This window comes from Brevibacterium sp. LAARM3_SD1, from assembly GCF_057364765.1.
This window is the reverse complement of sequence record NZ_JBNFOL010000027.1, coordinates 1-57,671: the sequence shown is the minus strand read 5'-3', so window position 1 is coordinate 57,671 and position 57,671 is coordinate 1. Positions and strand designations below refer to the sequence as shown.

At 64.8% G+C, this 57,671-nt stretch carries 44 protein-coding genes, 3 tRNA genes and 8 pseudogenes; 41 read left to right on the top strand and 14 right to left on the bottom strand.

The annotated features are described in order from the left end of the window. Positions 1–91: 91 nt before the first annotated feature. A tRNA-Pro gene (locus AC2W7L_RS14295) sits at positions 92–165 on the bottom strand. A gap of 165 nt (positions 166–330) precedes the next feature. On the opposite strand from AC2W7L_RS14295, the gene AC2W7L_RS14290 reads away from it, so the two are divergent. The 7 genes from AC2W7L_RS14290 to AC2W7L_RS14260 all read left to right on the top strand — a co-directional run bounded on the left by AC2W7L_RS14290 (position 331) and on the right by AC2W7L_RS14260 (position 7,697). Then, positions 331–404, top strand: a tRNA-Gly gene (locus tag AC2W7L_RS14290). 62 nt (positions 405–466) lie between these two features. Beyond that, a complete protein-coding gene (locus AC2W7L_RS14285) occupies positions 467–1,873 on the top strand; it encodes a glycoside hydrolase family 15 protein (protein ID WP_486004955.1) in 1,407 nt (468 codons plus the stop codon). A 212-nt stretch (positions 1,874–2,085) separates the two neighbouring features. Beyond that, entirely contained in the window at positions 2,086–3,447 is a 1,362-nt protein-coding gene (gene tig / locus AC2W7L_RS14280) for a trigger factor (protein ID WP_486004954.1), read from the top strand. Between the two features lie 204 nt (positions 3,448–3,651). Beyond that, positions 3,652–4,248 (top strand): ATP-dependent Clp protease proteolytic subunit, encoded by a 597-nt coding sequence (locus tag AC2W7L_RS14275; RefSeq protein ID WP_101545567.1) that lies wholly within the window; start codon positions 3,652–3,654, stop codon positions 4,246–4,248. 26 nt (positions 4,249–4,274) lie between these two features. Further along, positions 4,275–4,919 (top strand): ATP-dependent Clp protease proteolytic subunit, encoded by a 645-nt coding sequence (locus AC2W7L_RS14270; RefSeq protein ID WP_062242223.1) that lies wholly within the window; start codon positions 4,275–4,277, stop codon positions 4,917–4,919. 196 nt (positions 4,920–5,115) lie between these two features. Next, a complete protein-coding gene (gene clpX / locus AC2W7L_RS14265; RefSeq protein ID WP_486004953.1) occupies positions 5,116–6,399 on the top strand; it encodes an ATP-dependent Clp protease ATP-binding subunit ClpX in 1,284 nt (427 codons plus the stop codon). A gap of 11 nt (positions 6,400–6,410) precedes the next feature. After that, the gene (locus AC2W7L_RS14260) at positions 6,411–7,697 is read left to right on the top strand and encodes an MFS transporter (protein ID WP_486004952.1); all 1,287 of its coding nucleotides are present in this window, start codon (positions 6,411–6,413) and stop codon (positions 7,695–7,697) included. 325 nt (positions 7,698–8,022) lie between these two features. Here the strand turns inward: AC2W7L_RS14260 and AC2W7L_RS14255 are convergent. After that, a pseudogene (locus AC2W7L_RS14255) lies at positions 8,023–8,606 on the bottom strand (AIM24 family protein). A gap of 359 nt (positions 8,607–8,965) precedes the next feature. Further along, positions 8,966–11,609, bottom strand: a pseudogene (gene valS / locus AC2W7L_RS14250) (valine--tRNA ligase). Positions 11,610–11,852: 243 nt separating this feature from the next. Here valS and AC2W7L_RS14245 point away from each other — a divergent pair. The 6 genes from AC2W7L_RS14245 (at position 11,853) to ndk (ending at position 19,775) form a co-directional block, all read left to right on the top strand. Beyond that, the gene (locus AC2W7L_RS14245; protein ID WP_486004951.1) at positions 11,853–13,004 is read left to right on the top strand and encodes an acyltransferase; all 1,152 of its coding nucleotides are present in this window, start codon (positions 11,853–11,855) and stop codon (positions 13,002–13,004) included. 78 nt (positions 13,005–13,082) lie between these two features. Then, positions 13,083–13,838: an SDR family oxidoreductase gene (locus tag AC2W7L_RS14240; protein ID WP_062242236.1), complete on the top strand. Its 756-nt coding sequence runs from the start codon at positions 13,083–13,085 to the stop codon at positions 13,836–13,838. 312 nt (positions 13,839–14,150) lie between these two features. After that, positions 14,151–17,414: an isoleucine--tRNA ligase gene (ileS, locus tag AC2W7L_RS14235; RefSeq protein WP_486004950.1), complete on the top strand. Its 3,264-nt coding sequence runs from the start codon at positions 14,151–14,153 to the stop codon at positions 17,412–17,414. After that, complete coding sequence (locus AC2W7L_RS14230; RefSeq protein WP_486004949.1) at positions 17,411–18,910, top strand: bifunctional folylpolyglutamate synthase/dihydrofolate synthase; 1,500 nt, start codon at positions 17,411–17,413, stop codon at positions 18,908–18,910. Before ileS ends, AC2W7L_RS14230 begins: the two co-directional genes overlap by 4 nt. Next, positions 18,907–19,272, top strand: a complete 366-nt coding sequence (locus AC2W7L_RS14225) for a DUF4233 domain-containing protein (RefSeq protein ID WP_486004948.1) — start codon at positions 18,907–18,909, stop codon at positions 19,270–19,272. Before AC2W7L_RS14230 ends, AC2W7L_RS14225 begins: the two co-directional genes overlap by 4 nt. Before the next feature lie 83 nt (positions 19,273–19,355). Then, positions 19,356–19,775 carry a nucleoside-diphosphate kinase gene (gene ndk, locus AC2W7L_RS14220; protein WP_039210750.1) on the top strand — a complete coding sequence of 140 codons (420 nt, stop codon included), beginning with the start codon at positions 19,356–19,358 and terminating at the stop codon, positions 19,773–19,775. 117 nt (positions 19,776–19,892) lie between these two features. Here ndk and AC2W7L_RS14215 read toward each other — a convergent pair whose 3' ends face one another. Then, positions 19,893–20,540, bottom strand: coding sequence for a vitamin K epoxide reductase family protein (locus AC2W7L_RS14215; protein WP_167195861.1), 648 nt, complete (start codon positions 20,538–20,540; stop codon positions 19,893–19,895). 301 nt (positions 20,541–20,841) lie between these two features. Between AC2W7L_RS14215 and AC2W7L_RS14210 the strand changes: the two are divergent. Further along, positions 20,842–23,807 (top strand): annotated as a pseudogene (locus tag AC2W7L_RS14210) (Rne/Rng family ribonuclease). Between the two features lie 87 nt (positions 23,808–23,894). Here AC2W7L_RS14210 and AC2W7L_RS14205 read toward each other — a convergent pair. Next, positions 23,895–24,788, bottom strand: a complete 894-nt coding sequence (locus AC2W7L_RS14205) for an SPFH domain-containing protein (protein WP_432791569.1) — start codon at positions 24,786–24,788, stop codon at positions 23,895–23,897. Between the two features lie 641 nt (positions 24,789–25,429). Between AC2W7L_RS14205 and AC2W7L_RS14200 the strand changes: the two genes are divergently transcribed. The 12 genes and pseudogenes from AC2W7L_RS14200 (at position 25,430) to AC2W7L_RS14145 (ending at position 35,787) form a co-directional block, all read left to right on the top strand. After that, positions 25,430–26,959, top strand: a complete 1,530-nt coding sequence (locus tag AC2W7L_RS14200; RefSeq protein ID WP_486004947.1) for an alanine/glycine:cation symporter family protein — start codon at positions 25,430–25,432, stop codon at positions 26,957–26,959. A gap of 125 nt (positions 26,960–27,084) precedes the next feature. Next, entirely contained in the window at positions 27,085–27,402 is a 318-nt protein-coding gene (locus AC2W7L_RS14195; protein WP_167195869.1) for a chorismate mutase, read from the top strand. A 247-nt stretch (positions 27,403–27,649) separates the two neighbouring features. Further along, entirely contained in the window at positions 27,650–27,958 is a 309-nt protein-coding gene (gene rplU / locus AC2W7L_RS14190) for a 50S ribosomal protein L21 (RefSeq protein WP_025776790.1), read from the top strand. A 15-nt stretch (positions 27,959–27,973) separates the two neighbouring features. Continuing rightward, the gene (gene rpmA, locus AC2W7L_RS14185; protein WP_025776788.1) at positions 27,974–28,225 is read left to right on the top strand and encodes a 50S ribosomal protein L27; all 252 of its coding nucleotides are present in this window, start codon (positions 27,974–27,976) and stop codon (positions 28,223–28,225) included. 101 nt (positions 28,226–28,326) lie between these two features. Continuing rightward, positions 28,327–29,892, top strand: a complete 1,566-nt coding sequence (gene obgE / locus AC2W7L_RS14180; RefSeq protein ID WP_486004946.1) for a GTPase ObgE — start codon at positions 28,327–28,329, stop codon at positions 29,890–29,892. Next, a complete protein-coding gene (proB, locus tag AC2W7L_RS14175; RefSeq protein ID WP_486004945.1) occupies positions 29,889–31,055 on the top strand; it encodes a glutamate 5-kinase in 1,167 nt (388 codons plus the stop codon). Before obgE ends, proB begins: the two co-directional genes overlap by 4 nt. Positions 31,056–31,058: 3 nt before the next feature. Further along, a complete protein-coding gene (locus AC2W7L_RS14170; protein ID WP_486004944.1) occupies positions 31,059–32,348 on the top strand; it encodes a glutamate-5-semialdehyde dehydrogenase in 1,290 nt (429 codons plus the stop codon). A gap of 189 nt (positions 32,349–32,537) precedes the next feature. Then, entirely contained in the window at positions 32,538–32,696 is a 159-nt protein-coding gene (locus AC2W7L_RS14165; protein ID WP_167193005.1) for a hypothetical protein, read from the top strand. Between the two features lies 1 nt (position 32,697). Then, on the top strand, positions 32,698–33,303 hold the full coding sequence (nadD, locus tag AC2W7L_RS14160; RefSeq protein WP_035319614.1) for a nicotinate-nucleotide adenylyltransferase: 606 nt from the start codon (positions 32,698–32,700) through the stop codon (positions 33,301–33,303). Continuing rightward, complete coding sequence (locus AC2W7L_RS14155; RefSeq protein WP_486004943.1) at positions 33,296–34,765, top strand: hypothetical protein; 1,470 nt, start codon at positions 33,296–33,298, stop codon at positions 34,763–34,765. Before nadD ends, AC2W7L_RS14155 begins: the two co-directional genes overlap by 8 nt. 52 nt (positions 34,766–34,817) lie before the next feature. After that, on the top strand, positions 34,818–35,195 hold the full coding sequence (gene rsfS, locus AC2W7L_RS14150; RefSeq protein WP_228281807.1) for a ribosome silencing factor: 378 nt from the start codon (positions 34,818–34,820) through the stop codon (positions 35,193–35,195). Further along, positions 35,192–35,787: pseudogene (locus AC2W7L_RS14145) on the top strand (histidine phosphatase family protein). Before rsfS ends, AC2W7L_RS14145 begins: the two are co-directional and overlap by 4 nt. 29 nt (positions 35,788–35,816) lie before the next feature. Here AC2W7L_RS14145 and AC2W7L_RS14140 read toward each other — a convergent pair. After that, a pseudogene (locus tag AC2W7L_RS14140) lies at positions 35,817–36,913 on the bottom strand (glycosyltransferase family 4 protein). Between the two features lie 161 nt (positions 36,914–37,074). Here AC2W7L_RS14140 and AC2W7L_RS14135 point away from each other — a divergent pair. The 7 genes and pseudogenes from AC2W7L_RS14135 to AC2W7L_RS14105 all read left to right on the top strand — a co-directional run. Next, positions 37,075–38,201, top strand: a pseudogene (locus tag AC2W7L_RS14135) (proton-conducting transporter transmembrane domain-containing protein); the annotation flags it as partial. Next, positions 38,193–40,112, top strand: coding sequence for a hydrogen gas-evolving membrane-bound hydrogenase subunit E (gene mbhE, locus AC2W7L_RS14130; RefSeq protein ID WP_486004958.1), 1,920 nt, complete (start codon positions 38,193–38,195; stop codon positions 40,110–40,112). The pseudogene AC2W7L_RS14135 and the gene mbhE, both read left to right, overlap by 9 nt. Further along, positions 40,109–40,441 (top strand): sodium:proton antiporter, encoded by a 333-nt coding sequence (locus AC2W7L_RS14125; protein ID WP_441451533.1) that lies wholly within the window; start codon positions 40,109–40,111, stop codon positions 40,439–40,441. Before mbhE ends, AC2W7L_RS14125 begins: the two co-directional genes overlap by 4 nt. After that, positions 40,438–41,955: a monovalent cation/H+ antiporter subunit D family protein gene (locus tag AC2W7L_RS14120; RefSeq protein ID WP_486004942.1), complete on the top strand. Its 1,518-nt coding sequence runs from the start codon at positions 40,438–40,440 to the stop codon at positions 41,953–41,955. Before AC2W7L_RS14125 ends, AC2W7L_RS14120 begins: the two co-directional genes overlap by 4 nt. Further along, entirely contained in the window at positions 41,955–42,329 is a 375-nt protein-coding gene (locus AC2W7L_RS14115) for a Na+/H+ antiporter subunit E (RefSeq protein WP_486004941.1), read from the top strand. The genes AC2W7L_RS14120 and AC2W7L_RS14115 overlap by 1 nt, the downstream gene beginning before the upstream one ends. Continuing rightward, complete coding sequence (locus AC2W7L_RS14110; RefSeq protein WP_486004940.1) at positions 42,326–42,586, top strand: monovalent cation/H+ antiporter complex subunit F; 261 nt, start codon at positions 42,326–42,328, stop codon at positions 42,584–42,586. Before AC2W7L_RS14115 ends, AC2W7L_RS14110 begins: the two co-directional genes overlap by 4 nt. Next, complete coding sequence (locus AC2W7L_RS14105) at positions 42,586–42,975, top strand: cation:proton antiporter (protein ID WP_486004939.1); 390 nt, start codon at positions 42,586–42,588, stop codon at positions 42,973–42,975. The genes AC2W7L_RS14110 and AC2W7L_RS14105 overlap by 1 nt, the downstream gene beginning before the upstream one ends. A 99-nt stretch (positions 42,976–43,074) precedes the next feature. Here the strand turns inward: AC2W7L_RS14105 and AC2W7L_RS14100 are convergent, their stop codons facing one another. The 3 genes and pseudogenes from AC2W7L_RS14100 to AC2W7L_RS14090 all read right to left on the bottom strand — a co-directional run. Continuing rightward, positions 43,075–43,797: an alpha-ketoglutarate-dependent dioxygenase AlkB family protein gene (locus AC2W7L_RS14100; protein ID WP_486004938.1), complete on the bottom strand. Its 723-nt coding sequence runs from the start codon at positions 43,795–43,797 to the stop codon at positions 43,075–43,077. Between the two features lie 130 nt (positions 43,798–43,927). Then, positions 43,928–44,146 (bottom strand): oxidoreductase C-terminal domain-containing protein, encoded by a 219-nt coding sequence (locus AC2W7L_RS14095; protein ID WP_486004957.1) that lies wholly within the window; start codon positions 44,144–44,146, stop codon positions 43,928–43,930. Positions 44,147–44,290: 144 nt separating this feature from the next. Further along, a pseudogene (locus AC2W7L_RS14090) lies at positions 44,291–45,138 on the bottom strand (NAD(P)/FAD-dependent oxidoreductase); the annotation flags it as partial. A 163-nt stretch (positions 45,139–45,301) separates the two neighbouring features. Between AC2W7L_RS14090 and AC2W7L_RS14085 the strand changes: the two are divergent. Beyond that, positions 45,302–45,374, top strand: a tRNA-Ala gene (locus AC2W7L_RS14085). 16 nt (positions 45,375–45,390) lie between these two features. Beyond that, positions 45,391–45,747: a DoxX family protein gene (locus AC2W7L_RS14080; protein ID WP_486004937.1), complete on the top strand. Its 357-nt coding sequence runs from the start codon at positions 45,391–45,393 to the stop codon at positions 45,745–45,747. A 54-nt stretch (positions 45,748–45,801) separates the two neighbouring features. On the opposite strand, the gene AC2W7L_RS14075 is transcribed toward AC2W7L_RS14080, so the two are convergent. The 4 genes from AC2W7L_RS14075 to AC2W7L_RS14060 form a co-directional block, all read right to left on the bottom strand. After that, the gene (locus tag AC2W7L_RS14075; RefSeq protein WP_486004936.1) at positions 45,802–46,344 is read right to left on the bottom strand and encodes a YdeI/OmpD-associated family protein; all 543 of its coding nucleotides are present in this window, start codon (positions 46,342–46,344) and stop codon (positions 45,802–45,804) included. Between the two features lie 108 nt (positions 46,345–46,452). Further along, positions 46,453–47,988, bottom strand: a complete 1,536-nt coding sequence (locus AC2W7L_RS14070; protein ID WP_486004935.1) for a 3-hydroxyacyl-CoA dehydrogenase NAD-binding domain-containing protein — start codon at positions 47,986–47,988, stop codon at positions 46,453–46,455. Next, the gene (locus tag AC2W7L_RS14065) at positions 47,985–48,896 is read right to left on the bottom strand and encodes a beta-keto acid cleavage family enzyme (RefSeq protein WP_486004934.1); all 912 of its coding nucleotides are present in this window, start codon (positions 48,894–48,896) and stop codon (positions 47,985–47,987) included. The genes AC2W7L_RS14070 and AC2W7L_RS14065 overlap by 4 nt, the downstream gene beginning before the upstream one ends. Then, complete coding sequence (locus AC2W7L_RS14060; protein ID WP_486004933.1) at positions 48,893–49,849, bottom strand: TetR family transcriptional regulator; 957 nt, start codon at positions 49,847–49,849, stop codon at positions 48,893–48,895. Before AC2W7L_RS14060 ends, AC2W7L_RS14065 begins: the two co-directional genes overlap by 4 nt. Before the next feature lie 193 nt (positions 49,850–50,042). On the opposite strand from AC2W7L_RS14060, the pseudogene AC2W7L_RS14055 reads away from it, so the two are divergent. Further along, positions 50,043–51,415 (top strand): annotated as a pseudogene (locus tag AC2W7L_RS14055) (pyridoxal phosphate-dependent decarboxylase family protein). A 58-nt stretch (positions 51,416–51,473) separates the two neighbouring features. Here the strand turns inward: AC2W7L_RS14055 and yczE are convergent. Then, positions 51,474–52,160 (bottom strand): membrane protein YczE, encoded by a 687-nt coding sequence (gene yczE, locus AC2W7L_RS14050; protein ID WP_486004932.1) that lies wholly within the window; start codon positions 52,158–52,160, stop codon positions 51,474–51,476. A 114-nt stretch (positions 52,161–52,274) separates the two neighbouring features. Here yczE and yczR point away from each other — a divergent pair, with 114 nt between their 5' ends. The 5 genes from yczR (at position 52,275) to AC2W7L_RS14025 (ending at position 57,627) form a co-directional block, all read left to right on the top strand. Next, positions 52,275–53,753, top strand: a complete 1,479-nt coding sequence (gene yczR, locus AC2W7L_RS14045; protein ID WP_486004931.1) for a MocR-like transcription factor YczR — start codon at positions 52,275–52,277, stop codon at positions 53,751–53,753. A gap of 41 nt (positions 53,754–53,794) precedes the next feature. Continuing rightward, positions 53,795–54,466 (top strand): YggS family pyridoxal phosphate-dependent enzyme, encoded by a 672-nt coding sequence (locus AC2W7L_RS14040; protein ID WP_486004930.1) that lies wholly within the window; start codon positions 53,795–53,797, stop codon positions 54,464–54,466. 123 nt (positions 54,467–54,589) lie between these two features. Then, complete coding sequence (locus AC2W7L_RS14035) at positions 54,590–55,552, top strand: arsenic resistance protein (RefSeq protein WP_486004929.1); 963 nt, start codon at positions 54,590–54,592, stop codon at positions 55,550–55,552. 32 nt (positions 55,553–55,584) lie between these two features. Continuing rightward, positions 55,585–57,048, top strand: coding sequence for an AlkA N-terminal domain-containing protein (locus AC2W7L_RS14030; protein WP_486004928.1), 1,464 nt, complete (start codon positions 55,585–55,587; stop codon positions 57,046–57,048). 183 nt (positions 57,049–57,231) lie between these two features. Further along, positions 57,232–57,627 (top strand): methylated-DNA--[protein]-cysteine S-methyltransferase, encoded by a 396-nt coding sequence (locus AC2W7L_RS14025; RefSeq protein ID WP_486004956.1) that lies wholly within the window; start codon positions 57,232–57,234, stop codon positions 57,625–57,627. The last annotated feature ends 44 nt before the right edge of the window (positions 57,628–57,671 follow it).

Genomic DNA, 57,671 nt, shown 5'->3' with positions numbered 1-57,671 from the left:
ATCCGGGCCGCCCTCAGGTAGTAATTGGGGGCCAGCGTAGTTGGGCACGAGAAAGCCGCCCGGACCGATCGGTCCGGGCGGCTGAAGTCTGTCGGGATGACAGGATTTGAACCTGCGACCCTCTGTTCCCAAAACAGATGCGCTACCAAGCTGCGCCACATCCCGCGACGGCTCCTATCTAACCACAGGCGGGTCGGGACTTGCACCTTGCGAATCGAGCAAACCCGCTAATGCGACGCACCTCACAGTGCAGATAGGCAAGTGGCGCAGGTCACCGAATGTCGATTTGGCGGTCGAGGAAGTTCTCGACTATAGTCGAACACGCAACACGGGGATGTAGCTCAATGGTAGAGCCTCAGTCTTCCAAACTGATGGTGCGGGTTCGATTCCCGTCATCCCCTCCACAAGCCGGTCTGATCCGTTGGTCAGGCCGGTTTTCTCATGCCCGGACAGGTAGGATCCTCCCATGACCACCGCCGTTCGACCCCTGCAGGGCACGCTCCCGCACGGTGCGCAGAGCACCGCACGGCCCAGCCGGCGAGCGATCCTCACCGGTGCCGCCATCGGGATCGGCGCGATCGGTCTCGGGTCAGCGATCACGGCAGCCCTCGCCGAGGCGGCCCGCCCCGACCCCGTCCGTTCCGTCACAGCTGCCTACACTTCCTCGGGCCGGCGCGAAGCCCTCGACGTCGAAACCGCGCAGACGCTGCCCGCGCAGTCGCGAGTCATGCCGGACCTTGCGGACCCGGGGCCCGCGAGGAGGCAGCAGGAGTTCCTCGAGGCCTGCGAACCATGGCTGTCGTTGCTGCCGGTCCACCACCGAGACCTGGCGGTCTCTGCTCTGCTCGACCTGTGGGTACTCAGCGACGATCTGCCCGCCGCGGTCGCCGGATGGGCCGGCCCCTGGCGGTACGTCTGGCCCCGCGACACCGCCTTCTCCGCCATCGCCCTGGCGCGAGTCGGTCGACAGGATTTGGCCTGGAGCCATCTCCTCTTCCTGCAGTCCGTGCAGGCCGTCGACGGCTCGTTCGCCGCCAGAGTCGGCCCGGCGACGGGAAGGGCCCCGGACGACCGGGAATCGCAGTTCGACTCCCTCGGCCTCGTCCTCTGGGCGGTATCCGACGTGCACGCGGTGTCCACGGTGACGGCCGAGCCGTTCGACCTCGGCGACCTCGATGACCTGCTGCGACGGACCACCCGGCGCCTCTTCGACCTCACCTCCGACGGTCGCAGCCTGCCTCCCGTCGGCCCGGACTATTGGGAGGTCGGAGAATCGCAGGTCACCCTCGGTCTGGCCGGACCGACCCTGGTCGGGATGAATTCGCTCACCGCATTGACGAAGTCGGATCCGGAACTGTGGAGCCGCCTCGGCGGAGATCCTGAATCGGTCCGGCGCACAGCAGATGACTACCGTGCGACCTTCACCCGGACCTTCGAAGCCAATGGGATGCAGCGGTATCCGACCTCGGGCGGGGCCGATTCGGCCATCGCCTACCTGCCCGCCGCCGGACTCGTACCGGACCGGTCAGAGGGGATCTATGCACTCGACCCTGAGCTCCTCGGCGGAGTCTGGGACCGGCTCGTACAGCCGGCAGGCGGGATCAAGCCCGGTCACGGATGGATCATCGACCGCTCCAGCTGGACGCCGTCGACCTCGCTCATGGGGCTCGGCTTCGCGCGCCTCGGGCAGGCGGAGAAGGCCGAGGAGATCCTCGACTGGCTCGCCGACCATCGCACGAGCGCCGGATCCCTGCCGGAGAAGATCAGCGCCGAGGGTGTCCCGGTGTCCGTGGCACCGCTGTCATGGACGGCAGCCAACGTCATCATCACCCTCGACGAGCTCTACGTGAACCGAGGTGGAGCGGATTCGTGAAATCACCCCTGTTTCGCGTAACGGGCGGGGTTTCGCGTAACATAGGTGATTGCGTCTTGCGGACGTGCGCGAACTATTCGTGGACTTTCGCTCCCTCTAAGGTCACGAGATGACCGATCAGGCTGTGAGATGGCCGTTTGCGGTCACGAACCCGGATGATCAGGTCGGAGATGACCGAAAATGCATGACTGTCGAATTTGAAAGGTCACACTGTGAAGAGCTCCGTCGAGCAACTCGACCCCACCCGGGTCAAGATCAGCGTGGAAGTCCCATACGCCGAACTCAAGCCGAGCGTCGACGAGGCATACAAGACCATCGGTGCCCAGGTGACCGTCCCCGGTTTCCGCAAGGGCAAGGTCCCCTCGCGCATCATCGATCAGCGCATCGGTCGTCCTGCTGTGATCCAGGAAGCCGTCAACAACGGTCTTGATGACTTCTACCGCAACGCGGTCGAAGAGCACGACCTCAAGCCGATGGGCCAGCCCGAGGTCGAGATCTCCGAGGTTCCCGGACTCGACGGAACCGAAGACGGCGAACTGGGCTTCACCGTCGAGGTCGACGTGCGTCCCGAGGTCAAGCTGCCTGCCTACGACACGATCAACATCGAGGTCGACCCCATCGAGGTCACCGACGCCGATGTGGATGCCGAGCTCGAGCAGCTGCGCACCCGCTTCGGAACCCTGGTCGCCGTCGATCGCCCCGCAGCCACGGACGACTTCGTCACCCTCGACCTCGTCGCCACCATCGGTGACGAAGAGATCGACACCGCCTCCGACATCTCCTACCAGGTCGGCGCCGGCACGATGCTCGAAGGCATGGACGAGGCCCTCGACGGGCTCTCCGCCGGAGAGACCACGACCTTCGAGACCACTTTCGCAGGCGGCGAGCACGCCGGCGAACAGGGCACCGTGAAGATCACCCTGGGTGCCGTCAAGGAACGCGAACTGCCCGAGGCCGACGACGACTTCGCTCAGCTGGCCAGCGAGTTCGACACGATCGACGAGCTGCGTGAGGACCTGCGCGTCCAGGCCGGCAAGAACAAGGAGACCGAGCAGGGCGTCCAGGCACGCGACAAGGTCCTCGAACACCTCATGGAGACCCTCGACGTGCCGGTTCCGGCCAAGATCGTCACCGACGAGGTCGAGCGTCACCTCGAATCCGAGAACCGTTCGGACGATGACGAGCACCGCAAGGAGGTCACCGAGGAGACCGAGCGCAACCTGCGCACGCAGTTCATCCTCGATGCCGTCTCCGAAGCCGAGAACGTCGAGGTCAGCCAGCCCGAACTCATCGAGTACCTGATCTCCGCTTCGCAGCAGTACGGAATGAACCCCAACGAGTTCGCTCAGATGCTCGACAGCTCCGGCCAGGTCAATGCGCTGGTCGGCGAGGTCTCGCGCCGCAAGGCACTGGCCGCCGTCCTGGCCGGTGCCACGGTCAAGGACACCGCCGGAAACGTCGTCGACATGGAGGCCTTCACCTCCGCCGGTGACGACGCCGAGGATGCCGACGCTGACGCGCAGAGCGCGGAAGCCGCGGACGAAGCACCTGCAGAGGCTGCCGAAGAGAACTGAGGGAGAGCCGCCTCGGCGGTGGAATCCTGATGAGACGGTGGGTACGGATCACGATCCGTACCCACCGTCTCTGCATCTGCGCTGATCCCGATCACGCTGAGGGCGAACACAGGCCTCGCCGCGGACTAAAACCCAGGGGAGAGCGGTTAGAGTCCATAGCAAGCCATCCACAGAACACAGGAGTGAAACGTGAGCGCACACGACATGACAGCTCCCGTCGGCCTCGACGCCGGTGGGGGAATGGGTCTCGACGACCACATCTTCAATCGTCTTCTCAAGGAGCGCATCATCTGGCTCGGTTCGGAGGTGCGTGACGACAACGCCAACGCCATCTGCGCGCAGATGATGCTGCTGGCCGCCGAAGATCCCGAAGCGGACATCTCGCTCTACATCAACTCGCCCGGCGGATCCGTCACCGCCGGTATGGCCATCTACGACACCATGCAGTACATCAAGCCCGACGTCTCGACCGTGGCCATGGGCATGGCCGCCTCGATGGGACAGTTCCTGCTGTCCTCGGGCACCCCAGGCAAGCGCTACGCCACCCCGCACGCGCGCATCCTCATGCACCAGCCGCTGGGCGGCATCGGGGGAACGGCCACGGACATCAAGATCCAGGCCGAGCTGATCCTGCACATGAAGAAGCAGATGGCGGAACTGACCGCTCAGCAGACGGGCAAGTCGCTCGAGCAGATCCTCCAGGACAACGATCGTGACCACTGGTTCACCGCTGAGGAAGCCCTCGAATACGGCTTCATCGACAAGATGGTCACCCGCGCGTCCGACGTCGAGAACAACTGAGCAGGAGTGAGGGAAGAATGAATTCAATGAACTTTATGCCGGGTTCGACGGCGTCGAACATGCCGCAGTCGCGTTATGTCATGCCGCAGTTCGAAGAGCGCACACCCTATGGCTTCAAGCGCCAGGATCCCTACACGAAGCTCTTCGACGATCGTGTGGTGTTCCTCGGCGCTCAGGTCGACGACACGTCCGCCGACGATGTCATGGCTCAGCTGCTGGTCCTCGAATCACAGGATCCGGACCGCGACATCACTCTCTACATCAATTCGCCCGGTGGCTCCTTCACCGCGATGACAGCCATCTACGACACGATGCAGTACATCAAGCCGGAGATCCAGACCGTCTGCCTCGGTCAGGCCGCCTCGGCCGCCGCCGTGCTGCTGGCCGCCGGAACTCCCGGCAAGCGTCTGGCGCTGCCGAACGCGCGAGTGCTCATCCACCAGCCGGCGATGCAGGGCCAGGGCCAGGGTCAGGCCTCTGACCTCGAGATCCAGGCCGCCGAGGTGCTGCGGATGCGCGAATGGCTGGAGGGCACTCTGGCCAAGCACTCCAACAAGGAGGCCGCTCAGGTCTCGAACGACATCGAACGCGACCTCTTCCTCACGGCCGAGCAGGCCAAGGACTACGGTCTCGTCGACCAGGTGCTCTCTTCGCGCAAGAACGCGAACTGATCACCTCTCGGAGGACCGGAAAACGCTGAGAACGGGTTCGTGCGATCGTGATCGCGCGGACCCGTTCTCGGTTCCTTCCTCCGACACACCGAGACGTGGCTGGGGGCTCGTGTCCGCCACGTGTGGGAAGCTATTGAGGTACAGGAAACACGAGCGGTAGAGTTGGGGCCAAGCGTCCTGGCGAAAGGTTGTGACAGTGGCTCGCAGTGCGGACGGAGCAGACCTGCTCAAATGCAACTTCTGTGGGAAGTCTCAGAAGCAGGTTCGGAAACTAATCGCCGGACCTGGTGTTTACATCTGCGATGAATGCATCGGATTGTGCAATGAGATCATCGAAGAGGAACTCAGCGAGTCCACTCCGGAGCAGGCCGAACTCGAGCTGCCCAAACCACGTGAGATCTTCGACTTCCTCCAGGAATACGTGGTCGGCCAGGAACCCGCGAAGAAGGCACTGTCGGTAGCCGTCTACAACCACTACAAGCGCATCCGCTCCCTGCAGTCAGGCGACGAGAAGACCCTCGGCGCCAGCGATTCCGAAGTCGAGATCGCGAAGTCGAACATTCTGCTCGTCGGTCCCACCGGCTCGGGAAAGACCTACCTGGCGCAGTCGCTGGCCAAGCGACTCAACGTCCCCTTCGCCGTCGCCGACGCCACCGCGCTGACCGAAGCAGGCTACGTCGGTGAAGACGTCGAGAACATCCTGCTCAAGCTCATCCAGGCTGCGGACTTCGACATCCAGCGCGCCGAACACGGAATCATCTACATCGACGAGATCGACAAGATCGCCCGCAAGTCGGAGAACCCGTCGATCACCCGTGACGTGTCCGGTGAAGGCGTGCAGCAGGCACTGCTGAAGATCCTCGAAGGCACTCAGGCCTCGGTTCCGCCGCAGGGCGGGCGCAAGCACCCGCACCAGGACTTCCTGCAGATCGACACGACCAACGTGCTGTTCATCGTCGCCGGCGCCTTCGCCGGGATGGAAGAGATCGTGGCCGGCCGCAAGGGCAAACACGGCATCGGATTCGGTGCCCTTCTGCAGTCGAAGAACGACGAAGAGGACCTCTACGCGGACATCCTCCCGGAGGATCTGCTCAAATTCGGTCTCATCCCCGAATTCATCGGTCGGCTCCCTGTGCTGGCCACCGTGTCCAACCTCGACCGTGCCGCACTGATGTCGATCCTCACCGAACCGAAGAACGCACTGGTCAAGCAGTACCAGCGGATGTTCGAGTTCGACAATGTCTCCCTGACGTTCGAGACCGAAGCCCTCGAAGCCATCGCCGATCTCGCACTTCTGCGCGGCACAGGAGCTCGCGGCCTGCGCTCGATCATGGAAGAGGTCCTGCAGCCGGTCATGTTCGATGTGCCCTCACGAGAGGACATCGCCGAGGTGGTCGTGACCAAGGACGTCGTCGAGTCCAATGTCGCCCCGACCCTCGTGCCGAAGTCACGGAACAGGACGAACAAGAAATCAGCCTGAGCCTCTGACACATGAGGCTCCTGGCTGACACACGCCCACTGCGCTACGCGTCGTTCCGACGGCTGTGGGCAGCCAACATCGTCACCGTCATCGGTGCGCAGATGACGGTCGTGGCGATTCCCGCACAGATCTTCCATATCACCGGGTCGTCGGGCTATGTCGGGCTCGCCGGTGCGTTCGGTCTGGTTCCGCTCATCGTCTTCGGGCTGTGGGGTGGGTCGCTGGCCGACGTCATCGATCGGCGCAGGCTCCTCGTGATCTCGACCGTCGGGCTGATCGTCACGAGCGCGATACTCGCACTCATCGCGGTGCTGAGCGTCGACAATGTCTGGCTGCTGCTGTCGGTGTTCTCGATGCAGCAGGCCTTCTTCGGGCTGAACCAGCCGGCTAGGGGCGCACTGCTGCCGTCGATCATCCCACTCGGCCTGCTGCCCGCGGCGAACTCGCTGAATATGACCGTGATGACATTGGGAGCCGTCATCGGGCCGGTCCTCGGCGGAGCGCTGATCCCGCTGTTCGGGTACCAGCTGCTCTACGTCATCGACGCCGTGTTCCTGTTCGCCACGCTCTACGCAGTGATCCGATTGCCGTCGCTGCCGCCGCAGAAACAGCCCGATACGCGGTCGGGATTCAAAGGCATCGTCGACGGATTCCGGTACCTGCGGACGAACACCGTCGTCATGGTCTCTCTGCTCGTGGACATCATCGCGATGGTCTTCGGAATGCCGCGAGCACTGTTCCCGCAGATCGCCGCCGAGACCTTCGACGGTCCGCCCGAAGGCGGCATCGTCTTCTCTCTGCTCTTCGCTTCTCTGGCCGGTGGCAGCGCATTGGCCGGAATCTTCTCCGGGTGGGTCTCACGCGTGCAGCGCCAAGGACTGGCCGTCATCGTCGCCATCGCCGTCTGGGGCGCCGCGATGACCGTCTTCGGGTTCTCCCTCGAGCTTGCGCGCGGTTTCTGGCTGACCGCGCTCGTCGTCGCATTGGCTGCGATGGCGGTCGGCGGGGGAGCCGATATCGTGTCCGGTGCTTTTCGACAGACGATGCTGCAAGAGGCCGCCACCGATGCGATGCGTGGTCGGATGCAGGGAATATTCATCGTCGTCGTAGCCGGCGGACCTCGTATCGCGGACGTCCTCCACGGCTCCGTCGCGGCCGTCTCGAACACCACGGTCGCCTCGGCGGGCGGCGGCATCGCCGTCATCGTCCTGGTGCTCGCCTGCGCCGCGATCTTCCCGACCTTCCGAAAGTACCGAGTCGAGCGCGGCGGCCACGAGCACACCGTCCCCACCGCCTGATCCCACGGTACGACGGGGCAAGAGGTCTTCTGCAGCACTACGCACCGCTGCCCTCACACCACCCTGTAAGCGGCAACCCCCCTTGGTGCCTTCGTATCCCTCCTTGTTCCTGACAAAGCGCACCGTTGCAGCGAGGTGAAGACGGGCGACGGGTAAGGGATGCGAGAACGGGGCGAGGGAAGGTCTGCGCGAACAGCGGCCTCGACAGCCTCGTGGAGACGAGGACACCCCCGGCTCGCTGCCATCGCAGCGGGTCGGAGGTGTCTCGGCGACTTCTGCCAGCTCGAGGTTCGCAGGTGCGTCACCTCGAATCTGGCACGGCGCGTCAGCTGGTGGTCGCCGAGTAGACGGCGTTCTCCGCAGGCTGGACGACGACGAAGCCGGGGCCGTGGAACGCCAGCTGCACGGACTCGCCGGAGCCACGGCCGAAGAACGTGCCGACGTTGACATCGGTCTTGATCTGCGGCGCCAGAGCAGAGGACCAGCACACGGCGGCCTGCGGGTCGACGAAGGTCGGCTGCTGCGAGCAGTCGAGGACCATGGGCTCGCCCTTGCAGCAGATGGCGGCGGTGCCCTGCCCGGCGAGTTCGAGGTTGAACAGTCCCGAACCGCTGACCATTGCTCCGACGCCGCCCTTGATGCGCTTGATCTCCCAGCTGAGAGCGTCGTCGAAGGCGAGCAGGTTCGCCGTGTTGACGGTCAGTGCGTCCTGCGGTCCCTCGAGGCCATCATGAAGATGTTCGAGGCTTCCCGGGCGAAGAACACTTCACCGTGTCCCTCGACGCGCATGACGTTGCCGCCTTCGCCGGTGGCCGCCTTCTTCATGAACTGGCCGACCGACTTCGAGCCCTGGTGGGTGAAGCGGACATCGCCCTGGTAGGCGACCATGGCGCCCTTGGTGGCGATCATCGGGGCGTTCGGCGTGACCACCGAACGCAGCATCTTATTCGATTGGAGGGTCCACCGCTCCTGGTTCTGGACCTCGGCGTTGCGCTTGGAAAACAGTTCGCTTCTCACGGTTCTGGGGGCCTTTCGTTCAGGGAGGACGTCGGTACTTCTTCAGTTGTCGAAAACCATATTACGGGGGAGGGGCCGCAGAATCGGGCCAATTCGTGTTTCCGTTCCGGAACATACGCAGAGCCCCACCGCATCCGCTGCTCCGACTCTGCGGATAAACGGGTGCCGTGGGGCTCTGCGGGGGCCTGACGTGGGCTCAGGCTGACCCGGAGATCCGGCTGGACGAGCGCCCAGTCCTGTTCGACGAGCGCTCAGTCCTGTTCGACGAAGCTGATCGCGGCGATGGTGATCTCCTCGCCGGCTTCCTCGGTCGTCAGGGACTTGATGCGGCCGGCGGCCTTGAGGTCGCCTTCTGCTGCCTTGATCGCGGAGACGACGGAGGCCGGGGCCTGAATCGTCACCGAGGCGACCTCGGTCTTCTGCGAGACCTTGGCCTCTGTCTTCGTGCGGCGGATCTCGGTGAGAGCCGCCGCCACCGACGCCAGCAGCTCGGGATCGACGGACGAATCCGGGTGGCTGAGCGCCTCATCGGCCGGCCACGCGGCACGGTGGACCGAACCGGTGCGCCACCAGGACCAGACCTCTTCGGTGACGAACGGGGTGAACGGTGCGAACAGACGCAGCAGCACGTCCAGGGCGGTAGCCAGAGTGACGTGGGCCGACACCTGGTCGTCGGTGCCAGAGGCGCCGTAGGAGCGATCCTTGACCAGCTCGACGTAGTCGTCGGTGAACTCCCAGAAGAAGCTCTCGCTCACGCGCAGAGCATGAGCGTAGTCGTAGGCGGCCATGTGCGTGCCGGCCTGTTCGACGACATCGGCCAGCTTCGCCAGCAGGGCCCGGTCGAGATCGTGCGTGACCGCACCGAGCTGACCGATGAGGCCGGCGTGCACGCCCTGAGCCAGAGCGAACTTCGACGCGTTGAGCAGCTTCATCGCCAGACGGCGACCGATCTGCATCTGCGTGACGTCATAGGCGGTGTCGGCGCCGAGCTTTGCGCTGGCAGCCCAGTAGCGGACGGCATCGGGACCGAATCCCGGCTTCGCCTCGCCGAGGATGTCCGAGGGCACGACCACGTTGCCCTTCGATTTCGACATCTTCTTCCGGTCCGGATCGAGGATCCAGCCCGAGAGTCCGGCATGCTTCCACGGGGCCGCATCATTGAGCGAGTTCGCCCGGACGACGGTGGAGAACAGCCAGGTGCGGATGATGTCGTGTCCCTGCGGACGCAGGTCGAACGGGAAGACCTTGTCGAAGAACTCCTCATCACGCGACCAGCCGCCGAGCAGCTGCGGAGTCAGCGACGACGTCGCCCAGGTGTCGAGCACGTCCGGGTCCGCGGTGAAGCCGCCTGGCACATCGCGCTGGTCGTCGGTGAAGCCGGCAGGCGCCTCGGCGATGGGGTCGCAGGGCAGCGATTCCGGAACGATCGGGTTCTCGTAGTCGGGCTGACCGTCGGCATCGAGGCGGTACCACAGGGGGATCGGGACTCCGAAGAAACGCTGCCGGGAGACCAGCCAGTCGCCGTTGAGGTTCTCCACCCAGTTCTCGTAGCGGGAGCGCATGTACGCAGGGTGCCATTCGATCTCACGACCGCGGGCGATGAGCGCATCCCGCAGCTCGGCCGAGCGACCGCCGTTGCGGATGTACCACTGACGGCTGGTGACGACCTCTAGCGGTTTGTCGCCCTTCTCGTAGAACGGGACCGGGTGGGTGATCGGCTCGATCTCGCCGATGAGGTCACCGGAGTCGATGAGCATCTGCGCAATGTCCTTGCGGGCAGAGAACGTCGTCTTTCCCGCCAGGGCCTCGTAGTTGGCCTTCGCATCGGCCTTCGGCGATGCGGCGATCCACTCGGGCACCTCGAGATTGAGGCGGCCGCCGCGGTTGATCACCGCGCGGGTCGGCAGATCCAGTTCGCGCCACCAGGTCACGTCGGTGAGGTCACCGAAGGTGCAGACCATGGCGATGCCCGTACCCTTGTCGGACTTCGCCAGCTCATGGGCGCGGACCTCGACGCTGACGCCGAAGAGCGGCGAAACGACGTTGGTGCCGAACAGGGAGGCGTAGCGTTCGTCATCGGGGTGGGCGACGAGCGCCACGACGGCGGGAATGAGCTCCGGGCGCGAGGTGAGGATGATGATCGGCTCAGCCGAGGTGTCGGCCAGGCCATCGGCGCCCTCGGGGAAGAACTTCACCTTGTGATAGGCGCCTTCCCGCTCGCGGTCCTCGAGTTCGGCCTGAGCGACCGCGGTACCGAAGGTCACGTCCCACATGGTCGGGGCGTCCTGCGAATAGGCGTGCCCGTTCTTGAGGTCGGTGAGGAAGGCGCGCTGGCTCACGGCACGGGAATCGTCATCGATCGTGCGGTAGGTGTACTTCCAATCCACCGACAGTCCGGTGGAGCGGAAGAGGTCTTCGAACACCTTCTCGTCCTCGGCCGAGAGCTTCTCGCACAGCTCGATGAAGTTCTGGCGAGAGACTTTGACGAAGTCACGCGAATTCTTCGGCGCCTTCGCCGGCGGCTGGAAGTCCGGGTCATAGTGCTGGCTGGGATCGCAGGTGACGCCGTAGTAGTTCTGCACCCGGCGTTCGGTCGGAAGGCCGTTGTCGTCCCATCCCAGCGGGTAGAACACGTTCTTGCCCGTCATCCGCTGGTAGCGTGCGATGATGTCGGTCTGCGTGTACGAGAACACGTGTCCCACGTGCAGCGACCCCGAAGCGGTCGGCGGGGGAGTGTCGATCGAGTAGACCTGCTCGCGATCGGTGTCGACGTCGAAGGCGTAGACGTTCTGCTCGCTCCACGCGGCGTCCCATTTGTCCCGCAGGCCCTCGAGGCGGCTTGTCGGGCAGGTTCACTGACTCGTGCGTCGAGTCCGAAAAGGCAGGTGTGTTCATAGTTGCTGATTTTCTCACTCGGTTCGCTTTCGGCCAAACCGGTTCGCGCCCGCTGACATGCGAATCCTCGACGGCGCGAGAGGGCAGCGCACCTGCTCAGGCTCACCTTCGTCGGTCCGGTGGGGCGGCTCACACCCTGAAGGGGGAGTGAGACGGTTCTGTCGCAGGCAATGAGAATATGGACGCATGGCCCCTTTGGACCGAATTCCGACTGAGAACCCGCCACCCACGTCGACCGCGTGGATGAACCCGGCACGGGCGATCGCGATCATCGCCGTCGTCGCTATTCATTCCCTGGGCACCGTCGTCGAAGAGAACTTCGCAGGAATGGGTCCCGACTGGTGGCTGGCCAATGCCATCGACTCCGCATGTCGGTGGTCAGTGCCCGTGTTCATCATGATCTCTGGGGCTTTGGCCCTCGACCCCGCGAGGGGGACCAAACCGCGGAAGTTCCTGTCCAAACGGGTCTGGCGAATCGGCATCCCCCTCGTATTCTGGACCATCGTCTATGTCCTGTTCCGTCGCTACTACCTGCAGCCGGACGACGAATCCTGGAATCCCGGCATCGCGATCCTCACCGGATCACCCTTCGTCCAGCTCTACTTCCTCTACGTCCTCGCGGGGCTGACCCTGCTCACCCCGTTCTTCCGCCTGCTCAGCGTCCACGGCTCCCGCAGGCTGCAATGGGGGACGGGGCTGATCTTCCTCGGCATCGGCATGGCCGACCAGTGGGTGTCGATGATCTTCGACGTCGGCGAAGCCAATATCGCCACTCGGTTCCTGCCGATGGCCGGCTTCTACATCCTCGGATGGGTGCTGCGCGATATCGTCCTGTCCGTCCGCGGCGCACTCGTCGCTTGGGCGACGCTGGCAATCGCGATCGCCGGGACCGCCGTCTGGGCCGGACTGGGTCCCGGCGAGAAGCCGTGGATGTTCCCGTACGAGTACCTCGCCCCGGGGGTCGTCATCGCCTCCATGGCCGCCTATCTCCTCCTGCACTTCCATCTGCGTGAGGGATTCGGCCTGCTGCACCGCTTCTACCCGTATTCCTTCGGTGTGTTCCTCCTCCATCCGCTCCTGCTCTACCCGGTGCGCAATGCCATGGGCCTGCCGGACACCGTGCCCGGCGTCCTTCTCCACGCTGTCATCATGCCGATCGCCTACGCGATCGTCAGCGCAGCGATCACCTGGGTTGCCGTGAAGATCCCCGGCTTCCGCACCGTCTTCGGGGAAGGCGGGCCCCGCAACCCACATTCCCGACCGAGCAAGTCGACGACCCCGACCGAAGTCGCCCCGCCCGATCAACAGGGCCAGGCCGATCCGTCCCTGAGAACTTCGATCGACATTGATCTCGGTTCCGAGGACACTGCCCCCGGACGGGAGCCGACTCCGTAGACTGAAACCCGAACAGGAAATCCGCGCGACCGGAGTTCCGACTCGTCACAGCAACCGCCCCCACAGAGGAGAACACAGATGGAAACTCTCAGAGCCGTAGTCACTGGAGCCAGCTCCGGAATCGGTGCCGCCACTGTTCGACAGCTGCGCGAGCAGGGCTGGGACGTCGTGGCAGTGGCCCGCCGTGAGGACAAACTCAAGGCCCTCGCCGAGGAGACCGGAGCCGACTACATCGTCGCCGACCTCACCGATGACGCCGCCGTCGCATCCATGGCTGAGCAGGTGCTCGCCGGGGGAGTCGTCCATTCCCTCGTGGCCAATGCCGGTGCCGCCTTCGGAACCGACACCGTCGCCGAGGCGTCCATCGACGGATGGCGGGACATGTTCGACATCAACGTCCTCGGTGTCCTGCGCGTCGTCAAGGCCCTGCTGCCCGCACTCATCGACTCCGGCCGCGGGGACATCGTCGTCATGTCCTCGACCGCGGGCCATCAGGCCTACGAAGGAGGCGGAGGCTACGTCGCCGCGAAGCACGGCACCCACTCGATGGCGGCGACCCTGCGACTCGAACTCGCCGGCGAACCCGTGCGGGTCATCGAGATCGCCCCCGGAATGGTCGCCACGGACGAATTCACCTACAAACGCGTCGGCGGTGACGAAGCGAAGGCCGCGAAGGTCTATGAAGGCGTCGAGAACCCGCTGACCGCTGACGACGTCGCCGACGCCGTCGTGTACACGCTGACCCGACCGCACCACTTCAATGTCGACCTCATGGTCATCCGACCGATCGCCCAGGCCGCCCAGCACAAAGTCGCCCGCAACCGCGGACTCTGAGCGTGCAGGGCTCCTGCCCGGGGCCGCCTCGGCGAAGTGACTGAGATGTCCTGTCGAGTGGTCTCGGGCGGAGTCGACGGTATACGATTGTCTTGCGTCGATCCGGCTATCACCGGGGAGCATCCGGAAGAACGGAGCCAGCGTGCACAGCGCTGTGTTCTCAGTAGACCCGGACGGGTAGACCCGTCATCGTCTTAGTCAATGAGCGATCTGCTGACTGACCGGAACCGGTCGGAGAGCGGATAAGCGAGGTGGTACCGCGGCAGACTGTCGTCCTCGTGACAGTGACCGCAGTGACCCAGAAGGACGCTCATGACTCAGCCTCTTTATCCCAAGGTTTCGACCTCGACGTTCGGACTCTCCAGTGCCCCGAACTTCCCTGCCATCGAAGACGCTGTGCTGCGCTACTGGCAGGAGGACGACACCTTCAAAGCCTCGATCGCTCAGCGCGACGCCGGCGAGAACGGCGAGAACGAGTTCGTCTTCTACGACGGCCCTCCCTTCGCCAACGGCCTGCCCCACTACGGTCACCTGCTCACCGGCTACGTCAAGGACGTCGTTCCGCGTTTCCAGACCATGCGGGGCAAGAAGGTCGACCGGCGATTCGGCTGGGACACTCATGGCCTGCCGGCCGAGCTCGAGGCCGAGCGTCAGCTGGGCATCACCGACAAGTCCGAGATCGGCCGCATGGGGCTGGCCGCCTTCAACGACGCCTGCCGTTCCTCGGTCCTGCGCTACACCCAGGAATGGGAAGAGTATGTGACCCGTCAGGGTCGTTGGGTCGACTTCGACAACGACTACAAGACGCTCAATGTCGAATACATGGAAAGCGTCATCTGGGCGTTCAAGCAGCTCTGGGACAAGGGCCTGGTCTACGAGGGCTACCGCGTCCTCCCGTACTGCTGGAAGGACGAAACGCCGCTGTCGAACCATGAGCTGCGCATGGATGACGACGTATACAAGATGCGTCAGGATCCGGCCGTGACCATCGGCTACAAGCTCAAGGATTCCGACGAGTGGGTCCTCATCTGGACCACGACACCGTGGACGGTTCCGTCGAACCAGGCCGTGGCCGTCAACCCAGAGATCCCCCTGGTCGCCGTGGTGCCCGGTGAGGACGGGGCCGAGGAGTTCCAGGGCAAGACCCTCATCCTCGCCGAGGCGCGCCTCGGCGCCTATGCACGTGAACTCGGCGAAGACCCGCAGGTTCTGCGGACCTTCCCCGGCAGCGAACTCGTCGGTGCAGCCTACGAACCTCCGTTCCCTTATTTCGAGGGACGCCAGGAGGAATTCGGCGAGCGGATGCACACGATCCTCGCCGCCGACTTCGTCACCGTCGAAGACGGCACCGGAATCGTCCACCAGTCGCCGGCCTTCGGTGAAGAGGACAAGGAGCTCACCGACTCCTTCGGAATCACCGCTGCCCGTCCCGTCGACGACGCCGGTCGCTTCGACTCGACCGTCCCCGACTACGCCGGCGAGCAGGTATTCGACGCGAACAAGGCGATCATCAAGGACCTGCGCAACCACACGGGGCCGATGGACGGCCGTTCCGCGCTGCTGGTCCGCCACGAATCCTACGAACACTCCTACCCGCACTGCTGGCGGTGCCGGAACCCGCTGATCTACCGTGCCGTGTCGTCCTGGTTCGTCCGCGTCACCGAGTTCAAGGACCGCATGGTCGAACTCAACGAACAGATCAACTGGGTGCCCGACAACGTCAAGCACGGACAGTTCGGCAAATGGCTCGAGAACGCCCGTGACTGGTCGATCTCGCGCAACCGCTTCTGGGGTTCGCCGATCCCCGTGTGGATCTCCTCCGACCCGGCCTACCCACGCACCGACGTCTACGGATCTCTGGCCGAGATCGAAGCGGACTTCGGCCGACTGCCGCGCAATGACTCCGGCGAAGTCGACCTCCACCGCCCGTGGGTCGACGACCTCACCCGCCCGAACCCGGACGACCCCACGGGCAAGTCTGTGATGCAGCGCATCCCGGAGATCTTCGACGTGTGGTTCGACTCCGGATCGATGAGCTACGCCCAGGTGCACTACCCGTTCGAGAACTCCGAATGGTTCGACAACCATTTCCCGGCCGACTTCATCGTCGAATACGTGGGGCAGACGCGCGGCTGGTTCTACCTGCTGCACGTGCTGGCCACAGCGATCTTCGACCGTCCCGCCTTCACGAACTGCATCTCCCACGGCATTGTCTTGGGCTCCGACGGGCAGAAGATGTCGAAGTCTCTGCGCAACTACCCCGATGTCAACGAAGTCTTCAATCGCGACGGCTCGGATGCCATGCGCTGGTTCCTCATGGCCTCGTCGATCCTGCGCGGCGGCAATCTCGTCGTCACCGAGCAGGGCATCCGCGACGGTGTCCGCCAGGTCGTGCTGCCGCTGTGGAACACGTGGCAGTTCTTCGCCACCTACTCCAACGCCGCCGACGGCCCGGCGGGGGAGAAGACCGGCTACCAGGCACAGACGCGCTATGACTCCAGCCAGGTCCTCGACCGGTATCTGCTGGCCAAGACGCACGACCTCATCACCGAATTCGCCGAGGCGATGGACGGCCTGGACATCTGGGCGGCATGCGAACTCGTCCGCAGCTACCTCGACATGCTCACGAACTGGTATGTGCGCCGTTCGCGCCGCCGGTTCTGGGACGGCGGTGCCGACACGCATGAGTCCTTCGACGTGTTCTACACCTGCCTGGAGGCATTCTGCCGGGTCGCTGCACCCCTGCTGCCGTTCACGGTCGAAGAGATCTACCGCGGACTGACCGGTCAGCGGTCGGTGCACTTGGCCGACTATCCCGACGCCGATGTCTTCCCCGCCGACGCCGACCTCGTCGCGGCCATGGATCTCACCCGCGATATCTGCTCAACGGCCTCCTCGGTGCGCAAGGCCAATCAGCTGCGCGTGCGCCTGCCGCTGTCGCAGCTGACCGTCGCCACCGATTCGGACCTGAACTCCGACTTCACCGAGATCATCGCCGATGAGCTCAATGTGCGCACCGTCGAGGTCCTCGACGTCGCCGAGGCGGAAGCCGCCGGATTCTCCCTGTCGCAGAATCTCGTCGTCAACGCCCGTGCCGCGGGACCCCGTCTGGGCAAGCAGGTCCAGCAGGTCATCAGGGCCTCGAAGACCGGCGATTGGTCCGTCACCGACGGCACCGTGGTCAGCGGCGGAATCGAACTCGTCGAAGGCGAATACACGCTCGAATCCGTCGCCGAATCCGGCACCGACGGTATGGAGCTCGCAGCCCTCGACTCCGGCTTCCTCGCTCTCGACACTCGGGTCACACCGGAACTCGAGGCCGAAGGCATGGCCCGCGATGCCGTGCGCGCCATCCAGGGCATCCGCAAGCAGCTCGACCTCGACATCTCCGACCGGATCGCCGTGACCATCGAAGCCGGCACCGAGGTGACCGCCGCGCTCGAGCCTCACGCCGACCTCATCGCCGGTGAGACCCTGACGACATCACTGACCTTCGGGACAGCCGATGCCGACGCCGAGGCCTTCACCCCGGAGGAGCTGCCCGGCGGCACCCGTCTGGCGGTGAAGCGAGCATGAGCGACGACAACACCCCAGCCGAGGATCCGGTGGCCGAAGCTGAGGAGCTGCTGGCCGCTGTCGAAGATCCCCAGATCGAGGAAGAGACAGACCCGGAACCGCTGCCCGAACCGGTCGTCGATGAGGCGACACGTGCCGAACTCGCCCGCGTCTACGCCCTGCTGCTGGCCCGGGCGGGGGAGACACAGGTCGAACTGCGCCTCGACGCGACCCGGCGAGCGTGCGAGGTCCTCGGCGACATCCACACCGCGGCCCCGACGATCACGATCACAGGCACGAACGGGAAGACCTCAACGGCGCGGATGATCGATTCGCTCATCACCGCCCACGAGCTCCGCGTCGGCCGGTTCACCAGCCCTCACCTGCACTCGGTGACCGAACGGATCTCGGTGGACGGGGCACCCGTGTCCGCACACACCTTCGTGCGCATCTATGACGAGATCGCCCCTTACCTCGAGATCGTCGACGCCCAGCTCGAGGCCGAAGGCCGCGCCAAGCTGACCTACTTCGAGGCACTGACCGTCCTGGCCTTCGCCGTGTTCGCCGATGCCCCTGTCGATGTCGTCGTGACGGAAGTCGGCATGGGCGGCGCTTGGGATTCGACGAACGTCGCCGATGCTCAGGTGTGCGTGTTTACGAAGATCGGCCTCGACCATCAGGCGTTCCTCGGCGACACCATCGAGGAGATCGCCGCGACGAAGGCCGGAATCCTCGACCGCAGCGTCGAGGAGAGTCCGGCCCCGGAACCCGTCGCCGTATCTGCCGTCCAGGACGAAGCCGCCCAGGCGGTCCTCGACGAGGAGGCTGCTCGCCGAGAGGTTCCGCTGGCCACCGAGGAACGCGACTTCCGCCTCCTCGACCGGCAGCGGGCCGTCGATGGTCAGCTCATCACCGTTCAGGGGCGGCGAGACGTCTACTCCGACCTGTTCCTGCCTCTGCACGGAGTCCACCAGGCCCATAACGCCGCCGTTGCGATCGTCGCGGCCGAAGCCTTCCTCGGTGCCGAAGACAAGCCGCTCAACCAGGAGACTGTGGCCGAGGGGCTGGCACGTGTGACCTCACCGGGCCGCGCCGAACTCGTGCGCACCGGGCCCAGCGTCGTCGTCGACGGCGCACACAACCCGGATGCCGCGCATGTGCTCGCCGAGACCCTCACCGAGGCGTTCGACTTCGACTATGTCGTCATGGTGCTGGCGATGCTGGCGGACAAGGACGCCGACGGAGTCATCGAAGAGCTTCACCGCAGCGCCGATGTGTTCGTCGTCAGCGAGAACCTCAACTCCCGTGCGCTGCCGGTCGACGACCTCGCCGAGGCGGCCAGGGAGTGGGTCGACGAGGATTCCGTCCTCGTCGCCTCCGACCTCAATGCCGCCCTGATGAAGGCCATCGACCTGGCCAACAGCGTCGATGCGAAGAGTCCGGGAATCGTCGTCACCGGTTCCATCTACACCGTGGCCGAAGCCCGCCTGCTGCTCGGACGAGGGGAGGAGCGATGAAGTCGAAGTACCCCGTGCTGTGCGGATCGATCCTCATCTGCGAACTCGTCGTCGTCTACTTCGCCGTGCTCACGACCTTCGGCCTGTCAGTGAAGTCAGCACAGACCCTGACCCTGACACAGCTGCTCATCGGAGCCTCGGTCGTCGCCGTGCTGGCGATCGTCGCGGTCCTCCTGCTGCCCCGTCGGATCGGTGAGAGGCGTCCCGGTGTGATCATCGGCTGGGTTGTGCAGGCGCTGCTGCTGGCGTCCGGGTTCGTGCTCACCTCGATGTTCTTCGTCGCAGCGCTCTTCATCGCCCTGTGGGCCGTCGCCGTCTACTGGTCGGCTCGCATCGATCGTGAGGTCGCCGCGCGCGACTGAACCTCTTCATCGCCGGGGGCGGGACCGCCTCGGCGTCCGGGTAGACTGTGGACCGACGTCCACACGCAATTGGAAGGACCGGAATGGAACGTACGCTCATTCTCATCAAGCCCGACGGAGTCGCTCGCGGACTCGTCGGACAGATCGTGGCCCGAATCGAAGCCAAGGGCTATGCAATCGACGCCCTGGACCTCCGTTCGGCCACCGCCGCCGAACTGGCAGCCCACTACGCCGAACACGAAGGCAAGCCCTTCTACCAGCCGCTGGTCGACTTCATGTCCGAAGGACCGATCGTCTCGATCATCGCCTCCGGACAGGGCGTCATCCCCGGCTTCCGGTCCCTGGCCGGCGCCACCGACCCGACGGCTGCGGCTCCGGGCACGATCCGCGGCGACCTCGGTCGCGACTGGGGTGAGAAGGTGCAGAAGAACCTCGTGCACGGATCCGATTCCACCGAATCAGCCGAACGTGAGATCGGTATCTGGTACCCGGCCGAAGGCTGACGACCACCTGCAGATTGCGCACGGCCGATGACCGCGCCGTGCCGGTGGAAGCAGTGAGGGGCCCCCCACCATGTGGTGCGCCCTCACTGCATTCACAACGTCGTCATGCTCACAACGTCAGAGCAAGTTGGAGAAGAACGCCCAGAACTGCACGACGATGCACGCGAAGATGATGAGCATCCACAGCACGGACAGGGCGATGTTCTCCTTGGCCAGAACTCTCAGCACGGCATTGTCGGCGGCTCGACGGCCGAAGGCTCCGGTGAGCAGATTGCGGGCGGTGACGGCCATGAACATCGGAATCGTCACGGTCCACACGATGATGCACCACGGGCAGCCGACGCCGATCTTGTAGATCGAGATGTAGAACAGGAACATCACCAACGCGACGCCGCAGGCCAAACCGATGTTCAGGCCGACCATCACCCAACGGGGCAGGCGGGTTCCGGACAGGATGAGCACACCGAGCAGCAACGGGAAGACGAAGGCCGCGATGCCCATGAGCTGATTGGGAAAGCCCAGGAGCTCTGCTTCGGCGTGCTCCATGACCGAACCGCAGGAGAAGAACGGGTTGAGATCGCAGGAGAGCACGACGTTCGGATTCGCCAGCTTCTCGTACTTCTCCGCCGACAGAGAGAACGAGGCGAGGAAGCCGATGACGGAGGCGACGATGAGGAAGATCCCGAACGGTGCCGATCTGAGCACCCACGACGAGGCGGTATCGGCGGTTTCGAGGTCATCGGAGTGAGTCAGTGCGGTGTTCACTCCTCAAGAATGCCTGGCCGCGTCCCGCGCGGCAAACCCCGCACCACATGAAACCCCAGAGACAAGGCACTTCTGTGACATAATGGGGAGACGGATACCTGTTCTCACACCGAGCAGGAGAAGTGCCTCCACCGAGTCGAGGGTACGACCTCGCAGGTCGACAACAAGATGAGGCAGCACGGAAGGCCTACGCGCTGAGCGCGAGCCTGATGTGCCATCCACAGGTTTCGGTCCATTGCGGACCATGCAAGGATCCGAAGATCCGTACGGTGTGGACGGCGTCTTCGGACTGGGAGATACGATGAACGATACCGACGGTACAGAGTCGACCGATCCGACCGAAAGCATTCTCGCGGACCTCGCGAATCTGCAGCAGACGGTCAGTGCCAAGAACGCCGAACAAGATGATGTCGACGACAGCGTGCGCGCACGCCTGGACGACATCGCCGAGGCGGCCGAGTCGCTGCGCATCGGCGATGCCGATGACAGCGACGACGCGGAAGACGAACCGGCTCCGCGTCGAGACAGTCCGAAATCCGCACGCGATGCCGTCGCCAACCGGGGTCTTGTCTTCGAGGAGTTCGTCCGCGGAGATTCGAACGACAACGCCGATGACAACGATGACTCCGACGGCGACGACACTGATTCCGACGACTCCGATGACGCGCCGACGACTGCGCAGACGGCGCCGAGCTTCGACCCGCGCAATCCCTTCGCCGCGCCCGCTCCGGAGGCCGCCGCACCCGAACCTCGCACCGCCCCGGCCGTGCCCTACGACGGTGGCCTGATCTTCCAGGTGCCGAAGGCCGAGCACGCCGAGGTCGTCACGATCGAGGATGACTCCGACGACGACTGGGACGACTCCCACGACTCCGACGACGACACCTCGTCCTCGCAGGAGAACAGGCAGAACGACAGCGACGAGGACGAGAGCTCGAACGGCCAGCGTCGTCGCCGGGGCGGTCGCGGTCGTCGCTCGCGCAACCGCGACGACTCCCACGAGGAGTCCTCTGCCTCCAGCGACGGCTCGAAGGACTTCGAGGACGACTCCTCGGATGCCGCCGAGGGCCAGAGCTCGAAGGCCTCGAAGCGCGGATCGCGATCGAACAACCGCGGTTCGAAGCGGAGCTCCGATTCGGACGCCGATGACTCGCATGCGAAGTCCGATCACCGGGATTCCGATCACAAAGACTCCGACGACTCGGATTCCGACGACGGTGACGACGACTCCGACAGCGGCTCACGTCGTCGCCGCCGTCGCCGGTCGCGTACCCGCAGCACCGACCGCGACGAAGTCACCTCGCTCAAGGGTTCGACCCGCCTCGAGGCCAAGCGCCAGCGGCGCAAGGAAGGACGCGAAGCCGGACGTCGTCGTCCCATCATCACCGAGGCCGAGTTCCTCGCCCGGCGTGAGTCCGTCGACCGCACCATGCTGGTGCGGGAGAACGGCGACCAGACACAGCTCGTCGTCGTCGAAGACGGGATCGCCGTCGAGCACTACCTCAAGGAGAACCGGCAGCAGTCCTCGCTGATCGGCAACGTCTACCTGGGCAAGGTGCAGAACGTGCTGCCGAGCATGGAAGCGGCTTTCATCGACATCGGCAAGGGCCGCAACGCCGTGCTCTATGCCGGCGAAGTCAACTGGGACGCACTCGGCATGGACGGCAAGGCCCGCCGGATCGAAACCGCGCTGAGTCCCGGTGATGCCGTGCTCGTGCAGGTGACGAAGGATCCGGTCGGGCACAAGGGCGCCCGACTGACCGGTCAGATCTCACTGCCCGGGCGGTTCCTCGTCTACGTGCCCGGCAACTCGATGACGGGAATCTCACGGAAGCTGCCCGACAATGAGCGGGCACGCCTGAAGAAGCTGCTCAAACAGCTCGTCGGCGATGCGAACGGCGTCATCGTGCGCACCGCCGCCGAAGGCGCCACGGACACCGATCTCTCACGTGACGTCGATCGTCTCGCCAAGCGATGGGAGACGATCGAGAAGAAGTCGAAGTCGACGAAGGTGCTGGCGCCGCAGCTGCTCTACAGTGAGCCCGACATGATCGTGCGCATCATCCGTGATGTCTTCAACGAGGACTTCAGCTCGCTCGTCATCGACGGCGACAGTGCATGGAACACGATCCACGAATACGTCGAATCGGTGGCCCCGGACCTGCTCGAACGCGTCCACAGCTACAACGAGGACAAGGACATCTTCGACCACTACCGGATCGAAGAGCAGATCCAGAAGGCTCTCCAGCGGACGGTGAATCTGCCCTCGGGAGGGTCGCTCGTCATCGACCGCACAGAAGCGATGACGGTCGTCGACGTCAACACCGGCAAGTTCACCGGATCCGGAGGCAACCTCGAGGAGACGGTGACCCGCAACAACCTCGAAGCCGCCGAGGAGGTCATTCGACAGATCCGTCTGCGTGACATCGGCGGCATCATCGTCGTCGACTTCATCGACATGGTGCTCGAATCCAACCGGGATCTCGTGGTCCGCCGGCTCGTCGAGTGTCTCGTCGCGACCGGACGAAGCATCAGGTCGCCGAGGTGACATCGCTGGGTCTCGTGCAGATGACGCGCAAACGCATCGGCACCGGACTCGCCGAATCCCTGGTCAGCGCCGGTGAGGACCTCACCGGTCGGGGACTGCTGCTGCCCGGATCGGAAGAAGACGGTTCGAAGGCTCACCGCGGCAACCGGTCCAACCACGACAACCGTCGTGATCGGAAGCGTCGGAGCGACTCGGGTTCGAAGACCAAACACGGCGAGTCCGAGTCGACCGAGGAGACCGTGTCATCGGATGCGTCCCGGTCGGCCGTCGCCGCGATCGCGAAGGCCACGCTGAAGAAGGACGACACCGAATCGGCTGCGTCGACGACGTCCGATGCTTCGTCTCAGTCTGCCGACTCGTCGGGCGGCGACGAGACCGGCAAGTCCCGCTCGCGTTCACGCAACGGCCGCCGCCGGTCCCGCTCGGACCGCAACGACGATTCACAGTCGGAGAAGACCGACGAGAAGTCGAGCACCGAGAAGTCGAGCAGCGACGACCAGGCGCCGGTTGCCGAACGGAAGCCTGCGCCCGATACGAAACCAGCCGCCGAAGAGCCGCAGGACCTGCCCCTGATGATCGGCGCGGACAGTGAGACGAAGGTCGCTGCCGCCGCACCGGTCAAGAGCGCTCCGGCGAAGAAGAGCGAATCGGTGAAGAAGTCTCCTGCCCCCAAGCAGGAACAGCTGCCGACCTCGTTCGTCATCATCGGTCAGGACTGACACCTGTCCTTCGCTGAAACGGCAAAACGCCCCGTCGACATCCGTCGACGGGGCGCTGTCGTGTTCGGCAGGCGCGGCTCGGACCGGTCAGCCTGCCGACTGCTGATTGCGAGTGGTGCTGATCGTCGGCTGCGCCGCCTGATCACCGCAGAGAACGATCATCAGATTGGACACGAGATCGCTGCGTTCGGACTGCCCGAGCCTGACGATCTGACGTCCTTCGATCTCTTCGATCGCTGTCTCCACCATGCCGACGGCGCCTTCGACGATGAGCTGACGAGCGGCAACGACGGCTGTGGCCTGCTGGCGCTGGAGCATGGCACGCGCGATCTCCGGAGCATAGGCCAATTGGGTGATGCGCGATTCGATGACGGTGACGCCGGCGGCCATGACTCTGGCGGCGACCTCATCGGAGAGTCGCGAGGTGATCTCGTCGGCGTTGTCGCGCAGAGACATGCGGCGTGGATCCGAAGAATCGTAGGCGTAGGAGTTTGCGATGTGCCGAACGGCGGTCTCTGCCTGGATGGCGACGAACTCCTCGAAGTCATCGACCTCGAACATCGCCTGCGCGGTGTCCCTGACCTGCCAGACGACGACGGCGCCGATCTCGATGGGATTGCCGTCGAGATCGTTGACCTTCAGAGTCGAGGTCTCATGATTGCGGATGCGCGTCGAGATCTGGTCCTTCGTATAGAAGGGATTGACGAATCGCAGTCCCGATTGTCTGACCGTGCCGACGTACTTGCCGTAGAGCTGGAGGACGACGGCATGTCCGGGCGCCACCGAGGTGCATCCTCTGAACAGGAACATCGAGGCGATGAAGCACAGCACGGCGACGATGAAGAGGACGACGCCGACGGCGACCTGGGCGAAGCTCATGACGAAGCCGATGATGCCCATGAGCACAGCGGCGAGGAGCAGGGCGATGGCACCGACGATAGCGAAATAGCCGGAGACCCCGCCGGCCGGCTTCTCGCGCACGCGTTCACCGTCGGGGGAGACAATGCGCGTGGGGGCCGAGTTGGGCTGTCCTGGCCCTGAGGGCGGCCGACCGGAGTCCGGCGCCTGCACAGGTGAGCGTCGGGGCCTGCGGGCCGGTGCCGGCGATGCGGCGGGTCCAGCGCCGGAATTCGGCCCCGGACCTGAACCAAGACCCTGTTCCGGGTGTCGACTCCGTCGTGCCGGCGGCAGAGGTGAGCCTTCACCGTGGTGCGGCGGGGCACCGGTGTTCGCTTGAGCTCCAGCGGGCGGACCATACTGTGCCGTCGACTCCGAACCTCCGATCGACCCGGACTGAGCGCCCTGGGACCCATAGTGCCCGTTGGGATTCGTCACAGCCTCCGCACCGGGGTATGCCGAAGGCTGACCGTGGCCGGATTGGATGTGAGTGCTCGGATCTCCGCTGGGAATCGGGCCTCGATCGGCGGATGAGTTGGGGGTTCGAGGCGGCCGCTGACCTGGTTGCTGAGGGTTCTGAGTCATGTTCCCAGTTTAGGCCAGTTGATGAGACACGAATCTCAAATGGCCGCAGAGCCCCCTGTTTCGTAACGGTTCGATAACTGAAAGCGTTCCATAAGGTGGAACGCTTGAATGTGACGCAAGTCTCAGTAAGTTGTCACACTATGAACAATTTTCATATCTCAGCAGCGCCGGTCTCTCCGGTCGACGATGCCATCAACTCATGGTTCGATCCGATCGCGACGTGGTTCGGCAGCGTCATCTTCTTTCCGATCACCATCGGATCGATCTCGTTTCCCTTCGTCGTCCTGTGGCTGATCTTCGCGGCCGGGGTCTTCACTGTCTACTTCGGTTTCATCCAAGCTCGAGGGGCGAAGCTGTCGCTCGAGATCATCCGCGGGAAATTCTCCTCGAAGTCCGACCCTGGTGAGGTCACCCACTTCCAAGCCCTCGCCTCTGCACTGTCGGGAACCGTCGGTCTCGGCAATATCGCCGGTGTCGGTGTCGCCATCGCCCTCGGAGGTCCAGGTGCGACCTTCTGGATGATCATCGCCGGTCTCTTGGGCATGTGCACGAAGTTCGTCGAGTGCACCCTCGGAGTGAAATACCGTGAGATCGACGAGAACGGCGTGGTCCACGGCGGGCCGTTCAAATACCTGCCCGTGGCCTTCCGCCGTTTCGGCAAGCCGGTGGCATCTGTTCTCACCGGTCTGTTCGCCATCGCCATCCTCATCTTCGGCGTCGTCGGCGGCGGCATGTTCCAGGCCAATCAGACCTTTGCCCAGGTCCGCACGGCCACGGGCGGCGACGAGGGGTTCCTCGCCGGGCCCTTCGCCTCGCTGATCTTCGGAATCATCTTCGCGGCGCTCGTCGCCCTGGTCATCCTCGGCGGCATCCGTTCGATCGCGAAGGTCACTGACAAGCTCGTCCCCGGGATGGCGATCTTCTACGTCATCTCATGCCTCCTCGTGCTCGGGCTCAACTTCACCAACATCCCGAGCGCCATCGGTGAGATCTTCGCCGGGGCGTTCAACCCGCAGGGTGTGGCCGGCGGCATCGTCGGAGTCATGATCATCGGCTTCCAGCGGTCGGCGTTCTCCAACGAGGCCGGCATCGGCTCGGCACCGATCGCCCATTCCGCGGTCAAGACCCGCCGTCCGATCTCCGAGGGATTCGTTGCACTCCTCGAGCCCTTCATCGATACGGTCGTCGTCTGCACCATGACGGCGCTGACCATCATCGTCGCCAATCAGGCCTCCTACCGAGAGGACCTCGGTGCCGGTGAGATCGGGGGAGTGGCCCTGACCTCGGACGCCTTCTCCACCGTGGCCTCGTGGTACCCGATCCTGCTGGCCATCGCTGTCGCGCTGTTCGCCTTCTCGACCCTCATCACCTGGGCGTACTACGGAGAGCAGGCATGGAGCTACCTGTTCGGCAATGCGAAGGCCAGCGTCACCGTCTTCCGCACACTGGTCTGTCTCTTCGTCGTCGTCGGCTGTGTGGCGACCTTCTCGAAGGTCGTCGAGTTCGCGGATGCCGCACTCTTCATGTGTGCCTTCATCAACATCCTCGGCCTCTACATGCTCATGCCGGTGGTCAAGAAGGAGATGAAGAAGTACCTCGCCGACCGCAGGGCCGGAACGTTGAACGACCCGGACACGGTCGACGCGGTCCCGGTCGACCAGCCCGCCTGAATCTGAGCCACCTCGACCGGGCGGGGTCCTCAACCGGAAGAGACCGCCTCGATCAAGGATGCCTGTGCGCCGCGCCCATTCGGACGCGGCGCACAGGCATGCCGGGCCGTCGATAGAATGGGCGCGTGGATGAGAACAGAGACGACAGAACACGCGCAGTTGAACGGCTGCAGGAGCTGCGGGGCAGCATCGACAATATCGATGCCTCCCTCGTCCATCTCCTCGCCGAGCGCTTCAAGCTCACAGAGCGCGTCGGCGAACTCAAGGCCGACCACGGTCTGCCTCCGGCCGACGAGTCCCGGGAGGCCAGGCAGGTCGCCCGGCTGCGAGAGCTCGCCGAGGAGTCCCACCTGGATCCCGAGTTCGCGGAGAAGTTCCTGGCGTTCATCGTCGCCGAGGTCATCCGTCGGCACGAACGCATTGCTGAGTCGCGCGAGAGCTGAGTCGCAGATGCGAGGATCACGCCCTTTCTGCGCATGGATGAGAGATGACTCACAATACGCAGATCGTCCGCCTGCCGATGGGGCGTGGGTTTGCCGATGCTGTGTGCTCTCGATTAGACTTGACCGTCGGTGCGCGTGACGCGCCACGGCTGGTGATTCCTCTCAATGGGATGTCTGCGGGTTCGTCCCGCGGCAGCCAAGGGACAACCGCCGTTCGTTTGTGTTTTAGCAGAAAGAGGGTTCGAGCATGGTCTATGCCATCGTCCGTGCCGGGGGCCACCAGGAAAAGGTGAGCGTCGGCGATATCATCACAGTCAACCGCATGAAGGCGAAGGCTGGAGACAGCGTCGAACTCGATGCCGTACTTCTTGTCGACGGTGAGACGGTCACGACCGATCCCGACGCTCTGGCGAAGGTCTCGGTCAGCGCTGAGGTCGCCGGTGAACTCCGCGGTCCCAAGATTGTGATCCAGAAGTACAAGAACAAGACCGGGTACAAGAAGCGTCAGGGCCACCGCCAGGACCTCACCCGTCTGAAGATCACGAACATCAAGTAAGAGGAGACTTCTCACATGGCAAGCAAAAAGGGAGTCAGCTCGACCCGCAACGGTCGCGACTCGAACCCACAGTACCTCGGCGTGAAGCGCTTCGGCGGCCAGGCCGTCAAGGCCGGCGAGATCATCGTCCGCCAGCGCGGAACCAAGTTCCACCCCGGAGCCAATGTCGGCCGTGGAGGAGACGATACCCTCTTCGCTCTGACAGCCGGAGCCGTGGAATTCGGCACCCGCAACGGTCGCAAGATCGTCAACATCGTCGGAGCCTGATCCTTTCCGGATCCGTTCCGTCGTCAATATGATCTCTCCCTGAACGAGGGAGAATGAAGGGTGAGTCGAACGACTCACCCTTCATCTGATATAAGGACATTATGGCCACCGAGTTCGTAGACCGTGTCACCGTTCACCTCGCCGCAGGCGCAGGTGGGAACGGGTGTGCCTCGATCAGGCGTGAGAAGTTCAAACCGCTCGGCGGTCCCGACGGCGCCGACGGCGGCAACGGCGGGAACATCATCTTCCGCGTCGACCGTCAGACCACGACGCTGCTTCCTCTCCATCACCGTCCGCATGTGCGTGCCGACGACGGGGGAATCGGCAAGGGCGATCTGCGGCACGGCGCCGATGGACGAGACCTCATCGTCGACGTGCCCGAAGGCACGGTCGTGAAGAACACCAACGGCGATGTCATCGCCGACCTCATCGAGGACGGTACCGAGTTCACCGCCGCTGCCGGAGGCCGCGGCGGACTCGGCAATGCCGCGCTGGCATCGACGAAGCGCAAGGCCCCCGGCTTCGCGCTCCTCGGGGAGCCAGGGCAGAGCCTCAGCCTCGTCCTCGAACTCAAGACGATCGCCGATATCGCCCTCGTGGGTTACCCATCGGCGGGCAAATCAAGCCTCATTGCCGCGCTTTCTGCCGCGAAGCCGAAGATCGCCGACTACCCGTTCACGACGCTCGTGCCCAACCTCGGGGTCGTCCAGGCCGGGGACACGCGCTACACGGTCGCTGATGTTCCGGGACTCATTCCCGGCGCATCGGAGGGCAAGGGACTCGGCCTCGAGTTCCTCCGCCACGTCGAACGTTGCGCGGGACTCGTCCATGTCATCGACATGGCCACGTGGGAGCCCGGACGCGATCCCGTCTCCGACCTCACGATCATTGAATCCGAACTCGCCGCCTATGCCGTCGACCTCGACGACGGCAGCGGACTCCTCCCGCTCTCCGATCGCCCGAAGCTCGTGGCACTGAACAAGGTCGACATCCCCGACGGACGTGACCTCGCCGATATCGTCCGACCCGACCTCGAGGCTGCCGGCTACCGGGTCTTCGAGATCTCAGCCGTCAGCCATGCCGGCCTGCGGGAACTCTCGTTCGCCATGGCCGAACTCGTGCTCGCCGAGCGGGAGCGCCGCGCCGAGCTGGAAGCGACACCGCAGCGCGTCGTCATCCGTCCGAAAGCCGTCGACGATCGCGGATTCGAAGTCCGTTCCGAACGCAGCGCCGACGGTCCGCTGTTCCGTGTCCTCGGCGACAAGCCTCGGCGATGGGTGCAGCAGACGGACTTCGGCAACGACGAGGCCGTCGGCTACCTCGCCGACCGGCTCGAGCACCTTGGTGTCGAAGAGGCCCTGTTCAAAGCCGGTGCCAAACCCGGTGACACGATCGTCGTCGGCGGAGACGACGGTGTCGTCTTCGACTGGGACCCCACGACCGTCGGCGGTGCCGAGCTGCTGGGCTCCCGCGGATCGGACGCCCGACTCGACGAGGATGCGCGAGCCACACGCAAGGAGCGCAAGGCGGCCTATCACGAGAAGATGGACGCGAAGGCCGCGACGCGGGCCGAGTTCGAACAGGAGCGCTTGGCCGAACGCTCTCACCGCGAGAGCAGCCAGGGTGCGCCCGCGACGCGGTCTGCTGAGGGAGCCGAAGAGGAGTGAGCGCCGCGGTTCAGGCGGGCTCCTCCGCAGCGTCTGTGCGTGACGACATCGCCCACGCCCGCCGTGTCGTCGTCAAGGTCGGTTCGTCCTCTCTGACGACGATCGACGGCGGACTCGACGAGGCCAAACTCATCGCCCTGACAGATGTGGTCGGTGCCCACCGGTCGGCCGGTCACGAAGTCATCCTCGTCTCCTCCGGTGCGATCGCGGCGGGGCTGGAGCCGATGGGGCTGAAGAAGCGTCCCCGTGATCTGGCCAGCCAGCAGGCAGCCGCCGGGGTCGGTCAGGGACTGCTCATGGCCGCATACACGCGCGCTCTGGGACGCTACGATCTCGTTCCCGGTCAGGTTCTGCTCAGCGCCGATGATCTGATCCGGCGCACCCAGTACAAGAACGCGCAGCGTGCCATCGACAAGCTCCTGGCCCTGGGCACACTGCCCATCGTCAACGAGAACGACGCTGTGGCCACTGAGGAGATCCGCTTCGGAGACAACGACCGCCTGGCCGCGCTGGTCGCCCACCTCGCCCACGCCGATGCGCTGGTGCTGCTGTCGGATGTCGACGCTCTCTACTCCGGGCCTCCGGACCTGCCCCGCTCCCGGCTGATCGACCGGGTCCACGGTCCCAGCGATCTCGACGACCTCGCCATCGGCGGTGTCGGAACGGCAGGGACCGGCACCGGCGGAATGGCCACGAAGGTCGACGCCGCCATCATGGTCGCCGATTCGGGCATCCCGGCCGTGCTGACCTCGGCACCGCAGGCCGCCTCGGCGCTGTCGGGAGAGGCCGTGGGCACGTATTTCGCGGTCACACACAAACGGCGGGGCACCCGCCTGCTGTGGCTGCGGCACCTTGCCCGGACGTTCGGAACGGTGACGATCGACAGAGGCGCCGAAACCGCTGTGCTCTCCCGTGGAACCTCACTCCTCGCTGCCGGCGTCACCGCGTGCAGTGGGAACTTCGAAGCAGGTGACCCGGTCGAGATCCGCAATCTCGACGACGCGGTCATCGCGCGCGGAATGACGAACTTCTCCTCGGACGAGCTGCCGCTGATGTTCCGCTCCACGACGGAGGAACTTGGCACCCGTCTGGGAAGTGACTACCGTAAAGAGGTCATCCATCGAAACGATCTCGTTCTCACACAGGTGAGCGGGGGGAGATAGCCCATGACAGCAGCAGCCGAGATCCACCCGAAGACCGTCCGCGGAGTCACTCGCATCGTGCGCAACGCGAAGTCCGCCTCCAGTCTGTTGGCGACGGCCTCGACCGCCGAGAAGAATGCGGCACTCGGGGCCATCGCCGAGGCCCTGCGCAGCAACACCGACCGCATCGTCAAAGCCAATGACGCCGACATCGCCGCCGGCACCGAGAACGGGATGAGCGAGTCTCTGCTCGACCGTCTGCGCCTCGACGCCGATCGCATCGCAGCGATCGCCGATTCCGTCGAGGACGTCATCGACCTCGCCGACCCGGTCGGCAACGTCGTCGTCGGACGCACCCTGCCCAACGGCATCCGACTCACTCAGAACCGTGTGCCGATGGGCGTGATCGGCGCGATCTACGAAGCTCGTCCGAACGTCACCGTCGATATCGCCGTCCTCGCACTCAAATCCGGCAACTCCTCGGTCCTGCGCGGCGGTTCGGCCGCACAGAACTCGAACACGGAGATCATCTCCATCCTCCGCAGGGCCGTCGAATCGGCGGGCCTGCCGGTTGACTCGATCAGCGGCATCGACCAATACGGACGCGAAGGCGCGCACGTGCTCATGCACGCCCGCGACTACGTCGATCTGCTCATTCCCCGAGGCGGCGCCGACCTCATCAACATGGTCGTGCAGGAATCGATCGTGCCCGTCATCGAAACCGGTGTGGGCAATGTGCACATGTTCATCGACTCCACCGCCACGGTGAAGACCGCCGTCGACCTCGTCCTCAACTCGAAGACGCACCGCCCGAGCGTGTGCAACTCGCTGGAGACGCTGCTCGTCCATGAGAAGGCGGCGAAGCGTGTGCTGCCGAAGATCCTCGAACGCCTCGACGGTGCCGGAGTCATCGTCCATGCCGACTCCGACGTCTCAGCACTGGCGCCGGCGGGGATGAAGGTCCGACGAGTGTCCAGGCGCGACTGGGCCAAGGAGTACCTGGGACTGGAGATCGCCATCAAGCTCGTCTCCGGGATCGAAGAGGCCATCGACCATATTCGCGCCTACAGTTCCGGCCACACCGAGGTGATCGTGACGAAGGACCTCGACAACGCGGACACCTTCGTCACCGCCATCGATGCTGCAGCTGTGGGAGTCAACGTCTCCACACGATTCACCGACGGGGGAGAACTGGGCTTCGGCGCAGAGGTGGGCATCTCCACGCAGAAGCTGCACGCTCGCGGTCCGATGGGGCTCGAGCAGCTGACGACCACGAAGTGGGTGATGATGGGCAACGGGCAGGTCCGTTCCTGAGCCCGATTCCTGAGTCCCAACCGACTCCGACGCTCCGCGTTCAGGGCACGTACTGGCCGACCTGGGGAGACATCGGAACAGGAAGAAGTCATGTCGATGCCGGATTCCCCGGTCGTTCATGAGAAACTGAGAAGGTAATGACGCCGATGCGCTCTGCGCGCACCGGATCACTGAGTAAGGAGAAATGACGTGAACGCAGCCATTATGGCCGCAGCCGAAGGTGGGGAGCACGCAGCCCACGTCGAGCTGCCGATGGATCCGATCTGGTACGGACTCATCACCCTGGCGATCTTCATCACGATGGGCGTTGTGTCCCGGTCGTGGAAGGGCATCTCGCACCGCCACTGATATGGCAGAGCACAGACGCAGAGTCGGTGTCATGGGCGGTACCTTCGACCCCGTCCACAACGGCCACCTCGTCGCGGCAAGTGAGGTTCAGGCAACCTTCGACCTCGACGAGGTGGTATTCGTCCCCACGGGACGGCCGTATCAGAAGGACGTCGAAGAGGTCAGCAGTGCCGAGCATCGGTATCTGATGACGGTCATCGCAACGGCATCGAACCCGCGATTCACCGTCTCCCGAGCCGATGTCGACCGACCGGGACCGACCTACACGATCGATACGCTGCGTGACCTCGCCCGCAGCTACGGTCCCGACACCGAGTTGTTCTTCATCACCGGCGCGGATGCTTTGGCTCAGATCTTGACGTGGAAGAATGTGGATGAGCTGTTTTCCCTGGCCCATTTCGTCGGGGTCAGTCGGCCCGGTCACGAACTCCACGGTGAGGGGCTGCCGGTCGATCGGCTGAGTCTCGTGCAGATCCCTGCGCTGGCGATATCGTCCACGGATTGCAGACAACGGGTGATGGATGGTGCACCCGTCTGGTACCTCGTACCGGACGGCGTAGTGCAGTACATCGCGAAATACGAGTTGTACAGGAGTGAGAATGGCTGAGGAGCAGTTCACGTCACGTCGAGCACGGCGAGAAGCCGAGAGGCTGGCGGCGGAACAGGCGTTCGAAGCACGAGAGGTTCCTGAGCAGCCGAAGGAGGCTCCGAACTCTCGCGCCGGTCTCCTCAGTCCGCTGCCCCCGAAGAAGCCCGATGCGAAACCCGCCGCCGAGAGCAGCGATGACACCGCCTCGCGCATCGACCCCGAACCCTCGCAGCGGACCAGCCACGAACGCGGTGCCCTGGCATCGGACCACCCGCAGGAGTCACGGCCGCCTGTGCACGCCGAGGACCGCCTCGACCCGACGCGGACCCCGTTGCCGCACTTCCAGACTCGCTCCGAGAAGAAGCGGTACCTCCGTGAACACGGACTCTCGCTTTACGGCGATCTGTCCACCGGCGCACTGCCGGTCGTCGCGGATGAGAAGGAACTGGCCGAACGCCGGGCCGCTGCCGAAGGTCGACTGACCGGACCGATTCCGGAAGTCTCGGAATCAGGAGCTGCGGAGTCCAACTCGGAATCCTTGAAGTCCGAATCAGACGCCGTCGACGCGAAATCCCCGGCGCCCACTCCGAATGAGTCGTCCACCGCTTCGACTACGGATGCGAAGACCGACGAGACCGAGCACGAATCGTATGACACCGCCGGCTTCGGTGGAGCCTCGGAAGAAGTTGCCGCTCGTGACTTCGAAGCCCCCGTCACGTCGAGCTCGGCACCGCGTCCGACGACCGTGGACAGCGAACCCTATGATGCGCTGTCGATGCCGTACTCGGCCCTCGACGGAGACGCACCGGCACTCGGAACCGACGCGGCCAAGCCCGCCGACCGAGCCGAGAAGGACGAAACCGCTGATTCGGGCCAGGCGGACAAGCCCGCTGATCAGGCTGAGAAGAACGACCCGGCCGACCAGGTTGAGAAGGGCGAGCCCGTTGGTGGTCCCGAATCCGCCGACTCATCGGACCAGTCCGCGGCCGAACCGGAATCCACTTCGCGGTCGCGTCGGATGCCGATAGTGCAGCCGCCCTCGACGTCCGGAGTCCGAGTCGTCACCGCAGCCTCGGCGCAGAGCCCCGAGGTCGACGAGGCCCGAAAGAGGAGCTCCCGTGGTCAGCAGACACCGGATTCCGGTCCTGCGGACGAGGCTCACTCCGGCTCTGCCGCCGCAGGCGCCGACGAATCGACCGGTGAAGCAGGCTCGGATGACGCGGCACGCGCCTTGGCCGCAAACCCGGAGACCCGTCCGATGGACGCGGTGCCCGAAGCCTGGTCGCTGCCGAACGCCGACTACGAAGACGAAGAGACCGTGAACCCTCCCGGTTCACGCATCCGCGCCAGCTCGGTGACCGGGCAGGACGGACAGATCCTCATGGGCGAAGAGCCCTCGAAGATGCCCTATATCGTCCTCGGCGTCGCCGCATTCTTCGCCCTGGCCCTCATCGTCATCGCCCTCGTCATGTTCCTCTGAGCAGCACCTGCGACACACCACCTCCACAACCGCATCCATGCGAAAGGATCTTGTGAGCGAGACCGCCGAATCCACCCAGCTGCTTCGAACCGCGGCCAAAGCCGCGGATGAGAAGCTCGGAACCGACATCATCGGCCTCGATGTGAGCTCCACGCTCTACATCACCGACGCGTTCCTCATCGTCTCCGCCGACAACGAACGTCAGATCGGTGCGGTCATCGACGCGATCGAACAAGAGGTCCAGCTCGTCCACGACCGCACCCCTCTGCGCCGAGAAGGCCGGGGAGGGGACTGGGTGCTGCTCGACTTCGGAGAGATCGTCGTTCACGTCTTCTCTGCCGAACAGCGCGAATACTATGCTCTCGAGCGGCTGTGGAAGGACGTCCCGGTCATCGATCTGCAGTTGCCGGAACCCGGCTCGAACGAATGACGAAGACCGTTCTGTTCTGGCGGCACGGGCAGACGGACTTCAACGTCGCCGGCCGATTCCAGGGGCAGTCCGATGTCCCCCTCAACGACACGGGCCGGGCACAGGCCGAACAGGCCGCCCGGCGCCTCGCCGAGCTCGTCCCGAACTCATCGTCTCCTCCGACCTCTCGCGCGCCGCTGCGACCGCAGACAGGCTGGCCACGCTCCTCGGCCTCGAGCCTGTCCGGGACCGGAGGCTGCGAGAGACCGCCTTCGGTGAGTGGGAGGGCTCCACTCGCGCCGAGGTTGCTGAGACCTGGCCGAACGAACTCGCCGAATGGGCCTCCGGTGCCGATATCGCACCGCCCGGCGGTGAGTCCCGCACCGAATCGGGCGGCCGAGTCGCAGGCGCCATCACCGATATCGTGCAGTCCGCGGAAGCGTCGACGATCGCGATCGTCGCCCATGGTGCGGTGCTGCGCGCTGCGGCCGAGATCCTCATGGAGATGACCGGAACCGGTCGACTCGGCGTTCTCGGGAACTGCGGTCACGGAGAGTTCGAATTCACCGGCGACAACTGGATCCTGCGCAGCTGGGGCGCAATCTCCCGTTGAGGTGATCGTCCGCACCAATGCGGACTCAGCTACCCTGTCGTCCGCTTCCCAGCAACGTCTCTGATGAGTTCGACGAGCGAGTCGGCCGACTTCGCCCAATCGAAGACCTGGGACTGACGCTGACCGGCTGCGGACAGCTCCGCCCACCTCTCGGCATCCGTGAGTCGGGTGACCGCCTCGGCGATCGACTCCGGATCCTCCGGGTCGAAGTACTCGGCCGCGTCGGCGGCGATCTCCCGGAAGATCGGAATATCCGAAACAGCCACAGGCACTCCCTGCGCCATCGCTTCGATGACGGGCAGACCGAAGCCCTCCTCGCGCGAGGCGGTGACCAGGGCCGTCGACTGGTCCAGCAGTCGGGCGTACTCCTCATCGCTGATTCCACGGTGGAAGACGACCTTGGCCCGGCCCGGGATGAGGGCACGCAGCTGCGCTTCCCGCCGACCATCGATGCGGCTGGCGATGTGCAGGGTCCACCCCGGCAGATGCTCGAGAGATCGGATCAGGGACTCGACGTTCTTGTACGGCAGGAACGCACCCATGTAGATGAGGGACTTCGCATCGTGCCGGTTCGCCGCCCGCGTGGCGGTGGCGGCCACCCCGGCGGCGTTGGACACCACCTGCACCGGACGTTCCGTCAGACGGTGGGCGGCGATGAGGTCCTTCGTCGTCTCGGACACAGCCGCAACGGCATCGGCGCGGTTGAGCAGCAGCCGCTGCGGGGCGAAGCTCAGGTGATACGCCCGCCACAGCAGTCGGACCGGCAGCGGCAGGTCGCCGGGCGGCTTCGGATGGGAGTAGTAGATGAGGTCGTGGATGGTCAGAATGAGCCCGTACCGGCGACCGAAGGAGCCCATCGTCTGCATCGTGGAGAACACGACATCGGCTCCCAGGGCATTGAGCTTCCCGGCGATGGCCACCTCAGCGGGGGAGGTGGGGTCTGACAACTCGACCCATGCGCAATCGGGCAGCAGCGCCAGCTGGGCCGGGTCGCTGATGATGACGGTGACGTCGATCTCCGTGCCCTCGACGCCCTGAGCAGGGCCGAGAGCAGACACGAACCGTACCGGGAGATCCCGTCGTGGTGATCGGTGCGGGTGAAGCGCGCGTCGAAGAAGACCGACAGCCTCGAAGAGGGTTGACGGCTCTGTGTGTTTTTGCTCATGGAACTCCGAGTCGATAGTCTGATTCTTCGAAAGTCTGTGTCTGTCCGAATGCGTATTCTGCGACGAAGGATCAGTGAGTGAAGGAATCATCACCTGTGCCCGCGGCCGTTGAGGCCCGTTCATGATCCTAACGCTGATCGCTCTGGCGGGACTGGTCGTGCTCACCCCGGTCCTCACTCGTTTTGCCGGCCGGGAGAGCGGCTGGCCGCTCGCCGCCGCCTACCTGGGCGTGGCTGCGCTGTTCACCCCCACTGCCGCCGAGGTGATGGCCGGGAACAACCCGGAGACGTCGTATCCGTGGATTCCCAGTTTCGGCGTCGACCTGGCGCTGCGGGCCGACGGCATCGGTGTGGTCTTCACATATATCGCCCTGATCATCGGGGCGGTCGTGTTCATCTATTCGACCCGCTACCTCAGCCCCGGACGGAACACGAGCTTCTACTGGCTGATGGTGATCTTCACCTTCTCCATGGTCGCGCTCGTGCTCACCAACGATGTGCTCGTCCTGTTCGTGTGCTGGGAGCTGACGTCTCTGGCATCGTTCTTCCTCATCGCCCGTTCCGGATCACCCGGGCAGGCGCCGGCCCTGCGGACGATGTTCTTCACGTTCATCGGCGGCCTCAGCCTGTTGGTGGCCACCGGAGTGATCATCGCCGTGACCGGGACGACGAACCTCGCCGACGCGATCAGCTCGCCGGTGTGGGCGGGCCAGCCCGAGGTCACGACGCTGGTGGCTCTGCTCGTCGGCATCGCAGCCATGACGAAGTCGGCTCAGTTCCCCTTCCACCCGTGGCTGCCCGACGCGATGGCCGCAGCCACCCCCGTGTCGGCCTATCTGCATGCCGCGGCCGTCGTCAAAGCCGGCATCTTCCTCATGCTCCGGTTCTCTCCGACCTTCCACGCCACACCGGCATGGAACGTTCTGCTTGTGACGGCGGGACTGCTCACTGCGTGTCTGGGCGGCTGGTTCGCACTCAACCAACATGACGTGAAGAAGCTCATGGCCTATTCGACGGTGTCCCAGCTGGCCTCATCACCGCCGTCATCGGCGTCGGCACCGAGGCGGCCATCGCTGCCGCCACTCTCCACGTCATCGCGCACGCACTGTTCAAGTCAGGTCTGTTCATGATGGTCGGAGTCGTCGACCACCTCGCCGGCACCCGCGACCTGGCACGGATTCCGAAGCTCATGCGGTCCGCTCCGGCGGCGTTCACGGTGATGATCATCGGCTGTGCATCCATGGCTGGGATTCCGCCGCTGTTGGGCTTCGTGTCGAAGGAAGCCCTGTTCACGGCCCTGGGAGAGACGCCGGGCGGTCCCTGGGCCGGGTGGGTGGCTCTGCTCGTCGCGGTCGGTGCCTCCGTGCTCACCTTCGCCTACTGTGCGAAGACCGTCTGGGGCAGCTTCATCGACGGGCGCGAACCCGAGACGGGTGACATCCACCGCGGTTCTCCCGTCATGCTCATCGCGGCGGCCCTGCCGATCCTGGCCTCGTTTCCGCTGAGCTTCGTCCTCTTCCTCCTCGACACTCCGCTCGACCACGTGGTGCGCGCGGCGGTGCCGAACGCCACCGAACACGTCCATCTGGCGCTGTGGCACGGATTCAACATCGAACTGCTCGCCTCTGGACTCATCATCGCCATCGGCGTCGTCCTCATCCTGCGTCGCTCACGCGTCTTCGTCTTCTTCCACAAGGCCACGCTGCCGTTCGACGGATCCGATGTCATCGACTCGCTGACGACGGGCCTCGAACGTCTGGGACACGGTCTTGCCGCCTTCGTCCGCCCGATGAACTCCGGACCCTATCTGGCGATGTCGTTGGGCGGGCTGAGCGTGCTCGCCATCGGCTCGATTCCCGTCGTCTTCGCCGACTTGCCGCCGCTGCAGCAGAATCTCAGCCGTCCGGTGGACGTCATCCTGCTCGTCCTCATCACCGTGGCAGTCCTCGTCCTGTGCACCTCGCATTCGCGTCTGACGACCGTTGTGGCGCTGTCTGCCATCGGTATCCTCGCCACCGTGCAGATCCTGGCTCTCGGCGCCCCCGACGTCACCCTGACGCAGCTGCTCGTCGAAGCGATGACGATCATCGTCATCATGCTCGTGCTCCAGAAACTTCCCCGTTCGTTCTGGAAGTACCCGAAGCGCAAACAGACTCCGCGCCTTCTCTTTGCGGTCATCGTCGGTGCCAGCGCGGCCGGACTCACCCTGGTGCTCAACGGCCGGCGGGAACGTTCCGACCTCGGTCTGTACTATCTCGACAAGGCTCCGGAGATCAGCGGCGGAGACAACATCGTCAACACGATCCTCGTCGAATTCCGTGCCCTCGATACCCTTGGTGAGCTGACCGTCCTCGGCATGGCCGGAATCGCGATCGTCGCGGTGATGTCGACGGTCAAGGACAAGTTCATCGACCCGCCGGCCGAGAATATCCCGGAACCGCCGCGGCCTCCGTGGGTGTCCATCCGCCCCAAGGGCACCACTGCGTACCGCGGCGTCCACGAGGCGTGGCCGAACGTCATCCCGCTGCAGCTGACGCTGAAGGTCCTCGGTCCGCTGCTGGCGGTGAGCTCACTGCTGATCTTCTGGCGTGGTCACAATTCCCCGGGCGGCGGATTCATCGCCGCGCTCGTCGGTTCAGCCGTCATCGGCTTGGCCTACCTGTCGACGCCGAAGGATCGTGCGATCGGTCCGCCGCGGGCACCCCTGTACCTCATCGGCTCCGGCGTGGCCACGGCAGTGGTCACCGGAATCATCGGTCTCCTGTTCGCCGGTTCGTTCCTCCACCCGATGCACGGCGAGTTCGCCGGTCAGCATTGGACGACGTCGATGCTCTTCGATGTCGGCGTCTACCTGTCGGTGCTCGGACTCATGCTGCTCTCGTTCAACCTCCTCGGCGTCTCGGACTCCGCGGCGACTCCGGCCGGTGACGATGTGCTCACCAACGGCATCATCCGACGCGACGTCGAACGCACCCGCGAACGTGCCGATGAGCTGCTCTACGGTGAGCTGAGCGGTCCGATGGAGGCAATCCGCGGGGAACGCCCCGAACGCAGCCGCCGCCGCGGCGCTGAGGATTCCGAGGAAGCGAAGGTGCGGGCGAACTCGACGCATATCCTCCGCGGGGACTCACCGGCCGGCGGAGATGGGGAGGAAGCATGATCCTGGCACTGACGATCGGCGTCCTCACTGCCGGAGGCGTCTACCTCATGATGCAGCGCTCCATGGTTCGGGGAGTCTTCGGACTCACCCTCATCTCCCACGCAGCGAACTTCATCCTGCTCTCGGCCGGTGTCGGCGCCTGGAGAGGCGAACCTCTGGCCGGGCGCGGTTCCCTTGCCGAAGCGGCCGACCCGCTGCCTCAGGCATTCGTCCTCACCGCCATCGTCATCACTTTGGCGGTGACGATCTTCATGCTCGCTCTGGCCGTGCTCGGCCATGACGACGACCAGAAACGCAGCCCCGAGACGGGGGAGGAGCGCGACTCATGAACTCAGCCCTGCTCCTCCTGCTCGTCGCCGTCCCGCTCCTGGCCTCCGCCCTGAGCGTGCTCATCACCTCACGCACCTTCGACCGACTGCTCCTGCTCGCTGTTCCCGTGTTCGTCGGCGGCAGCGGAATCGGGCTCCTCGGGCTGCACGGTTCGACCCCGGTGATCGCCCACTCCGTCGGCGACTATGTGCCCGGTCTGGCGATCGTGTTCGTCTCGGACACGTTCACTGCGCTCATGCTCGTGCTCACCTCACTCGTCGCGTTCGTCAGCAGCCTGTTCCTCATCTCCACCGGAGAGGATCAGTACCGGTTCGTTCCGGCGCTCATCATGATGATGCTCACCGGAGTCTATGGTGCGCTGCTGACCGGTGATCTGTTCAACCTCTTCGTCTTCGTCGAAGTGATGATGCTGCCCGCCTACGCGCTCATCGCCGTCACCGGCACCTGGCGCAGGCTCGGGATCGGACGACTCTATGTGATGGTCAACCTGCTGACCTCGACGATGCTGCTCATCGGCGTCGGATTCGTCTATGGTGCCACCGGCACGGTCAACCTCGCGGTTCTGGCAGGTCAGGGACAGCCGACCGGCCAGGCAGGGATCGCGCTGGGCGTGGTGCTGCTGTCGCTGTTCATCAAGGCCGGCGGCGCGCCCTTCCACGGCTGGCTCGTCCGCAGCTATCCGAACACCTCGGCGGGCATGATGTCGCTGTTCTCCGGGCTGCATTCGAAGGTCGGGCTCTACGCGATCTACCGCATCTACACCACGGTCTACGGTGAACCCGCGCCGTGGGCGACGGTCCTGCTCATCGTCGCGGTGGCGAGCATCCTCATCGGTGCGGTCTCCGGCTTCGGGCAGGTGCGGGTGCGCAATGTGCTCGGATTCCAGATGACTGCCGGCGTCGGCCACATCCTCGTCGGCGTCACTCTGCTGACCTCGGCGGCCCTCGGCGCCGGTGCCTTCTACATGATGCACCATATGATCACGATGGCCGGTCTGCTGCTCATCATGGGCGCGGTCGAACAGACTTACGGCACGGGATCCTTCCGCAAGCTGTCCGGGCTCGCCTCCCGCGAGCGGTGGGCGACCATCCTGATGATCCTCGGACTCTTTTCCCTGGTCGGTCTTCCGCCGACCTCGGGACTGTGGGGCAAGGTCGGACTCATTCGGGCTTCCACGGACACCGGCGGCGGCGTCGGATGGGTCCTTGTCGCTGCGATCACAGCGGGCGCAGCGATCAGCCTGCTGGCGCTTCAGCGCACCTGGCGCAACACCTTCTGGGGACCGCCGATGCAGACCTACCGCCCGGACTCGGCAGAGACCGGGCGTGCCCCAGCCGAACCGATCATGCGCAGCGTGCGCATTCCCGCCCGTCTGCTGGTGCCGGCGACGATCATGATCGGACTCTCCGTTGCGCTCTTCTGCTTCCCGGAGCCTCTGCTCGAACTCACACTCCGGGGAGCCGAGGGTCTGCTCGATCACAGCGACTATATTGAGGCGGTGATGGCACCGTGATGCGTCTCATCCACGGCATCTCCTACGTCGGCTTCATCGTCCGGGCGATCATCACGGGGTCGGCGACCGTCATCGCCCGACTCTTCCGAAGCGACTACGCCGAGCCGATGATCGTCGAGCTGCCGATGCGCTGCGCCACCGACCTCGAAGTCACCCTGTTCGCGTCGTCGATCACCATCACGCCCGGCACTCTGGTCACAGCGATCGCGGCCGGCACGTCGACGACCCCGCCGGTGATCTTCGTCCACGCCCTGTTCGAAGAGTCGGAGGCATCCGCTCTCGACGGGCTCATCGATATGGAGTCGCGTCTGCTGTCCATGACCCGTGGACGCGCGCCGGGACCACACACGGATCTGCAGGGAGGACATCCATGATCGTCATCGCCGGCATCTGCTCGGTCATCCTCGCCGTCGCTATCATCATCGGCCTCATCCGGGTGCTCACGGCCCGCGATCAGGGCTCACGCGCAGTGGTCTCGGACCTCATCTACTTCTCCGCCATCGCGATCGTCACGATGCTCGGCATCGTCGTGTCGTCGTCGATCGTCCTCGACGTGATCTTCCTGTCCTCCATGGTGGGGATCCTTGCCACGATCGCCCTGTCGCGCATCCTCACGAGGGGGCACCGCTGATGAACGAAACGCTGGCCACGACCCTCGTCGGGATCTTCGGAATCACGGGATCCCTGCTCCTGCTCGGTTCCGCATTGGCGATGTTCCGGGTGCGCGACGCACTGTCGCGGATCAACGTGTTCTCTCCGGCCACCGGTCTGGGCATGCCGTTCATCGTCATCGCGGCCTTCGTATTCGACTTGTACTCGTCCGGGTTCTCCTGGACCTCGCTGATCATGGCAGTCATCGCCGTGCTGTGTCTGATCATCGTGTCCTCGGTCGCGAGCAACACCTTGGCCAGGTCAGCCGTGCTGTCCGGACAGCCGGTGTTCCGCAAGACGGCACCGAATCGGCTCGCAGCGCCGCCCGAAGGCGTCATCGACGTCGACCCCGACGCGCAGGAATCCTGAGTCCGCCGTTCCCTGAGGGCGCCGATCGCTCGATACGTTCAGCTGCTCGTGTCCGTTGTTGTCGCAGTGGTGGGTCGCTCAGCCACGTGGTCGCGTCGCTCAGTGCCGACCGGTCGTGCGTATCGTGATGTTGATCCTGCCCCCGCCGAGGTGGTCCAGCCGTCCCGCATCCGGTGCGGTTCCCGCTTGGATCGATCGGACCCCGTGATAGGCGAAGCGGGCAGGTCCGCCGAAGACGAAGGCGTCGCCCGACGCCAGGCGCAGATCGTCAAAGGGGCGGTTGCGAGACTCGGTGTTCCCGAAGCGAAAGAGGCACGTATCGCCGAGTGACAGGGAGACGACGGGCGCGGAATCGAACTCGTCTTTGTCCTGGTGCATGCCCATCTTCGCGTGCTCGTCGTAGTAGTTCACAAGTGCCACATCCGGGTGGTAGCAGGCAGGATCGAAACCCCACGCGGCAGCGGATCCCGGGGCGAAATCCGCGGAGTCCTCGACGACCGTGACTGCCGACTGCAGAACCTGCCGACCCAGCCGGGTCATCCAATCGGGGAAAGGCAGCACTACCTTGTCGTTGACGTCGACGGCACGCCGGTCGTAGCGCCCGGGCTGCCAATGCCAACCCAGACCGATCGTCGTCACACTCATCGGATGGCCCGCGATCGTCGTGGCATGGGGTGGTACCGGACCGGACTGCCATTCGGCGTAGCGGGCGATGATCCACTGCTGCGCCTCGGAGGACAGGAAGCCTGGCACCCAGACCGCGCCGGGTACGACGATTGTCGGTCGGCGGTCGAAAGCCTCATCGGCGAAGAGCGAATCCATGCCTACCAGGATGCCAGAGACGGCAAGGAAACCGCGGGGTCGGGGACTGTCTGTCACCGACCCCGCGGAGTCATCAAGAAAAAGCTGAGCGGTCCGACTCAGTGGCGGTCGGACTCAGAGGCAGACCGATTCAGAGTTCGCCGACGGGGACCTGTTCGTCGGCGAGTCGATCGGCGGTGACGTTGTTGCCGATGAGCGCGCGGAGTTCGTCGCCATAGTCCCAGACATTGACGTTCATGGCCGCGGTGACCGTTCCGTCACGGTGCCAGAAGACGATGAACTCGCCGCTGGACTTGTCGCCGCGGATGACGACGTCGTCCTCGGTGGCGCCGCGGCCGACGTATTCCATACCGAGGTCGAACTGGTCGGTGTAGAAGTACGGCTGCCAGTCGTAGGACTTGGTCCCTCCGCTGATCGTCGAGGCTGCGACCTCGGCCTGGCGCACCGCGTTGTCCCAGTGCTCGACGCGCAGACGTTCACCGCGCAGAGTGTTCTGCGCATTCGCAATATCGCCGATCGCCAGCACGTTGCCGTCCGACGTGCGCATCTGTTCGTCGACGATCACTCCGTTCTCGGTCGACAACCCTGCCGAGGATGCCAGGTCGATGGCGGGATGGCGCCGATTCCGACCACCACGAGATCGGCCGGGACGCTTCCGGCGGAGGTCTCGACGGCCTCGACCGCGGAGTCACCGGTGAACGCGGTCGTATCCGCGTTCTTGAGGAAGTTGACTCCGTTCTTCCGGTGCAGGTCCTCGAAGTATTCTCCAAGCTCCTGTCCGAGGACGGAGGAGAGCGGGGGAGCGTCGGTACGGAGGACGACCGTGACATCGCTGCCGTGGGACTTCGCCGCTGCCGCGACTTCCAGGCCGATCCAGCCGCCGCCGATGACCGCGACCTTCTTGCCGTCGCCGAACTGCGAGCGGATGGCCACTGCATCCCCGGCATCGCGGAGAGTGTGGATATTGCCCAGCTGGACGCCCGGGACGTCGAGTGTGCGGGGCACCGCTCCGGTCGCGAGGATCACCTGACCATAGGACAGTTCTCGTCCGTCCTCGAGGTCGACCGTCTGGGCATCCGTGTCGATGGAGGTCGCCGAGGTGCCGAAGAACGTCGACACGTTGTGAGCGGGATACCAGTCTTCGCCTCGGAGCGCCGAATCGGCAGGATCCGACCCTTCGATCATCACCTTCTTCGACAGGTCCGGCCGGTAGTACGGAGCCGCAGGATCGGCGCCGACGAGAGCGATCTGCGCCGTGTAGCCGGCGTCGCGCAGTGATTCGACCACGGTGCCTCCTGCGAGGCCTGCGCCGATGACGACTGTTCCGAATTCTTCTGCCATTGTCGGTCCTTTCGTAGAGGGGACTCTCTTTCGACTCTACTCGCCGGGATCAAGGGGCTCCACCGGATCCGCCCCAGGTGACAGGCCGTGCCGGTCGATCCCCGTCTGGGGCCGCGCGATTTTGGTCGAACGCCGGGAGCAGGCGTAAGCTGAAACCGGAAGAGGGGCTTTAGCTCAGTTGGTAGAGCGTTTCGTTCGCAATGAAAAGGTCAGGGGTTCGATTCCCCTAAGCTCCACAAGAACGGATTCGGAATGACGATGAAGACGACGGTCATGACCGGCATCCTCGGACTGGCCGGCGTTGCCCACTTCTCCCGGCCCGCCCTTTTCGACTCCATCGTGCCGCCTCAGTTGGGCAACCCGCGCTTCTGGACCTATGCCAGCGGCATCGCTGAACTCGGCTGCGCGGGACTGATGGCGAACGCGGGGACACGTCGCCTTGGCGGCGCGGCATCCGCGGCGCTCATGGTCGGCGTCTTCCCTGCCAACATCTACACTGTGGTCAAACACTGGGACGTTCCCAGGGGCCGGGCCATTGCTTTGGCGAGACTGCCGCTGCAGATCCCGCTCATCTGGGCTTCGGCCGCGATTGCCGCAGACACCGACTGAATCCTGCACCGCGATCAGATGCCTGCTACGCATGCCGATGAGGCGCGTGCCGGGTCAGGACAGCCCGAGCAGCTTTCCGCTCTTCGACAGTTCCGGATCCGTGCAGGAGGACAGGTCGAAACAGCAGGGACGACGTTTGCCCGACTCGAGCTTCGAGATCGCGACGTCGACACGACGAGCACGCGTATCCGCGTTCTTCGTCGCCTTGATCCAGCGCACCCATTCCCACCGTGCCATCGGAGTCAGGCCGGACCACACATCGTCGAGACCGCCGGCAGAATCGAGCGCGGTGCGGAGGTCCGCGGGAACCGTGACCTCCGGCCAGTCCTTCGTCGGCGTCAGGCCGACCTCGACCGCCGTTCCCTCTTTCGCACCGAGCTTCTTCCATTGGTCCTCATCAAGACTGATCCAATGGCCGCGAAGGCCATCGGGTTCGACGACAGTGCTGAATTCCGTGCCGTCGAGGGTGCCGGTGACGGCCACCTGCCCGCGGGAGGGCAGCTGATCGCTGGCGTCCTGGGGCAGGCGCAGAATCGGACGGTCGGCCAGCAGCTCGGCGGTCGCAGTGAACGTGACGTCGGCACTCGTGGTGGTCATGATGACTCCTCATGGAACGGATTCGGGTCCGGATAGTCGGCTTCGACTGAAGCGATGACTTTAAGAATAGCGGCCCGAGTCCGGGCTGACTTCTCGATTCCTGACGAGTCAGCCGATCGAGCGACCTACCCACTCCGGACGCTCCGCGACGACCTGAGAGATCCGCTCGGCCACGGTGTCCGGGAAGGGCACGACGCGATCCGTGGTCTGATCGACGTGGAGGGCCATGATCTCCTCGGTGGACACGAGCCGGTCCCCGACATACATCTCATAGGCCAGGTGCAGCTTCTTCTCTGCGGCACTGACGAGGCGCGGGACGACGGTGAGTCGGTCGCCGAGAGCCGCCTCGTCGAGGTAGCGGATATGGGATTCGACCGTATACAGGGACGCCTTCTGGGATTCTCGGTAGGCGGCATCGAGGCCGAGCTGATCCATCACCTGGTCGGTCGCGAATCCGAAGACGAGGACGTAGAAGGCCTCGGACATGTGACCGTTGTAATCGATCCACTTGGGCACGACCTCAGTGCTGTACGTGCTCAGCTTCGACGCCGAGGCGGTCGCCGCCGTCGGTGCGGAGGACGGGGGAGCAGAAACCGCGGCGGGGGATGCCGGGTGCCCCGAAGTGCCGTCCGCCGACTGGGCTTTGCTGGCGTCTGGCGTGGTGTCCAACTGCGCCGTGAGCCGACGCAGGGCGATGATTCCGGCATCACGATGAGCCACGAGGTCGGCAATGGAGCGTTCACCGGCTTCGATATCGCAGCCGGCCACGACATCATCTCGCAGCTGCTGGCTGAGCTCGGGAGCGTTCAGGCGCGTCCACGGGGACTTCAGCGACGGACCGAAATGGTCGAGCATATGCGCCATACCGCCCTCACCGCCGGCGAGGTGGAACGTGAGCATCGGCCCCTGGAACGGCCAACGGAGGCCCGGACCATCGGTGATCGAGCGGTCGATCTGCTCGACCGTGGCCTCGCCCTGCTCGACCATGTACAGGGCCTCCCGCCACTGTGCCTCCTGCAGTCGGTTGGCGATGAAGCCGGGGACTTCGCGGTCCATGCGGATGACGGACTTGCCGATGTGGGTGAAGAAGTCTGCGGCCCAGTCGACAGCGGCGGCCGACGTGGACTGTCCGCCGACGACCTCGACCAAAGGGATGAGGTAGGGCGGATTGAACGGATGGCCGACGAGGAGCCGTTCGGGGTGGGCCGCCTCGGTGGCCATCTCGGTCATGCTGTAGCCCGAAGTCGACGAACTGATGACGATGTTCGGTGGGCAGACCTCGTCGATCTGGGCGAGGAGACCACGCTTGAGTGCGAGATCTTCGGGAGCGGACTCCTGGACGAAGCCGGTGCCCGCGACCGCCTCGGCGAGGTCGGTGTGGATCGACCACGCGGTTCGGTCGGCGCCTGCGACCATGTCGAGTTCGGCCAGGGCCGGCCAAGCCGCGTCGAGGAGTCGATTGAACTTCTCGCCGGCATCCGGAGCCGGATCCCAGATCTTCACCCGGTACCCCTGGGCGAGGAAGTATGCGGCCCAACCGCCGCCGATCGTTCCGGCGCCGACGCAGGTGATGGAGCCGATCGCATCGAAGTCGGGGAAGACCGGCGAGCTGGGGGCGGGCGCGGCGTGGGTGGAATCGTTCACAGATCGTCTCCTGTGATGGTCGGTGTCTGCACGCGCAGATCGAGGATCTCGCGGGCCTCATCGGGGGTGGCCACGGACGAGCCGAGGCTTGTGATGATCTCGACGGCGCGAGCGGTGAGATCGGCGTTCGTGGCTTTCACTCCCTTGGACAGATAGAGGTTGTCCTCGAGTCCGACGCGGGCGTGACCGCCGGCGAGCACGGAGTGGGCCACCCACGGCAGTTGGTTGGCGCCGATGGCGAAGGACGTGAACTGCGCACCCTTCGGCAGCATGTTCACCATCGCCGCCAGCAGTCCCGGATCGGCAGGGGCACCATAGGGAATGCCCATGCACAGCTGGTACAGCGGCGGGGCGTCGATGAGTCCCTCTTCGACGAGGACGTTGGCGAACCACAGATTTCCGGTGTCGAAGATCTCCAGCTCGGGACGCACGCCAAGGGTCTGGATGCGTTTCGAGCCTTCGCGGAGCATGTCGGGGGTCGAGACGTAGAGGTTCGATCCTTCGCCGAAGTTGAGGCTGCCGCAGTCGATCGTGCAGATCTCGGGCAGCAGCTCCTCGACGTGGGGGAGACGGTCGAGGGCGTTGACGAGGTCCGTGCCGGGCATCGTGGTCAGCGGATCCTGTGGGTCGATGACGAGGTCGCCGCCCATTCCGGCGGTGAGGTTGATGACCGGGTCGACATCGGAGGCGCGGATGCGGCGGACGACTTCGCGGTAGTAGGCGACCTCCCGTGAACCCTGTTTGGTCTCGAGGTCGCGGACGTGGATGTGGACGACCGATGCTCCGGCGCGGGCCGCCGCGATGGCATCGTTCGCGATCTCCTCGGGGCTGACGGGAACGTGTTCGCTCTTGCCGGTGGTGTCTCCGGCTCCTGTGACAGCACAGGTGAGGATGACCTTGCGGTTCATGATGACTCCTTCAGTCGATCGGTGGATGTATCGGTTGTGTGTTCTGTTGTGGTCGGGAGCACGATGGCGCGGCCGAGGTAGGACCGCAGCCGCAGCGAGAGGGTGTCGGTGTCCATCACTCCGGTGAGCACCTTGATGCCGAGGCCGTCGAGCAGGGAGGTCAGCTCATCGGTCATGGCGCGCGGATCGCCGGCTTGGAAGCAGCCGGTCCGCTGACCGTCCTCGATAGTGGACTGGACGGTGCGCGACCAGCGTTCGTAGCTGGGCGGATAGTTCGTCAGTGTCGAGCCTTCCAGGGCCATTCGGGCCCAGGCCTGCAGCCAGATCGACCATTCGCCGCGTTCCGTTCGCCCCAGCGGGGACTGCAGCTTCAGCAGGCGTTCGAGCCTCTGTGCCGGGTCCGCAATTTCATCGAGCCACGCGATCTGGCGGTCGAATGCGAGTTTAACCGAATAGTCGAGAGCGGCGTCGAAGAGGTCGGATTTGTTCGCGAAGTAGTAGTGGATGCTCGGGGCTGAGACTCCGGAGGCGGCCGCGATATCGGCGATGCGCACGGCGTCGAAGCCGTGCCGGCCGAACAGCGTCCATGCCGCTTCGGCGATGCTGCGTTTAGGATTCGCATCCTCGTCGCTGTCTGGAACGGTCGCCGTGTTCGGGGGAGGAGCGGAGACCTGTGATTCGTCCCCGAGCAGCCACCGGACGGTCACGCCGGTGGCGGTGGCCACGCCGAGGAGCTCATCGGCGGTGAATCGGCGGCGACCGGACAGCGCCTTGGACAGTTTCGTCTCGTCGATGCCGATAGCTGCGGCGACCTCGCGCTGCTTGAGTCCCGATCGCCCGATGGCATCCCGGGCGCGGAGGCCGGTGGCCTCGGAGCTCCGGCTGTGCTCGGAGCTCTGGTCGTCCTCGCGATGGGGATGATCCTCGGTGTCGGACGTCTGCGCACCATTCATGAGGCCGAACCTACCTCAGCAACGAGACCTGTCGCAAGGCAATATGAATAATAGTCAGAACTTGCGATTTGTAGTTCGGGCGAGGAATTCGTGTCGATCCGCACCGTCCGATCCATCACAAACCGGTTCTCTGCGGTTAGTCTCGTTATCGGTGGGCGATCCCCACCCCCATCGACCGCCCCGAGGAGCACCCATGACCGACAGTCTTCATTCCCGCATGCACGTCGTCTCCGATGAGACCCGAAACCTCGTGAATCTCGTGCTCGAGTACTCGCGCCGTCGGACTCTGGCCGAGGACACCCCGCTCGACCATCCGACTTCAGAGACCGAGCTGCGTCGACTGGCCGGGCCCACCGTCACCGAGGAGGGGCTGGGGTCGGCTCGAGCGCTGGCGATCTTCGAGCACATCTTCGCCCCCGCCTGCATCTCCACCGACCATCCGAAGTATCTGTCGTTCATCCCCAGCGCCCCGACGAAGGCGGCGGTGGCCTTCGACCTCGTCGTGTCCGCCAGTGCCCTCTACGGTGGTTCGTGGCTCGAAGGTGCCGGAGTCGTTCACGCCGAGAACGAGGTCCTGCGCTGGCTGGCCGGAGAGTTCGGGCTGCCTGCAGGCGCCGGAGGGGTGTTCGTCCAGGGCGGGACGATCGGCAACCTGTCTGCCCTCGTCGCCGCCCGCAACGCACAGAAGGAGAAGCTCGGTGAGACTCGGCCGGGACGTTGGGTGATTGTATGCAGCGCCGAGGCGCACTCCTCGGTCGCCTCTGCGGCCGAAGTCATGGATGTCGATATCGCACCCGTGGCCACCGGGGACGACGGGATCCTGCGCCCGGAGGGGGTGCGTGAGGCTCTGGTCGAACACGGGGATGCCGTGATTGCGGTGGTGGCCACCTCGGGGACGACGAACTTCGGCACCATCGACGACATCGCCGGCATCGCCGCACTCAAGCACGAGTTCGACTTCTGGCTCCACATCGACGGCGCCTACGGTCTGGCCGCGATGCTCTCACCTCAGGCACGTCACAAGTTCGCCGGAGTGGAGATGGCCGATTCGCTCATCGTCGACCCCCACAAATGGCTCTTCGCCCCCTTCGACGCCTGTGCGCTCATCTATCGCGACCGAATTCGGGACGGCGAGCGCACACGCAGAAGGCCGAGTACCTCGACACGCTCACCGATGCTCAGGACTGGAGTCCGTCGGACTTCGCCATCCAGCTGACGCGTCGGCCGCGCGGTCTGCCGCTTTGGTATTCGCTGGCCAGCTATGGTGCCGAAACCTACCGGGAGGCGATCGGCCATTCGATCGATCTGGCCCGTGAGATCGCCACGGAGATCAAACACCGCGAGCATCTGCGGCTCGTGCGCGAACCCGAGCTCTCGGTCGTCGTGTTCGAACGCGACGGGTGGCGGCGTTCGGATTATGACGCATGGTCGGATCGTCTGCTCGAGGACCAGCGGGCCTTCGTGGTGCCGAGCTCGCATCAGGGGCGGCCGAATGCCAGGTTCGCGATCGTCAATCCGCTGACCACGTTCGACGACCTCACCGACATCCTCGATTCGATGGAGTGAGTGTCGCGGTCGACGTTGGGTTTCTCTGACCTGACGGCCGCGCAGGGGTGACGGTCGCTCAGTCTTCGGGGGTATCCTCGGTGGTGGTCGTCGGCTCCGATCGGGGGCGGAGTTCGACGATGAAGGCCGGAAGGAGCGCTTGGGTGATCGGACCGATCCCCAGCGCATAGAGGACCGTGCCGACGCCGACGACTCCGCCGAGCAGCCAGCCGATGGCGACGACGCTGACTTCGATGAGGGTGCGCACCAGCCGGATCGACCGACCGGTCACGCGGGAGAGGCCTGTCATCAGTCCATCGCGCGGGCCCGGCCCGAATTGGGTTCCGATGTACATCGCCGAGGCGGCCCCATTGAGGACGACGCCTGTGACCATGAGCGCGACGTTCCATCCGAGTTCCTCCGGCCGGGGCAGGAACAGGCGGGTGAGGTCGAGCGCGGGGCCGACGAGGAGCGCGTTGAGGATCGTGCCGATACCCGGCTGCTGGCGCAGGGGGATCCAGATGAGCAGCACGAGGAACGCCAGAATGGTGACGATGGTCCCGAAGGTCAGCGGCACATGATTCTGGATGCCGGAGTGGAGGACGTCCCACGGCATCATGCCCAAACCGGCATTGACCATCATCGCCATCGAGGCACCGAAGAGGTAGAGGCCGAGGAGCAGCTGGGGGAGGCGTATCCAGAGTCGTCCGCCGCGCAGCTGCGCGATGGGGCCGACATTGGCCAGCTGACGTTTCGGTGCTCTCATCGTGGTCATCCGGTGGCTTTCTGTGCTCTGAGGTAGTGGTCCTCTCATTCTGACCGAAATTGGTCTTGCGTGAAATAGCCACTTGCAGGAAAGTGGTCCTATGGAGGTCGGATCATGAGCACAGTGGCCCTCGGAGCGAAACGTCTGGCCAGTGTCATCGGGGACGGCCCGTGGAAGACACCGGCCTTCGAATCCCTGGCGGCGGCCGTGGCCGCAGCGATCACGGACGGACGTCTGCCGGTCGGTGCCAGACTGCCGAGCGAACGGGAGCTTGCCGTGGCCGTGGGCGTGTCCCGGACGACGACGGGCCGGGCCTATGCCCACCTGCGAGAACAGGAATTCATCGTCACCCGACGCGGTTCCGGCAGCATCGTCCAGCTGCCCAGTGTCCCCGGCGGCCGCATCGACCACCTGCTCTCACCATCCGGTGCCGATGAGACCGAGATCGACCTCACCTGCACAGCGCCCGTCGCAGCCCCTGAGATCCTCGACGCCTATGAACGCGCACTCTCGCGTCTGGGCGCCTACCTGCCCGGGACCGGCTACTATCCGTCCGGACTTCCGGTGCTGCGTGAACTCATCGCCGAGCGCTACACCAGTCGCGGTGCACCGACGGATCCCGACCAGATCCTCATCACCTCCGGGGCCCTCGGCGGGGCGGCCATCGCCGTCCGCGCCCTCCTCGACGGGGCCGCGCGCCTCGGCGGGACTCGGTCGACGTCGCGAGTGCTCGTCGAAAGCCCCACTTACCCGAATGCGATCGCCACACTCGAAGGCGCGGGTGCGAGTCTCGTGACCTATCCGCTCGAGTTCTGTCCCCAGGGGCACCATTGGGACATCGACGCCATGGACCAGCTCATGGGGCAGATGCGTCCGCGCAGCGCCTATCTCATCCCCGACTTCCACAATCCGACCGGCGCCCTGCTGCCCGACGCTCAGCGCCGCGATCTCGCGGAGGTTCTGGGGCGGCATCGAGTCGTGCCCGTCTTCGACGAATCCCTCGTCGAACTGGGGCTGGAGGAGGGGCCGACGCCCACTCCGATGTCCGCCCTGATCTCCGACTCGGTGACGGTGGGCAGCGTGAGCAAGATCTATTGGGGAGGTCTGCGCATCGGATGGATGCGCATTCCCCGCCACAGGGTGGACCACTTCGCGTCCTCCCGACTCGGGCTCGATCTGGGAGCGCCGGTTCTCGAACAGCTCGTCACGGTCGAACTCATGGCCAACCACGAGGCGGTCGTCGCCGAGTGCCGCACTCGGCTCAGAGCCGCCCGTGACATGCTCGCCGCGCAGGTGAGGGCATGGGTGCCCGAGTGGAAGCTCATCGTCCCCTCCGGTGGTATGGCGCTGTGGGCCGAACTGCCGGAGGCGCGGTCCGGGGTGCTCTCGATCGCTGCCAGGAACCACGGACTCCGCCTCGTCGCCGGGCCGAACTTCGCTCCGGCCGGTGGACTCGATCGTTGGGTGCGCCTGCCCTATACGGTGACGGAGACCGAACTGGAACAGGTCGGGCCCAGGTTGGCCGCCGCCTGGGAGGAGGCGAAGTCGATGGCTGGACGGGGACCGACCAGTCGGGCCCGCATCGTGGCGTGAACACCACGTGCAGGGGCGGAGAACCTGAGTACGATGAAAATATGGGAGACGACAGCGGACTCAGTCATGATGAACAGTATTCGACGGCGACGACCGTTGAGGAGTTCCGAGCCAATATCGCCGAGGTGGAGCGCCGGATCGCCGCTGCCGCCGAACGCGCCGGCCGGGAACGGACCGAGGTCGAACTGCTGCCCGTGAGCAAAACCGTTCCCCAGGAGCGCATCCGCCTGGCCGTGGCCGCCGGCTGTGCGAAATTGGGCGAGAACAAAGTGCAGGAAGCCCACCGCAAATCCGAGGAGATGGCCGATCTCGACATCAATTGGGCCGTGATCGGGCACCTCCAGTCCAACAAAGCCAAGGACGTGGCGAAGTTCGCCGGCGAATTCCAAGCTCTCGACCGGCTCAAGGTCGCCCGAGCACTCGATCGCCGGCTCCAGGCGGAAGGCCGCAGCCTCGACGTGTACGTGCAGGTCAACACCTCCTCCGAAGACTCCAAATTCGGCATGCCGCCGGAAGAGCTTCTCGGCTTCCTCGGAGAACTGCGATCGTTCGACTCCCTCAAGGTCCAGGGCCTGATGACCTTGGCTATCTTCTCCTCGGACATCGACCGCGTCCGTCCCTGCTTCGAGCTGCTGCGCGGTCTGCGCGACCAGGTCCGCGAGGCCGATCCGGATCTCCTCGGCCCGGCGGCTGTCGATGGGCATGTCCGGTGACTTCGAGGTCGCCATCGAAGAGGGCGCGAACTGTGTGCGCGTCGGCCAAGCGATCTTCGGCAAGCGCTCCCTGCCGGATTCCTACTACTGGCCCGACACACACTGACTCTCAGGGGCCGATAAGTGCACAGTTCGACCCTGCAGGTGCTGGTGTGGTTCGGCGGAGCGGTGCTCGGAGGCATCCTCGGTGTTGGGATCGCTGGCTTCGCCGGCCTCGCCGAAGCGGCACTGACCCCGTGCCTCATCGCACTGCTCTTCCTCACGTTCTTGGAGCTTCCGTTCGACTCGGGTCTGCGTGCTCTTCGTGATCGTCGTTTCCTCGCACTTGTGGCCGGGATGAACTTCGTCGTCGTTCCCGCGGTCGTCGCTGGTCTCATCGCGGTCTTCGACATTGCTGATCCGATCGTGCCCGCAGTGCTCATCGTTCTGCTGTGCCCGTGCATCGACTACGTCATTGCGTTCACGCGAGCTGCCGGAGGTGCCGCCGACCAGCTGCTGATGCTCACCCCGATGCTGATGATCGCTCAGCTGCTGTTGCTGCCGGTCCTGCTGTGGGCGATCACCGGCGGGCGAACGAGCATCGATCTGCCGATTCGGCCCCTGGGCGAAGCGCTGCTGCTGTTCATCGTCATTCCACTCATCGCCGCCGTCCTGGTTCGCACCCTAGCCCGCAGACAGCCCCGGGTGGATCGCGTCGTCGAATCGGCCGCAAAGCTGATGGACCCGGTGATGGCCCTGACTCTGCTAGTCATCACTGCCTCGGTCATTCCGGTGATCGCTGGTTCTGCTGGGCATTTGGGCACTGCGGCGTTGGTCTTCGCAGTCTTCGCGGTCGTGATGGCGGTCGCCGGGTGGATCCTCACACGCGCGACGAAGATGGCTGCAGACCAATCCCGAGCCGTGATCCTGTCCGGGGTGACTCGCAATTCACTCGTCATGCTTCCCCTCGTTCGGGCGATCACCGGAGAGAGGAGCGGCCCCGCCGCAGTCGTGACCCAGACCCTCATGGAACTGATTGTTCTGCTCATCCTTGTCCGCATTCTGCCTCGGCTGGTTCCCGCGACTGCCGTGTCCGAAAACCGCTAGTATTCCTGCGCTTCACGGCGGAGAATGGGACTATGTTCACGTCCGACCAGTGCTATCAGGCAGTCACCTCGCGTGACCGCCGGTTCGATGGCATGTTCTTCACCGCGGTGCGCACCACCGGGATCTTCTGCCGTCCCTCGTGCCCGGCGAAGACACCGAAGCGGGAGAACGTCGACTTCTTCGTCACAGCAGCTGCGGCCGCCGATGCCGGATTCCGAGCCTGCCGGCGGTGCCGCCCGGACGCCAGCCCGAATTCTCCACAGTGGGACACTCGAGGTGACATTGTGGCTCGGGCCGTAAGGCTCATCCGTGACGGTGCCGTCGACCGAGGGGGAGTCGAAACACTGGCCGCCGAACTCGGATACAGCACACGTCAGCTCGGACGCCTCATCCATGCCGAACTCGGCGCAGGGCCTTTGGCTTTGGCCCGCACTGAACGCGTTCGGACTGCCCGAACACTTATCGAAGTCACATCGATGCCGATGAGCGACATCGCCTTCGCCGCCGGATTCTCCAGCATCCGACAGTTCAACGACACTTTCCGCGAAATGTACTCGATCAGTCCCCGTCAGCTGCGCAGCCCCGGAACCGACCAACCTGTGGCCGATGAGCTCAACCTGAGACTGGCCTATCGTCCGCCGTCCGACTTCTCACATCTGCTCGAGTACTTCGCTGTCCGAGCCGTGCCCGGGATCGAAACGGTCGCGGACGGGGCGTACACCCGTTCGCTGCGACTGGCCCATGGCCCGGCAGTGATCACCGTGCGACAAGGAGCCGGAGATTTCGTCGATTGTCGCCTCCGCCTGGCCGATACCAGAGACCTCGGCAGCGCCGTAGCCCGGACTCGCCGAACCTTCGACCTCGATGCCGACCCCGCGGCGGTGGCAGAGACTCTGCGATCCGCAGGCTTGGCCCGCCTCGTCGACGACTGGCCCGGAATCCGTTCGCCAGGGCACAGCGACCCTGTCGAACTGGCCCTGCGCACCGTACTCGGGCAGCAGATTTCGTTGGCCGCGGCGAGTACTCACTTGGGGCGACTCGTAGCAGGAGCCGGAGAACCGCTGCCGCCGGAACTTGTAGTCAACGGCGTGGACAGACTGTTCCCCACCGCCGAGGCGATCGCTGCTGTCCCCGCATCGGACTGGGCTCTGCCAGAGAGCAGGATCCGCACAATTGCAGCTCTGTCGTCGGCTTTGGCAGATGGAAGCGTGGACTTGGGGGCTGGGGCCGACCGGGATGAAGCAAGCCGGAATCTGTTGGCACTGCCGGGGATCGGCCCCTGGAGCAACGGCTATATCCGGATGCGCGCACTTGGCGACCCCGATGTCTTCGTGGACTCCGACCTCGGCGTCAAGAAGGCGATCGCCGAACTCAATGAGACCTCAGCTTTCATCGGGGACTGGAAAGAGCTCTCGAAGAACTCCAGCCCGTGGCGTTCGTACCTCACCCATCTGCTGTGGGCCCATCACGCCCGCCGTGTCGAAAGGACACCCTGATATGACCACCTCGACGAACACCTCGTCTCACACTGATCCGACAACGGAACCGAGCGGAACCATCGGACTGCCGGTCGCCTCGGCGCCGGTGTATTCGACCATCATCGACACGGAGATCGGACCGGTCTCCTCAACTCGGACGGAACCCACCTCACCGGTCTCTACCTCGACGTCTCCGAGGCGATCGATGCGCGCCTGCACAAGACGTTCGGCGTCGATCCGACACCGGCCGACGACCTCGAAATCTTCGAGCGCACGAAGGCCCAGCTGGGGGAGTACTTCGCCGGTGAGCGCACCCGGTTCGATCTGCCGTTGGCGGCAAAGGGCACCGAATTCCAGCGGCAGGTGTGGCAGGCACTGACTCAGATCCCCTATGGCAGCACCGCCGGCTACGGAGAACTCGCCGAAATGGCGGGCCGACCCGGCGCTGCGCGAGCAGTGGGCGCGGCGAACGGCAAGAATCCGATCAGCATCATCGTCCCCTGTCACCGTGTCATCGGCGCGGACGGCTCCATGACCGGCTACGCCTGGGGCGAGGACAACAAGCGACACCTGCTCACCCTAGAAAACTCCCTCTAATTACTACCTGACGGCGGCCCAGCAACCTCGCGCGAGGTTGCTGG

Coding starts and splice junctions, on each gene's coding strand:
- AC2W7L_RS14200 (WP_486004947.1), top strand. CDS start 25,430: ATGAACAATTTTCATATCTCAGCAGCGCCGGTCTCTCCGGTCGACGAT.
- AC2W7L_RS14155 (WP_486004943.1), top strand. CDS start 33,296: ATGGCTGAGGAGCAGTTCACGTCACGTCGAGCACGGCGAGAAGCCGAG.
- AC2W7L_RS14120 (WP_486004942.1), top strand. CDS start 40,438: ATGAACTCAGCCCTGCTCCTCCTGCTCGTCGCCGTCCCGCTCCTGGCC.
- AC2W7L_RS14270 (WP_062242223.1), top strand. CDS start 4,275: ATGAACTTTATGCCGGGTTCGACGGCGTCGAACATGCCGCAGTCGCGT.
- AC2W7L_RS14240 (WP_062242236.1), top strand. CDS start 13,083: ATGGAAACTCTCAGAGCCGTAGTCACTGGAGCCAGCTCCGGAATCGGT.
- AC2W7L_RS14040 (WP_486004930.1), top strand. CDS start 53,795: ATGGGAGACGACAGCGGACTCAGTCATGATGAACAGTATTCGACGGCG.
- nadD (WP_035319614.1), top strand. CDS start 32,698: ATGGCAGAGCACAGACGCAGAGTCGGTGTCATGGGCGGTACCTTCGAC.
- AC2W7L_RS14060 (WP_486004933.1), bottom strand. CDS start 49,849: ATGAATGGTGCGCAGACGTCCGACACCGAGGATCATCCCCATCGCGAG.
- AC2W7L_RS14245 (WP_486004951.1), top strand. CDS start 11,853: ATGAACCCGGCACGGGCGATCGCGATCATCGCCGTCGTCGCTATTCAT.
- yczE (WP_486004932.1), bottom strand. CDS start 52,160: ATGAGAGCACCGAAACGTCAGCTGGCCAATGTCGGCCCCATCGCGCAG.
- AC2W7L_RS14115 (WP_486004941.1), top strand. CDS start 41,955: ATGCGTCTCATCCACGGCATCTCCTACGTCGGCTTCATCGTCCGGGCG.
- obgE (WP_486004946.1), top strand. CDS start 28,327: ATGGCCACCGAGTTCGTAGACCGTGTCACCGTTCACCTCGCCGCAGGC.
- ndk (WP_039210750.1), top strand. CDS start 19,356: ATGGAACGTACGCTCATTCTCATCAAGCCCGACGGAGTCGCTCGCGGA.
- AC2W7L_RS14030 (WP_486004928.1), top strand. CDS start 55,585: ATGTTCACGTCCGACCAGTGCTATCAGGCAGTCACCTCGCGTGACCGC.
- AC2W7L_RS14260 (WP_486004952.1), top strand. CDS start 6,411: ATGAGGCTCCTGGCTGACACACGCCCACTGCGCTACGCGTCGTTCCGA.
- AC2W7L_RS14095 (WP_486004957.1), bottom strand. CDS start 44,146: ATGGAATACGTCGGCCGCGGCGCCACCGAGGACGACGTCGTCATCCGC.
- AC2W7L_RS14285 (WP_486004955.1), top strand. CDS start 467: ATGACCACCGCCGTTCGACCCCTGCAGGGCACGCTCCCGCACGGTGCG.
- AC2W7L_RS14230 (WP_486004949.1), top strand. CDS start 17,411: ATGAGCGACGACAACACCCCAGCCGAGGATCCGGTGGCCGAAGCTGAG.
- AC2W7L_RS14275 (WP_101545567.1), top strand. CDS start 3,652: ATGACAGCTCCCGTCGGCCTCGACGCCGGTGGGGGAATGGGTCTCGAC.
- AC2W7L_RS14080 (WP_486004937.1), top strand. CDS start 45,391: ATGACGATGAAGACGACGGTCATGACCGGCATCCTCGGACTGGCCGGC.
- AC2W7L_RS14100 (WP_486004938.1), bottom strand. CDS start 43,797: ATGGATTCGCTCTTCGCCGATGAGGCTTTCGACCGCCGACCGACAATC.
- AC2W7L_RS14225 (WP_486004948.1), top strand. CDS start 18,907: ATGAAGTCGAAGTACCCCGTGCTGTGCGGATCGATCCTCATCTGCGAA.
- mbhE (WP_486004958.1), top strand. CDS start 38,193: ATGGCTGGGATTCCGCCGCTGTTGGGCTTCGTGTCGAAGGAAGCCCTG.
- AC2W7L_RS14105 (WP_486004939.1), top strand. CDS start 42,586: ATGAACGAAACGCTGGCCACGACCCTCGTCGGGATCTTCGGAATCACG.
- rplU (WP_025776790.1), top strand. CDS start 27,650: ATGGTCTATGCCATCGTCCGTGCCGGGGGCCACCAGGAAAAGGTGAGC.
- AC2W7L_RS14125 (WP_441451533.1), top strand. CDS start 40,109: ATGATCCTGGCACTGACGATCGGCGTCCTCACTGCCGGAGGCGTCTAC.
- AC2W7L_RS14170 (WP_486004944.1), top strand. CDS start 31,059: ATGACAGCAGCAGCCGAGATCCACCCGAAGACCGTCCGCGGAGTCACT.
- yczR (WP_486004931.1), top strand. CDS start 52,275: ATGAGCACAGTGGCCCTCGGAGCGAAACGTCTGGCCAGTGTCATCGGG.
- AC2W7L_RS14110 (WP_486004940.1), top strand. CDS start 42,326: ATGATCGTCATCGCCGGCATCTGCTCGGTCATCCTCGCCGTCGCTATC.
- rpmA (WP_025776788.1), top strand. CDS start 27,974: ATGGCAAGCAAAAAGGGAGTCAGCTCGACCCGCAACGGTCGCGACTCG.
- ileS (WP_486004950.1), top strand. CDS start 14,151: ATGACTCAGCCTCTTTATCCCAAGGTTTCGACCTCGACGTTCGGACTC.
- AC2W7L_RS14065 (WP_486004934.1), bottom strand. CDS start 48,896: ATGAACCGCAAGGTCATCCTCACCTGTGCTGTCACAGGAGCCGGAGAC.
- AC2W7L_RS14075 (WP_486004936.1), bottom strand. CDS start 46,344: ATGACCACCACGAGTGCCGACGTCACGTTCACTGCGACCGCCGAGCTG.